The sequence below is a fragment of the Nostoc sp. genome (genome assembly GCF_036916575.1).
Classification (GTDB): domain Bacteria; phylum Cyanobacteriota; class Cyanobacteriia; order Cyanobacteriales; family Nostocaceae; genus Nostoc.
Genome location: NZ_JBALGC010000023.1, coordinates 1 through 51,925, shown reverse-complemented (window position 1 = coordinate 51,925; position 51,925 = coordinate 1). Strand labels below are relative to the sequence as shown.

Annotated in this window: 42 protein-coding genes, 3 pseudogenes and 1 riboswitch; of the genes and pseudogenes, 19 read left to right on the top strand and 26 right to left on the bottom strand. The window is 41.6% G+C overall.

What is annotated here, in order from left to right; all coding sequences use genetic code 11:
* A pseudogene (locus V7L29_RS06830) lies at positions 1-88 on the top strand (photosystem II protein D1); the annotation flags it as partial.
* A gap of 255 nt (positions 89-343) precedes the next feature.
* Here the strand turns inward: V7L29_RS06830 and V7L29_RS06825 are convergent.
* From V7L29_RS06825 to V7L29_RS06795, 8 genes and pseudogenes are all read right to left on the bottom strand, one after another.
* On the bottom strand, positions 344-1,063 hold the full coding sequence (locus V7L29_RS06825; protein WP_334734949.1) for a hypothetical protein: 720 nt from the start codon (positions 1,061-1,063) through the stop codon (positions 344-346).
* Positions 1,064-1,705: 642 nt separating this feature from the next.
* A complete protein-coding gene (locus V7L29_RS06820; RefSeq protein ID WP_334734948.1) occupies positions 1,706-3,823 on the bottom strand; it encodes a catalase in 2,118 nt (705 codons plus the stop codon).
* Between the two features lie 361 nt (positions 3,824-4,184).
* Positions 4,185-5,249, bottom strand: a complete 1,065-nt coding sequence (locus V7L29_RS06815; protein ID WP_334734947.1) for an alpha/beta hydrolase — start codon at positions 5,247-5,249, stop codon at positions 4,185-4,187.
* Between the two features lie 702 nt (positions 5,250-5,951).
* Positions 5,952-6,125: pseudogene (locus tag V7L29_RS35460) on the bottom strand (IS982 family transposase); the annotation flags it as partial.
* 170 nt (positions 6,126-6,295) lie between these two features.
* Positions 6,296-6,490, bottom strand: coding sequence for a 30S ribosomal protein S21 (gene rpsU / locus V7L29_RS06810; RefSeq protein ID WP_334692083.1), 195 nt, complete (start codon positions 6,488-6,490; stop codon positions 6,296-6,298).
* Positions 6,491-6,613: 123 nt separating this feature from the next.
* On the bottom strand, positions 6,614-6,925 hold the full coding sequence (locus tag V7L29_RS06805; RefSeq protein WP_334692084.1) for an RNA recognition motif domain-containing protein: 312 nt from the start codon (positions 6,923-6,925) through the stop codon (positions 6,614-6,616).
* 394 nt (positions 6,926-7,319) lie between these two features.
* Positions 7,320-8,180: a 3'(2'),5'-bisphosphate nucleotidase CysQ family protein gene (locus V7L29_RS06800; RefSeq protein WP_334734946.1), complete on the bottom strand. Its 861-nt coding sequence runs from the start codon at positions 8,178-8,180 to the stop codon at positions 7,320-7,322.
* A 59-nt stretch (positions 8,181-8,239) separates the two neighbouring features.
* On the bottom strand, positions 8,240-9,133 hold the full coding sequence (locus V7L29_RS06795; protein WP_334692086.1) for a sugar kinase: 894 nt from the start codon (positions 9,131-9,133) through the stop codon (positions 8,240-8,242).
* A gap of 290 nt (positions 9,134-9,423) precedes the next feature.
* Here V7L29_RS06795 and rsmI point away from each other — a divergent pair, with 290 nt between their 5' ends.
* The 4 genes from rsmI (at position 9,424) to V7L29_RS06775 (ending at position 16,897) form a co-directional block, all read left to right on the top strand.
* Positions 9,424-10,284, top strand: coding sequence for a 16S rRNA (cytidine(1402)-2'-O)-methyltransferase (gene rsmI / locus V7L29_RS06790; RefSeq protein WP_334692087.1), 861 nt, complete (start codon positions 9,424-9,426; stop codon positions 10,282-10,284).
* A gap of 484 nt (positions 10,285-10,768) precedes the next feature.
* Positions 10,769-11,047 carry a GlsB/YeaQ/YmgE family stress response membrane protein gene (locus V7L29_RS06785; RefSeq protein WP_334692088.1) on the top strand — a complete coding sequence of 93 codons (279 nt, stop codon included), beginning with the start codon at positions 10,769-10,771 and terminating at the stop codon, positions 11,045-11,047.
* A 58-nt stretch (positions 11,048-11,105) separates the two neighbouring features.
* A complete protein-coding gene (locus V7L29_RS06780) occupies positions 11,106-12,014 on the top strand; it encodes a hypothetical protein (RefSeq protein ID WP_334734945.1) in 909 nt (302 codons plus the stop codon).
* A 1,238-nt stretch (positions 12,015-13,252) separates the two neighbouring features.
* Positions 13,253-16,897 carry a response regulator gene (locus V7L29_RS06775; protein ID WP_334734944.1) on the top strand — a complete coding sequence of 1,215 codons (3,645 nt, stop codon included), beginning with the start codon at positions 13,253-13,255 and terminating at the stop codon, positions 16,895-16,897.
* Positions 16,898-16,961: 64 nt separating this feature from the next.
* Here the strand turns inward: V7L29_RS06775 and V7L29_RS06770 are convergent, their stop codons facing one another.
* Positions 16,962-17,294, bottom strand: coding sequence for a hypothetical protein (locus tag V7L29_RS06770; protein ID WP_334734943.1), 333 nt, complete (start codon positions 17,292-17,294; stop codon positions 16,962-16,964).
* A 195-nt stretch (positions 17,295-17,489) separates the two neighbouring features.
* Positions 17,490-18,506, bottom strand: coding sequence for a ribose-phosphate pyrophosphokinase (locus tag V7L29_RS06765; protein ID WP_334692092.1), 1,017 nt, complete (start codon positions 18,504-18,506; stop codon positions 17,490-17,492).
* A 625-nt stretch (positions 18,507-19,131) separates the two neighbouring features.
* Here V7L29_RS06765 and V7L29_RS06760 point away from each other — a divergent pair.
* The 7 genes from V7L29_RS06760 to bioD all read left to right on the top strand — a co-directional run bounded on the left by V7L29_RS06760 (position 19,132) and on the right by bioD (position 26,752).
* Positions 19,132-20,118: a decaprenyl-phosphate phosphoribosyltransferase gene (locus V7L29_RS06760; protein ID WP_334692093.1), complete on the top strand. Its 987-nt coding sequence runs from the start codon at positions 19,132-19,134 to the stop codon at positions 20,116-20,118.
* A 44-nt stretch (positions 20,119-20,162) separates the two neighbouring features.
* Positions 20,163-20,747: a YqeG family HAD IIIA-type phosphatase gene (locus V7L29_RS06755; RefSeq protein WP_334692094.1), complete on the top strand. Its 585-nt coding sequence runs from the start codon at positions 20,163-20,165 to the stop codon at positions 20,745-20,747.
* A gap of 20 nt (positions 20,748-20,767) precedes the next feature.
* On the top strand, positions 20,768-21,133 hold the full coding sequence (locus V7L29_RS35455; protein ID WP_442944146.1) for an SMR family transporter: 366 nt from the start codon (positions 20,768-20,770) through the stop codon (positions 21,131-21,133).
* Between the two features lie 208 nt (positions 21,134-21,341).
* Positions 21,342-22,343, top strand: a complete 1,002-nt coding sequence (locus V7L29_RS06750) for an NAD-dependent epimerase/dehydratase family protein (RefSeq protein ID WP_334734942.1) — start codon at positions 21,342-21,344, stop codon at positions 22,341-22,343.
* A gap of 222 nt (positions 22,344-22,565) precedes the next feature.
* The gene (locus tag V7L29_RS06745; protein ID WP_334734941.1) at positions 22,566-24,155 is read left to right on the top strand and encodes a glycosyltransferase family 39 protein; all 1,590 of its coding nucleotides are present in this window, start codon (positions 22,566-22,568) and stop codon (positions 24,153-24,155) included.
* A 171-nt stretch (positions 24,156-24,326) separates the two neighbouring features.
* A complete protein-coding gene (locus V7L29_RS06740) occupies positions 24,327-26,072 on the top strand; it encodes a protein kinase domain-containing protein (protein ID WP_334734940.1) in 1,746 nt (581 codons plus the stop codon).
* Positions 26,072-26,752, top strand: a complete 681-nt coding sequence (gene bioD / locus V7L29_RS06735) for a dethiobiotin synthase (protein ID WP_334734939.1) — start codon at positions 26,072-26,074, stop codon at positions 26,750-26,752. The genes V7L29_RS06740 and bioD overlap by 1 nt, the downstream gene beginning before the upstream one ends.
* Here bioD and V7L29_RS06730 read toward each other — a convergent pair.
* On the bottom strand, positions 26,749-27,102 hold the full coding sequence (locus V7L29_RS06730) for a hypothetical protein (protein WP_334692099.1): 354 nt from the start codon (positions 27,100-27,102) through the stop codon (positions 26,749-26,751). The two genes, bioD and V7L29_RS06730, sit on opposite strands and share 4 nt — an antisense overlap.
* Before the next feature lie 276 nt (positions 27,103-27,378).
* Here V7L29_RS06730 and V7L29_RS06725 point away from each other — a divergent pair, with 276 nt between their 5' ends.
* Positions 27,379-28,281 (top strand): undecaprenyl-diphosphate phosphatase, encoded by a 903-nt coding sequence (locus V7L29_RS06725; RefSeq protein WP_334734938.1) that lies wholly within the window; start codon positions 27,379-27,381, stop codon positions 28,279-28,281.
* A 339-nt stretch (positions 28,282-28,620) separates the two neighbouring features.
* The gene (locus V7L29_RS06720; RefSeq protein WP_334692101.1) at positions 28,621-29,859 is read left to right on the top strand and encodes a M20 metallopeptidase family protein; all 1,239 of its coding nucleotides are present in this window, start codon (positions 28,621-28,623) and stop codon (positions 29,857-29,859) included.
* 245 nt (positions 29,860-30,104) lie between these two features.
* On the opposite strand, the gene V7L29_RS06715 is transcribed toward V7L29_RS06720, so the two are convergent.
* The 11 genes and pseudogenes from V7L29_RS06715 to V7L29_RS06665 form a co-directional block, all read right to left on the bottom strand.
* Positions 30,105-30,818 carry a hypothetical protein gene (locus V7L29_RS06715; RefSeq protein WP_334734937.1) on the bottom strand — a complete coding sequence of 238 codons (714 nt, stop codon included), beginning with the start codon at positions 30,816-30,818 and terminating at the stop codon, positions 30,105-30,107.
* Positions 30,819-30,857: 39 nt separating this feature from the next.
* Complete coding sequence (locus tag V7L29_RS06710; RefSeq protein WP_334734952.1) at positions 30,858-32,129, bottom strand: hypothetical protein; 1,272 nt, start codon at positions 32,127-32,129, stop codon at positions 30,858-30,860.
* A gap of 613 nt (positions 32,130-32,742) precedes the next feature.
* A pseudogene (locus V7L29_RS06705) lies at positions 32,743-32,949 on the bottom strand (AAA family ATPase); the annotation flags it as partial.
* A gap of 102 nt (positions 32,950-33,051) precedes the next feature.
* Positions 33,052-33,774 (bottom strand): cyclase family protein, encoded by a 723-nt coding sequence (locus V7L29_RS06700; protein WP_334734936.1) that lies wholly within the window; start codon positions 33,772-33,774, stop codon positions 33,052-33,054.
* Positions 33,775-33,788: 14 nt separating this feature from the next.
* Positions 33,789-34,046 carry a hypothetical protein gene (locus V7L29_RS06695; protein WP_334734935.1) on the bottom strand — a complete coding sequence of 86 codons (258 nt, stop codon included), beginning with the start codon at positions 34,044-34,046 and terminating at the stop codon, positions 33,789-33,791.
* A 262-nt stretch (positions 34,047-34,308) separates the two neighbouring features.
* Positions 34,309-37,617, bottom strand: coding sequence for a PAS domain S-box protein (locus V7L29_RS06690; protein ID WP_334734951.1), 3,309 nt, complete (start codon positions 37,615-37,617; stop codon positions 34,309-34,311).
* 745 nt (positions 37,618-38,362) lie between these two features.
* Positions 38,363-39,580 carry a cysteine desulfurase family protein gene (locus V7L29_RS06685; RefSeq protein ID WP_334734934.1) on the bottom strand — a complete coding sequence of 406 codons (1,218 nt, stop codon included), beginning with the start codon at positions 39,578-39,580 and terminating at the stop codon, positions 38,363-38,365.
* 416 nt (positions 39,581-39,996) lie between these two features.
* Positions 39,997-40,488 carry a restriction endonuclease subunit R gene (locus V7L29_RS06680; protein WP_442944145.1) on the bottom strand — a complete coding sequence of 164 codons (492 nt, stop codon included), beginning with the start codon at positions 40,486-40,488 and terminating at the stop codon, positions 39,997-39,999.
* A gap of 106 nt (positions 40,489-40,594) precedes the next feature.
* Positions 40,595-41,173: a hypothetical protein gene (locus tag V7L29_RS06675; RefSeq protein ID WP_334734933.1), complete on the bottom strand. Its 579-nt coding sequence runs from the start codon at positions 41,171-41,173 to the stop codon at positions 40,595-40,597.
* A 93-nt stretch (positions 41,174-41,266) separates the two neighbouring features.
* Positions 41,267-41,746, bottom strand: coding sequence for a thioredoxin-dependent thiol peroxidase (gene bcp / locus V7L29_RS06670; RefSeq protein ID WP_334734932.1), 480 nt, complete (start codon positions 41,744-41,746; stop codon positions 41,267-41,269).
* 186 nt (positions 41,747-41,932) lie between these two features.
* Positions 41,933-42,010, bottom strand: coding sequence for a WD40 repeat domain-containing protein (locus V7L29_RS06665; protein WP_334734950.1), 78 nt, complete (start codon positions 42,008-42,010; stop codon positions 41,933-41,935).
* A 230-nt stretch (positions 42,011-42,240) separates the two neighbouring features.
* Here V7L29_RS06665 and V7L29_RS06660 point away from each other — a divergent pair, with 230 nt between their 5' ends.
* From V7L29_RS06660 to V7L29_RS06640, 5 genes are all read left to right on the top strand, one after another.
* The gene (locus tag V7L29_RS06660; protein WP_334734931.1) at positions 42,241-43,092 is read left to right on the top strand and encodes an FAD-binding domain-containing protein; all 852 of its coding nucleotides are present in this window, start codon (positions 42,241-42,243) and stop codon (positions 43,090-43,092) included.
* Between the two features lie 249 nt (positions 43,093-43,341).
* On the top strand, positions 43,342-43,758 hold the full coding sequence (locus V7L29_RS06655; RefSeq protein WP_334692110.1) for a hypothetical protein: 417 nt from the start codon (positions 43,342-43,344) through the stop codon (positions 43,756-43,758).
* A gap of 320 nt (positions 43,759-44,078) precedes the next feature.
* A riboswitch (cobalamin riboswitch) is annotated at positions 44,079-44,210 on the top strand.
* The gene (cobG, locus tag V7L29_RS06650) at positions 44,185-45,804 is read left to right on the top strand and encodes a precorrin-3B synthase (protein ID WP_334734930.1); all 1,620 of its coding nucleotides are present in this window, start codon (positions 44,185-44,187) and stop codon (positions 45,802-45,804) included. (Overlaps the previous riboswitch by 26 nt.)
* Before the next feature lie 294 nt (positions 45,805-46,098).
* The gene (locus tag V7L29_RS06645; protein ID WP_334734929.1) at positions 46,099-46,725 is read left to right on the top strand and encodes a precorrin-8X methylmutase; all 627 of its coding nucleotides are present in this window, start codon (positions 46,099-46,101) and stop codon (positions 46,723-46,725) included.
* Positions 46,726-46,727: 2 nt separating this feature from the next.
* A complete protein-coding gene (locus V7L29_RS06640) occupies positions 46,728-47,432 on the top strand; it encodes a precorrin-2 C(20)-methyltransferase (RefSeq protein WP_334734928.1) in 705 nt (234 codons plus the stop codon).
* An 89-nt stretch (positions 47,433-47,521) separates the two neighbouring features.
* Here V7L29_RS06640 and V7L29_RS06635 read toward each other — a convergent pair whose 3' ends face one another.
* From V7L29_RS06635 to V7L29_RS06620, 4 genes are all read right to left on the bottom strand, one after another.
* On the bottom strand, positions 47,522-48,208 hold the full coding sequence (locus tag V7L29_RS06635) for a PHP domain-containing protein (protein WP_334734927.1): 687 nt from the start codon (positions 48,206-48,208) through the stop codon (positions 47,522-47,524).
* Between the two features lie 454 nt (positions 48,209-48,662).
* Positions 48,663-49,799 (bottom strand): AIR synthase related protein, encoded by a 1,137-nt coding sequence (locus V7L29_RS06630; RefSeq protein WP_334734926.1) that lies wholly within the window; start codon positions 49,797-49,799, stop codon positions 48,663-48,665.
* 108 nt (positions 49,800-49,907) lie between these two features.
* Positions 49,908-50,114 carry a hypothetical protein gene (locus V7L29_RS06625; RefSeq protein ID WP_334693659.1) on the bottom strand — a complete coding sequence of 69 codons (207 nt, stop codon included), beginning with the start codon at positions 50,112-50,114 and terminating at the stop codon, positions 49,908-49,910.
* A gap of 377 nt (positions 50,115-50,491) precedes the next feature.
* Complete coding sequence (locus V7L29_RS06620; protein WP_334693660.1) at positions 50,492-51,094, bottom strand: superoxide dismutase; 603 nt, start codon at positions 51,092-51,094, stop codon at positions 50,492-50,494.
* Between the last annotated feature and the right edge of the window lie 831 nt (positions 51,095-51,925).

Below are 51,925 nucleotides of genomic sequence, written 5' to 3'. Positions count from 1 at the left end.
CGAGCGCAATGCTCACAACTTCCCCTTAGATTTGGCTGCTGGTGATCTTGCTCCTGTAGCTCTAAGTGCTCCTGCTATCAACGGTTAAATAGTAATCTGAGATACGCTCTTCACGCTTATCTATAAGTAAAAGACGCTCTCCCTTTCGGGAGGGCGTTTTTGCATTGGGTTAATTAGTACGTTAAGCATGGCAACAAATTATTATGAACACACGGGCACGCAAACTTTAGCACGTCGCTTGATTGAACGGGCGGTGGCTGAGATTTAGGTTGATTGGAACTGGGGACTGGGGAGTGGGGGGAGCAGGGGAAGCAGCGGGAGAAAAATTAATAACCAATGCCTATTAGGGTAAACGCAAATCTGCTGCGATCGCATATAAGTAAGGTTGAAAAATAGCCAAGTTTTCCAGTTTCTCAAATTTACCTGTTTGCGTACCTGGGTCAAAAGCAGTGGTAATTACGTAAAGTTTAGTGCCATCAAAGGCAATATGACCGATATGTTGCTCTTGTACTCCACCTTTTAGCTTGAGTCCGGCGAACCCATAGCGGATTCCTTGAAGCTTACCAACAGGTACTGGTTGCGGTGGGTAGGCTAAGAAAGTAATCTGTTTTCCATATTTACCCTGACGGTCTTTCGCAAAAGCAGCGTAGTTATCTTCAACCCAAGCCTTGAGTGCTGATAATACCTGGGTTTGGTATTTGGAACTTTGGTAGTCCACTTCGGAACCAGGTGAAATACCAGCTGTTATGAGTTTCTTTTGGAAATCCTCGTTGTTTGCTAATGAGTAAATGTTAATCTCAACTGTACCCAAAAGTTCCCCTTTGGAGGAGACACACAACAAGGGTGCATTTCCCTCACAAGCAGCAATTTGCCAGTTAGTTGGAGTAGCAGTATTTCCCAGGATTTTCTGCCAGATATTTCCCTCATTAAGGTTGGGAAGTTTTGTAACGGTAGGGGACTTTACTTCTTTGGGTGGAGAAAATTGGGGAAGAACAAATTTTGCTGCCAGCGGTATTAATATCAGCAAAATAGAACCTAGTAATAAATGATAAAGTCGTAACATTTGCTTGAAAATTTAGAGCCAAGGATTGCAGACTGAACAAATAATTCGTAGTGACGCTCTTTACAAGACGCTGCATGTAGCTTGCTTCTCCGTAGGAGTACGATGCATTCGCTAACGCTGCGCTATCTTAAGTCGTAACTAATTCAGGTTTTATACCCTGCAATTAATTGATGGAGAAAAACAACTTATATTCCTCATTATTTCAAGCCCCTAGTTTTAGCTATGGTGTAATAATTACGAATTACGAATTAGTAATTATGAATTATCATAATGATATCTACAATACTTTATGGGTATAGAGGAAGAATACATTTATATTGCTGCAAGTTCTGCAAATAGAACTCAACAAACTATAGCGCTTCTTTGTAGAATCAGGTAGAAGGTAGGGGCGTACAGCGGTGCATAAAACACACGGCTATTTAACTTTATCTGAATAAATTTCTCTAAATACAGCGTTTTTCAGGTAAATGAGGTACAGATTATTGTAAGGGCACAATAATCTGTACCTCACTAAGTTGGAATCTGCTGTAAGAATATATGAATATATATCATTGGCTGTAAAAATGGAAAGGACAGAAGTTAGGTTTACCCTGCTTCTGTCCGATTTAGGATTAGTTACCGTTCACAAAGTCAAGCAAGTGGCTATGCAGGCACCATCTCCTTTTGAAATCTCATCCAATGGCGATGTTGAGCGATCGCACTGATAAAATCATCAGCTACAGACTTCAAGTCAGATTCACTAGAAGTCACCACACCCTTGTCAGAGCGCGCGCCATTTTGCGACAACTTCACACCTGCAATATCAGCCACCGATAGGAGTTCAACCCCTTCGCTGGTCGCTGCGATTGTTTTATAGTGCTTAAATGCCTCGTTAATGAAGTTAATTGCTTCTCCCTCCTGCTTGAGCGTCTTAATGCTCTGCGCTCCACCAGGTACATACACCGCATCAAACATTACAGAAGCAGCTGTGACAAAGGTCATCTCAACTGGGATTTCCTGACCATCATCGCCTTTGATTTTACCGCCATGAGTCGCAATGATTTTCGCCTGAGCGCCCTCCTGCATTAGTGCTTGCTGGAGTGTGCTAAGTTCCTGAGCATTTACACCATCCGCCGCTAGAATTGCAATCTTGCGACTCTTAATCGTTTTTTCTGGCATCTTCTCTAGCATAGTTTGGATACTGAGCGCCGGAGATTTCTGCCCATGATTTGGTTTGACTTCTGTAGGAGCAGGTAAGCCAAGTCCCTCAGCAATGCGGATTACCAATTGATGATCGACAGAGTTAAATAACTCCAGCATCCGCTCTTTGACGGCGGCGTTCATCACTTTACCCAGCTCAAAATGTGCGGCTTTGACTAAGTGTTCTTTCTCCGGATCGGATAAACTGTTCCAGAATAAAGTTGCCTGACTGAAGTGGTCTTGGAAACTGGGGCTGCGTTCTCGAATTTTATTACCTTCTACCCGCTCCTTATAGCTGACAAAGCCGCCAAGATTTTCTGGAGCCGTCATCGGGCAACCATTACCCAGAGAATTCGGGTAGTAGTTTACCTTTGAAGTGGGAATGTTGTACTGCATAACGCCGTCCCGCTGGTTATTATGGAACGGACAAACGGGACGGTTAATTGGTAAATCGGTATAATTTGCGCTTCCCAAACGGTGTACTTGCGTATCAGCGTAGGAGAATATCCGACCTTGCAATAGTGGGTCATCCGAGAAGTCGATGCCCGGTACAACATTGGCAGGTTGAAAAGCAACTTGTTCGGTTTCGGCAAAGTAATTGTCTGGGTTGCGGTTGAGTACCATCTTGCCGATTGGTTTCACTGGAACCAATTCTTCAGGAATCAGCTTGGTGGAATCAAGAATATCAAAATCAAACTTAAATTCGTCCTCTTCCTCGACAATCTGCACGCCAAGTTCAAATTCTGGATAGTCGCCCATTTCGATCGCATCCCCTAAATCGCGGCGATGGAAATCTGGGTCTTTTCCGCCTGCTTTTTGCGCCTCATCCCACACCAGCGAATGCACGCCCAGAATCGGCTTCCAGTGAAATTTCACAAACCTTGCTTTGCCTTGTTCGTTGACAAAGCGGAAAGTGTGAATCCCAAATCCTTGCATCATCCGGTAGCTTCTGGGAAGGGTGCGATCAGACAGTATCCACATAATCATGTGCATCGATTCCGGCATCAGCGAGATAAAGTCCCAGAAGTTATCATGAGCGGTTCCCGCTTGGGGTATCTCGTTGTGCGGTTCGGGTTTCACGGCATGAATCAAGTCAGGAAACTTGATCGCATCTTGGATAAAAAACACCGGAATATTGTTGCCGACTATATCGTAGTTGCCATCTTCTGTGTAGAACCTGACAGCAAATCCACGCACATCGCGGGCAGTATCAGCTGAACCCCGGAACCCGGCAACTGTGGAAAATCGAACGAAGACGGGAGTTTTAACCGAGGGATCTTGGAGAAATTTTGCCTTTGTATACTCTGCCAGGGATTCATAAGGCTGGAAGTACCCATGAACACCTGCTCCTCGCGCATGAACCACCCGCTCTGGAATACGCTCTCGGTCAAAGTGTGCCAGTTTCTCGCGGAAGTGAAAGTCTTCTATCAATGTGGGGCCACGCTCACCAGCTTTGAGCGAATCATTTGTGTTGTTAACCCGCACTCCCTGATTAGTGGTCAGATATTCCCCAGCTTCTTGACGAGAAGAGTCTAGAGCCTTCTGTTTGCTTTGCTCGTCGATCGGATTGTGTTCAGTCATGTTAGGTGCTGTGAAGTGCTATTTAACAGTTGAATTAATTCGCGTAGTGTGTTAGTTAATTTTGTTTAGCAGCTAAATAAGTCTGCTGGGATAGGTTGTTGCCGCTCCTCATTCCTTTCTGGGCAAGTCACTAAAAGCGATTCTACTATCTTAAACAAGATAGTACAATAGTTCCTATCACTCCAGACGGAGAGAAGCGGTGCGTGTCTCATTTGAACCTATCCCACTAATAAGATTTGTGCTCCAAAGCTTAAGCTAATTAAGAACTAAAAACGAAAAATCAAGGTTTTCAAGCACATTTTACGAAAAGAAATAGGATTTTTAGAATAGTGGGATAGATTCTTGTTAGTTGCAAAGTGAATTACTTACCCATAAATCCAGAGCGCAGTCCGGCTGCTGCTTCCCTAACCGCCTGCTTCCCCTTATCTACCACTGCTTCAGTGCCGAAAAATTCATGAGTCACGCCGTTATAATTGATTGCCTTTACAGAGGAACCCGCTTCACGCAAACGCTTGGCGTAGGCTTCTCCGTCACTACGCAGTGGGTCAATTTCTGCCGTAATCAAAGTCGCAGGTGGCAGACCGCGTAGGTTTTCTGCTCGCAGTGGTGAAGCATAGGGATTACTCCCGTCAGACTGACTGTTTAGATATTGGCTCCAGAACCAGATCATCATCGCTTTGTTAAGCGGTTTGGCGTTGGCATTCTCCTGGTAGGAGGGTGTATCAAAGGCGTAATTGGTAACAGGATAGATTAGCATCTGATGTACAGGTATCTTACCACCTCTGTCGCGTGCCATTAAGCAGGTGACAGCTGCCAAGTTGCCACCTGCACTCTCGCCACCAACTGCAACCCGCTTGGGGTCGCCGTTGATTCGGGCAGCATTAGCTATAACCCATTGAGTTGCAGCATAAGCATCTTCCGCCGCTGCGGGAAACTTATGTTCTGGGGCTTGGCGATAGGCGACAGATACAACCATACAGTTAGCTGCATTAGTCAAAGCGCGGCACGATGAATCATAGGTATCTAAATTGGCGATTACCCAACCGCCACCGTGGAAGTAGACCAGCACTGGGAAGGGCCCTTTTCCCTTTGGTAGATAAATACGCGCTAGAAGATCGCCCCCCGGCCCTGGTATAAGTTGATGATTGACATCCCCGACCATTTCCACCGCAGGCTTGCGACGTTTGGCAAGCACGCCCATAACTGCATCTGCCACAGTTGGATTGTTGCGAGCATTCATGGGTGACAATTTTTCAATTGGCGGTGCGTTAAAAGAGGCAAGTTCATCTAGCACGGCTTTCATCTGGGCATCAGGCGTAGATACGGCCCCTGCTGCCTTCGCCAGAAGTGGGCCACCTAAGGCGATCACCACCACCCCTGACCCTGCTAGGGTGGCAAACTCTCTTCTCGATATTTTTTGATTCATAAACTCCTCTAAAAAGTACCACAGCAGAAGTACAACCTAAGTCTGGCTAGTTTTTCCATCCAATTCCACGCGTAGGCGTAGGCCGTCGTAGACATCGCTGGCGACATCATCTGAAGCACTGCATTATTAGTCTGTTATAAGTGGCTCAGATCGCAGTAAGCTTACTTCTGGATGGCATTGAAGAGACTTATTCAACTTTTCAAAGTACCTCATCAGTATTAATCTTAAAAAGCTAGAAGCAATCTCGCCTCTAGCATTGGTTAGTAATGCCTAAGTTATTGAACCGGAATAAACTACTGCTCAATGCAGATGTGATTATGGATACAAAAGAGTTAAGCAAAGCTTGGCGTTGAAGCAACATGGTATTTGCTCTGTTTTGGCTGCTTTGCTATTAATTTAACTCAAGGTTAGTAATCAAAGTATGTAATTATTAATACTGTTATTCCCTGAATATACATTTAATATTTATTAAACGAACCGCAAAGTAAAGGCAGCGCGGTCTTGGAGGTTTCCCCCATGAGCGACTGCCGTCGCAAAGTAAAGATATTAGTTAAGCAATTAATTATTAAGTCCAAGTTTATAGAGAATTTGTATAACTCCTTAAGGTTTGAGGACAATCTTGATGCAGTTGTCCTACTTGTGTTTGAAAATTTCGTAACCGTATGATGCTTGATCTAGCGGCAGCACTCCCCCGTGATTACCTGAAGTAGAATCAATAAAATTGATGCCAGTAATGTGCTCCACAACGCAGATGAAGATAGCAACACAAGGGTATTAAAGCACTTTTCTCCAATTCTAAAAATCGGTTATAACTGACTAAAGTCGTGAAAATATGTTAAAAAATAATTACTATACGTGTTTAGTATAATAATCCTTACACAATTGAAAATATATACGTCTGGTAGCGCTGAAAGCAAAAACAGCGCTACTACGAACAGTGTTATCTATTTATGTATGCCTAATTACTTGTGGCTTGCCGGAGGTATGACAGTAATCAAGAGATGCTGACTAGATGTCAAATCGAAAGGCAAATTTGCTTGGACTTATTAACTGAAGCGAGAACGTTGATTACGACGTTGCTTGTGCCTAGCTATTGCTTTACGCTTCTCTTTTTCTATCGGCGTCTCAAAGTGACGCTTTTTTCTCATATCTTGGAAAATTCCTGCTTTAGAAACTTCCCGCTTAAATCTTCTTAAGGCTGATTCAATACCTTCATTCTCCCCTAAAACTACTTGTGTCATTCTCATTCCTCCTTAATGTGGATGAATAGTTCAAGGCTAGATACAAAATAAAATATTCCAGCAGAGTGGAGCCTTTGGCTTTATCTGCTGGAGACTCTAAATGTGAAATTTTCAGGAATCGACTTAGTAGCGATTATTGTTGCGGCGGGCATTACCGCCACCCCAGCTACCACGAGAGGAGCTGCTTCTTTCCTCACGAGGTTTAGCTTTGTTCACTTTCAAATCACGTCCCATCCACTCAGCACCATCAAGTGCATCAATGGCAGCTTGTTCTTGTGTGTCTGTTTCCATTTCTACAAAAGCGAACCCACGCGGCCGACCTGTTTCCCGATCTGTGGGTAATTGAACACGATTCACTGTTCCGTATTCTGCAAAAGCCCGCTTGAGGTCTTCTTCTGTAACCTGATAGGACAGGTTTCCGACGTAAATTGACATAGAAGTCTCCGAATTCAGGGAGTGTAGAGAGTTAAATTCGGAGAGGCGCTTTTTAGAAATCAAAACGAGTGACTCAACCGAAAATAATCTTTATGTCCATGAGTTTAACACAGCCTTCAGCCTTTGAATATCTGTCTTATAGTGAATTTTATTGACAAATAAAACCTTTAAGACAGGTTTGTAGACCTTTCTACGACAGGCTTTTGTTGCTTGCACTATAAAAGTTACACTTTTAACAGCAAATCAGTATTAATTAGCGATCGCTCAGCTATTTAGTGTTTTGAAAATTAAGCTGTGGACTAAGGGTAAAGATTATTATCGGTAGTGGGGATAATCATACCATAACTGAGTGTCTTAAAAGCAAATTAAAAAATATTCATCCTCAAATGCCCAATTAGCTAGGGTTAAACTGCGCTAAAATCCTTTCTGCTTCCTTACACAGCACCTGATGATATTCACCGTTACTAGCCAGCAAACCTCCCCATTGATTGATATCATCGGTGTTATACTGCAACGGAGTGCCGTCGAAGTGGGTAAATTTACCACCAGCTTCTGTTAAAATCAATTCTGGAGCTGCTATATCCCAGTCTTTGGGCGCAGACTTGCCAGAAAGGGAAATGTAGATATCTGCCTGTTGCTCGACAATGGTGGCGATTTTGCAGCCTACACTACCCACAGCTTTCTGATTTTGGCAGGGTAAGTTTTGTAGTAAGTAATCTAGCCGTTGGTTGCGGTGAGAGCGGCTAACGACTAAGGTTAAATCCTCAACTCCTTTGCCTGACGACACTTGTAAAGGAACAGATCGATCACGGGTTTCTACAAATGTACCCCCACCTTTGATTGCATAATATAACTTTTGAGCCTCTGGTACTGCCACCACTGCCAACACTGGGCGTGTTTCCTTGACTAAAGCAATGTGAACCGCATAGTCCCCAGTTTTTTTGATAAAGTCTCGTGTGCCATCCAAAGGGTCAATTATCCATACCCAAGGGGCAGAAGGGTGTGCGCCTGTACTTGGCGATTGATAGGTTTCTTCACTGATGTAAGCAAAATCTTCATTACCTAAAGTTGCTTGTAGCCTCTGCAAAATGTATTGACTCACAGCTACATCAGCAACGGTAACAGGCTCATTTTGTTTATATTTTACTTCTAAGTTAGGGTCTTTTGCAGTGCCGTGGTAATACGATCGCAGTATATCTGCTGCGCCCCAACCTACCTCACAAGCGATCGCTAATATTTCTTGTAAGTCTTTCATTAATTTGGCCTGTTCTAAAAATATGTATAACGTGATTAGAGGCGCACCTCTGTGCGTCCCTAGTTTAAATTCATCCAGCGCCGGGTACCAAAAAATTTACAGGAATCAGCAGCAATATTAGCTGCCAGTGTCAGTGCATCAGTAAAACTTTCCTTTAAAATGTAGTCACAGAAAGCACCGTGAAAAATATCTCCAGCCCCTAAGGTATCAATCGCTTGAATCTGCGGCACATCTACCATACCAGTTTTAGCGCAACTCAAGTATTCAATTGGTTTTTGTCCGTGAGTAATAGCGATGTGAGGAATTTCAAATCCGCCCAGATAGGCAAAAACGTCTTCTCCAGTCTGGCAGTTGGGGGGATAAAAATTAGCTGAACAGATAGCATAATCTACAAACGGCAAAATTTGCTCAAATCCAGACTTCCAACTACCACCATCAATTACTACTGGGATATTCTTAGCTTTAGCCATTTGGGCTATGGAATAACTAACCGTCATCTGATGTCCATCAATCAGTACTATATGGACATTTTGCAAAATATCTGGCGGGATAGATGCGCTGCTGGCTTGAGTTTTAACAGCATTGATCGAAACCACAGCTCGTTCACCTGTGGCTTGAGTAACAATGATTGAGGAGACAGGCGGTGCTAAATCAGTGGTAGGCTCAAGGTCTGCGATCGCAACTCTGTAATTTGCCAAATCAGCTTGAATTAGCTGCGTCATTGGGTGAGAACCCACCACACCCAAGACTGTAGCCTGATTACCTAAATGGCTGAAAGTTACAGCCGCGTTTGTTGCTGGCCCCCCTGCCCCTACAGTATAGTCAGTAGCAACAATCTTCTGATTATTCTTAGGGGCAGAATCAGCAAGGTAAATCAAATCCAAGGTTACTAAACCTACAAATAACCCATGATCCGATTTTGGATTTTGGATTTTGGATTTTAGATTAGTCATTTTTCATATATGTTCCTCTAGGTGCATAGCATAAATTCTTATTTTAGAACTTACGCACTGTATAAACCGACCATAATATGCATCACACAAAATGTACATTTCCGGTGCTGACTGCAACTCTGATTTGATCGCATATTTACTGTTTTAGGTGTCAGACATGGCTCAAAAGCCCAAGTTTGGTATAGTACATATGTATGATGCGTAAGTCCTATATTTTTAACTCCTAACTCCTAACCGGAGCTTCGGAGTCTCCGGCTTTGCTCCTAACTCCTAACTCCTAACTCTTGCTCATGCAAACCGATCCAAAACCAGGAACACTTTACGTCGTCGGCACACCAATTGGCAACCTGGAAGATATAACTTTTCGGGCGGTGCGAATTTTGCAAACTGTGGATATGATTGCTGCGGAAGACACGCGTCATACAGGGAAACTGCTACAGCATTTTCAAGTTAAAACACCCCAGGTGAGTTACCACGAACACAATCGTACCAGCCGCATCCCAGAATTATTAGAGCATTTAGTTAACGATAAAGCGATCGCCCTTGTGAGCGATGCTGGGATGCCAGGTATTTCCGATCCTGGATATGAATTCGTGAAAGCCTGTATTGAGGCAGGAATTCCAGTAGTTCCTATTCCTGGCGCTAGTGCAGCAATTACCGCTTTGAGTGCGGCTGGACTACCAACAGATCGGTTTGTCTTTGAAGGCTTTCTCCCAGCTAAAAGTCAACACAGACAAGAACATTTAGAATCTCTGCAAACAGAATCTCGCACATTGATTTTCTATGAATCGCCCCACCGATTGCGAGAAACTTTGCAAGACTTAGCAGACGTTTGGGGAAACGATCGCCAAATCGTGCTAGGACGCGAGTTAACAAAATTGTATGAGGAATTTTGGCGGGGGACAATTGCCGAAGCGATCGCTCACTACAGCCAACGAGAACCCCAAGGAGAATATACATTAGTAGTGGCGGGAATTCCACCTAGTCAGCCCCAACTGACACAAGAGGAATTGAAAACCGAATTGAAACAGTTAATTAGTCAGGGAATATCGCGATCGCAAGCTAGCCGTCAGTTAGCAAAAGCCACTTTCCTTCCCCGTCGCCAACTTTATCAACTAGCTCTTTCTATAGTTCTCAGTCCTGAGTCTTAAACAGCTAATACCGCTTTTTTGAAAATCATAAATTCACATCTCTATTTATCTTCTGTGAATAATTGAATTCAGAGAATTTTTGGCTTGATATTTTAGGATAAGCATAATTCTCAAGTCGAGTTCACATTCCTATTTTGAGTTAACTATAAGTTACGCACAACAGTAACTTATAGTCAACTTTTCATGTGTGTAGGCGTAGCCTGCCGCAGGCATTGCGTGAATCGAGGGTTACAAAATACTTAAAATTTGAGCACCTGCAACTTGGATTATATAGTTTCAGTAAAAAAAGTATGATTGCCATACCAAATACATTCTTATTACTAATTCATATATTCATCCTCAAAGACTATCTGGTGAAGATTAAAATGATATCTAAAGATTTTTGATATTATTTCTCTAGATAGATCAATAATTTTGTAGGCAAATTTTAAGATGAAATAGTCAAAGGCATACAGAGCAGATTCTTACAAGAAGGAGAAATTTTATGGGTAACATTATTGCTTGGCTGGTTTTAGGTCTAATTGCAGGTGCGTTAGCTAAGTTATTTTATCCAGGAACTCAAGGTGGCGGTATTCTCTCCACCATTGTCTTAGGAATCCTTGGAGCCGTAGTTGGGGGTTATTTGGGTCAAACTTTGCTAGGAAGTAGTTCGGCAGCCGCCGCATCTGTAGGCGCTTTTTCCCTTGGAAGTATTTTATTTGCTGTTCTGGGTGCTATGTTACTGATTTTCCTTTGGGGTTTACTGACTCGTCGAGCTGTGTAATTGCCTGAAATTAGCTAACAATCTTGGGAATCACTTTTAGTTGCAATAAACCGAGAAAATGACATTAGAAAACGAGCGAAGAACTATAGGAGTTTTTGCTAAGTGTTCGCAGGCACAATTAGCACTTCAGGAACTAAAAGCTTCTAATTTTCCAATGCACAAAGTTTCTGTAATTGCACGAAATGCAGAAGAAAGTGATCTTGCTGGTGTTGAACTTAAAGAGCGCACCAGCAATATGTCCTCAAAAGATACTGCTGGAGTTTTGACAGCTGGTGCTTTATGCGGTCTTACTGGCTTATTAGTCGGTTTAGTCCTCTGGGTAATTCCTGGTATAGGTCGAGTTATCCTAGCCGGAGCAGAAGCAACAGCGATCGCTACCACTTTAGCAGGTGGTTTGCCTGCTGTATTCCTAAGTTTAGGAATTCCTAAAGAGCAAGTACAGGGTTACAGCGATCTTATCTGTAAAGGTTATTATTTAGTGATAGTAACTGGTATAGACATAGAAATTCGTCTTGCTAAGAGGATTTTTAATCGCCGTGATATTCATCAGTGGGGTATTTATGAGCCATACTTGACCCCAAATAGTCGCTATAAAAATGCAGTTGGTGTTTTTTACACGCATCAAGATGCAGAAATAGCACTTACTGAACTAAGATCTGCTGGCTTTCCGATGAGTCAAGTATCGATAATTGCTAAAAATATAAGCAATCTAAGTAGTATTTTTGAGGCAACTATTAGTAGTTCCCAAGATAACTACACTACTTTAGGAATTCCTGATGATTTAGCCAAATATTATGAGCATCAAGTGACCCTTGACCATTACGTAGTAGTCATAAAAGGCACTGATATTTACATAGCAGGTGCAAAAGCTATTTTAGAGAGTAACAAGATTCAACATTTTCGCATCTATAGCCAATCTGAACTTGATGCGGCTAAAAGCGAACGCCAGGTTATTAAGAATTTCTAGTTAAATGTCAAGTTAATCTCAACAAGTGTGATGACATACTGGAATTTTGGATATTCATAAAAGTTTATAGTATAAGATAGTTTAAGTATTATAAATAATATGTGATTTATAAGTATATATCGTTTTTTGAAACCTTAAATTTTCCAGGACTTACGCAAAAATGCAGTGAAAGCCTTGAATTACCGTAGGGGCAATTCATGTAGACGCTGCATCTGCTTCCCGTAGGGTATTACCCCTACACTTCATACTTGATGCGTAAGTCCTATTTTCATCAGTATACTGCTTGCCATAACTAAGGTTACGGTTGATCTATATAGTAATCTAAGTAAGTCGGCACAATAAAACCAAACTGTGTGAAGAAAAGTAAAAAGGCTCAAACTCTTTTCCCCAGCTAAGAACTTCCAACAATAACTGCCTTATCCCAATAATAATTATTCATGCCGACCTCTACTTATAATGGCATTGATGTTATATGCAACTGCAAAAGCCACTATCCACTATATTTAGCTTTTATATAAATTGTGTTTTAATGAACTTAATTTTTCTTATCCTGTTGCTTGATTTTACTATCCAGCTTTTTTTGAGCGTTGAATTTTTCAATATTCTCCAAGGGTGTTTTGAGAAAAAGATGATGTTAATATTAAACCAAAGCTACAAAAGGGTAGTTTTAGAGTAAAATAATATCCGTTTCAAATAGTAGAATAGTAGTTTAACAACTAATTCTAACCATTTCTAGTTTTGCATCCATTTTAATTTCTACAATATACGACCAGTGTCCAAAGTTAGGATAGCATTGTATTCTGGTTACCAATCAACAATAAATTCGACCTTTTACCCTTTGCAGAATTTTGGTCTTGCTAAGTCAATTACTACACTCATAAAAATTCCCATTTTTTTAATCAAGTCTGATATTAAATTTATAATCTAAGAACAATTGTTTAATTATCCCCTGCAAGATTCAATTATAAAATAAGCTGATTAATTTTTTTGAAAAAAGTTATGCTATTTACAGGTTTAGGATTTGTTAAAATATCAAAGTGTTAGAAAAAAGATTATTAATCTACTCATTTATTTAAAATGACGTTACATTTATAAATATATTTATAAGTGATAATATTGGGCGTGCAAAAAACTAGGCATATCCCACATGAACGAAATATCCTGCTTTGTTTTGGATAGTTAAAATATAATCAAAATAGTCTTAAAAACAGAAATAATTTGAATAACTGCCTGGAATAATGTTGAAACGTTCAAAGATTGGAATCAAAATTGGAATTAGTTTTGCCCTGAGTTTGGCAACTCTGACCACTATTGGTCTAATCTCCTACCAAAGCACCAATGAGCTAATTAAAACTTCGCGTCAAGAAAACCATACCTACCAGGTGTTAAGTCAGCTTGAAGACCTCAACTTGCAAGTGACAAATGCTGAAACTGGGCAACGTGGTTACATTATTACTGGAGAACAGCGCTATTTAGAACCTTATAATGCTGCCATTCAAGTGCTGAATCAAAAAGTTGAGGAACTTCAGAGATTAACAGCAGATAATCCCAACCAACAGAGTCGGCTTGATACTTTACAGTCACTAATCGCTCAAAAGCAGGCTGAACTTAAAGAAACCATTGACTTGCGTCAGAACCAAAGTTTTGAAGCTGCCCAAAAGGTTGTTCTGACAGACCGAGGCAAGCAACTGATGACTGAGATCCGCAAAGTTATCCAGGCGATGAAAACTGAGGAGAATAAACTTCTCAAACAGCGCTCTGAGCAGGCACAAGTTGCTGCTCAAAAAACGATCGCCAGCATTCTCTATAGTATTCTTTTATTTTCTTTAATCTTAGCTTTAATCGGATTCGTCCTGACCAGACATATCTCAGTACCGCTGAAGCGAGTTTCTGACATAGCAGAAAAAATGGCGGATGGGAATTTATTGGTGAGTTTACCAGATAGCGATCGCCGGGATGAAATTGGTGTGTTGACGCGCACCTTCAACCAGATGATCGTTAATCTGCGAAACACAACTCAAAAAAATGACGAGCAAAACTGGCTAAAGTCTAATTTGGCTGAATTTGCCCAGATGCTCCAAGGGCAGCGAAATCTAGAAAATGCGTCTCGCCTGATCTTGTCGAATTTAGCACCACTGGTTGGAGCATCGCAGGGCGTTTTTTATTTTATGGACTCAATAGACGACCAGCCTATACTGAAGTTGTTGAGTAGTTATGCTTATAAAGAACGTAAAAACCTAGCAAACCAGTTTCGTTTAGGCGAGGGATTGGTGGGACAATCCGCCTTAGAAAAACAAAGAATCCTCTTAACGGAAGTTCCTAGTGACTATATCCGCATCAGTTCCGGCTTGGGAGAAGCTCCACCGCTAAATATTATTGTGTTACCTGTAATGTTTGAGACGCAGGTGAATGCTGTAATTGAACTTGCCTCTTTTGGGCCTTTCAGCCATCTGCATCTGAGATTTTTAGAACAATTGAGTGAAAATCTAGGTGTATTTTTAAATAACATCGCCTCACAATTGCAAACCCAGCAACTACTTGAAGAGTCTGTTGCTTTAACAGAAGAATTGCAGAGCCAGCAGGAAGAACTACAGCAAAGCAATCAACGCCTAGAAGAACAGGCGCACGAGTTGCAGGAATCACAATTTCTTGTCAAGCAGTCTAACGAGGAATTACAACAACTAAATGAGGAGCTAGAAGAAAAGGCAGAATTGTTAGAAGTTCAAAATCGGGAAGTTGGCCGTAAGAACCAGGAAGTTGAGCGGGCGAGGCAGTCTTTGGAAGAAAAAGCTGAACAACTGGCGTTGTCTTCCAAATATAAGTCAGAATTTCTTGCGAATATGTCCCACGAATTACGGACACCACTAAATAGCTTGTTAATTTTAGCAAGGCTGTTAGCAGATAACTCTCTTAGCAACTTGACCGACAAACAGGTTGAATACAGCCGGACTATCTACTCGGCTGGAACTGATTTGCTAGAGTTGATTAATGATATTCTAGATTTGGCAAAAATTGAGTCGGGTACTATGTCGCTCGATATTGAGCAAATTGCTTTTGTAGATTTGCAGACATCTTTAAAGCAGACTTTCCGGCAAATTGCCCAAAATAAAAAACTCAGTTTTACTGTTGAACTGGATGACAAGTTACCCCCGACAATTTCTAACGACTCCAAACGTCTGCAACAAGTGCTGAAAAATCTACTGGCTAACGCCTTTAAGTTTACTGAACAGGGAGGCGTGAAGTTACAAATTGGCATTGCAACTGAGGCAGGCGAAGTTGATAATCCGATGATTGCTTTTGCAGTTAGCGATACGGGCATAGGCATTTCAGTCGAGAAACAGAAGATTGTTTTCGAGGCATTTCAGCAAGCAGATGGCACAACCAGCCGCAAGTACGGAGGAACTGGCTTAGGCTTGTCCATCAGCCGCGAATTGGCTCAACTGTTGGGAGGGAGAATTGAACTAGTCAGCCAACCAGGCCAGGGAAGCACGTTCACTCTTTATTTGCCCAGGCGACACGAAAAGAATGATAAAAATACTCTCACCACACCACCCCCTGAGCCAACTACCTCTATCGGTACAGCATCGACCATAAAAGAAGTGCCAATGGTCGAAAACAGACCCACAATTGTGGACACCTCGCCATCAGCGAAAGTGTTTCCTACCTTCGCCAACGATATCCCAGATGACCGGGAAATAATTCAACCGGGCGATCGCATTTTGCTGATTATCGAGGATGACGATAAATTTGCTCGCATCTTACTAGATATGGCACGTGAGCAGGGCTTTAAAACCATTGTTTCTTTACAGAGCAAACAAGGTCTAGCACTAGCGCAACAGTTTAAACCCAATGCGATTATGCTAGATATCCATATGCCAGAGATGGATGGGTGGACGGTGCTGGATCGTCTAAAACATAAGCCAGACACCAGACACATACCAGTACATATACTTTCTGTTGATGAAAGACAGCAACGGGGATTACAGTTAGGAGCGATTACTTATCTCCAAAAACCCGTTTCTCCAGAAGCGCTAACTCAAGTATTGACTGAAATTAAAGGCTTTATTGAGCGTCAAGTAAAAAATCTGCTAATTGTAGAAGATGACCCCGTACAAGCCCAAAGTATTATCGAACTGATCGGTAATGGTGATGTCCAGAGTACAGCAGTGGGTACGGGCAAAGAAGCCCTGTTGATTTTGCGATCGCATCACTTTGATTGTATGGTACTGGATCTCGGTCTGCCGGATATGAGCGGGTTTACACTAATTGAGCAGATAAAGCTTGAACCCAGGCTTTTGAAACTGCCGATCATCGTCTACACCGGCAAAGAACTCAGCCGACAAGAAGAAACCCAACTGCGGGGACTAGCAGAGACAATTATTATTAAAAATGTGCGATCGCCAGAGCGGTTGCTAGACGAAACTGCCCTGTTTTTGCATCGGGTGCAAGCAAATTTGCCCCCACCAAAGCGTCAAATATTAGAGCAACTACATCAAACTGACCCGGTGCTGGCTAACCGGAAAATTTTGATTGTAGATGATGACCTCCGAAATATTTTTGCTCTTACCAGCTTTTTAGAAAGCTATCAAATGCAAGTGCTGTTTGCCGAAAATGGCAGAGACGGCATAGAGAAGCTGCAAGCTAATCCTGACATTAATATAGTTTTGATGGATATCATGATGCCGGAAATGGATGGTTATGAAACTACCCGCACCATCCGCCAGCAACAACAGTTTCGCTCACTACCAATAATTGCTTTAACTGCCAAAGCCATGCCAGGCGACAGGGAAAAGTGCATCGAAGCTGGAGCTTCTGACTACATCACCAAACCTGTAGATACTGAGCAACTGCTTTCACTGCTCCGGGTTTGGCTGTATCGGTAAGGAGTCAACCCCTTTGGGAAATTCAAAATTCAAAATTCAAAATTAATGATCCCCATAAATAAATTCAGGGATTTGTATCCTTTGGTTTTCGGTCATCTTTTTTATTAGCCTTTTCCAAGAGGGCTTTTTCATACTCATTACATTCTAAAGAATCCTCAAAAACAGGAACTCCCATTTTTTCAAGATCCCTTTTGTATATTCCATTAAGTTGATCGTCTTCAACTAAAAATGTAACAATTTTCTTGTCATACGATAAATAATATATTATCCCAATGTTTAATTTAGGTGTACCCCAAATATAATAATTTTCTATTAAACCGAACTGCGTAAGATAATCATGAATAAGCTCATCAGTGATCCCAGGTCTAGTCTTAATTTTAACTTTTTTAGCTTTCATCTTTTTAACTTCCTATGAGAACGAGGAAAGCCTCGTAGGGGGCAGAGGGAGAAAGAGTTTTCTCTAATCCAGCTTGAAAACTCGAACTGTTTATGTTGTCATCTGAGTACAGAAATTTTAGATATGCTAAAAACCCACACTATCCGCTATCAAAGGGTTAGTGTGGGTAATTTATCCTTATAATGGGAATGACAGTTAGCGGAACATACTACTGACTGAAGTATCTTCATGAATCCGCCAGATAGTTTCTCCTAACAGATTAGCAACTGACAGCACCACTAGTTGTGGAAAACGATTATTTTCTGGTATGGGAATCGTATTAGTGACAATGACTTCCTCAAACAAGCCACTGGACAACCGCTCCATCGCTGGTGGAGAGAACACCGCATGAGTTGCACAGGCGTATACTTGACGCGCTCCTTCTTCACGCAGTAATCGCGCCCCTTCAGCGATCGTGCCCCCAGTGTCGATCATGTCATCCACCAACACTGCTGTTTTACCTTTAACATCGCCGATGACATTTAACACTTCTGCAACATTATGTGCCTGACGACGTTTGTCAATAATTGCCAGGGGAGCATCATTCAGTTTTTTGGCAAATGCTCTAGCTCGTGCTACACCGCCAACATCGGGGGAAACAACCACAAGGTCTGGTAGTTCTTTCCTTGCTAGATAATCCAGCAATACTGGTGAACCGTAAACATGGTCAAAGGGTATATCGAAATAGCCTTGAATCTGAGCCGAGTGCAAATCCATTGCTAGAACACGGTTAGCACCTGCTTCGGTAACCAAGTTAGCAACCAGCTTGGCGGTTATTGACTCTCGTCCTGCCGTTTTGCGATCAGCGCGGGCGTAGCCATAGTAGGGAATTACTGCCGTTACCTGTCGCGCAGAAGCTCGACGACAGGCATCAACCATAATCATTAATTCCATCAAGTGATCATTCACGGGTTGACAACATGGCTGGATTAAATAGACATCACAACCCCGAATCGATTCTTGGATTTGAACGTAAAGTTCTCCATCCGCAAATCTTTTGCGAATCATTGGTCCCAAGTCAAGACCCAGATAACGAGCTACTTCTTGAGACAGTTGTACATTGGCAGAGCCAGAAAACAGCCGCAGGCGATGATTATCGGTCAGTCCTGTTGCAGATGGTTGCACTTTGAAAGTTGCAGAACTGAGCACAGCAGATCCTCTATGTGCATTCATAGTAATATTATCATTAGAGATTTAATAGATTTAACCAAGAAATCGCCTAAAAAAACATCTGTGAGTTTTATTGAAGCTTCCATACAAAATTTAAACATTTTTCCATAAAATTATCATTCGCTAATTGTCTAATTTTCTTGGCAAGCAAACTATTGATAGCTTAACGGACATCAAGACCGTCCACTAGGTCTATAGTTAAAATTTTTTGAGTTGAGCTAAATAACCCAATCTTTTAAAGATTGTTGTGCTAGATAGCTTCTGCTAACTACCTCATTTATAACTTAAATGATATTGAAGTTTGTTCTCGTATAGAATATAACATTTTTATCTAAGTATTAAAATTGTAGCTGATTACTCTTTTGTTTACGTAGTAAAACAACGATATGTCTAAAATAATTTAGCACAGAACAGAATTTACTTACGTATAAGTTCTCAGATAAAGATTAAATAAAGTTTTCATAAAGATTTTATAAAAAAATCCTGATTCATCACAAAACATTACTCAACAAAGGTACTATCAACTAGGTAAAAACTTGTAAGTAATTTTACTAAGATAAATTTTAAGTAAAGCTGCGAAAGTTGTTCAATCTAATTCTCCTGACACAGAGAGGCGACAGGGATACTTATGGACTCTCGGCGTACTTCAGTAGTAGAAAAATCTTTAACTGCTATAGCAACTAGTTCTAAGAAGTCAGCGTACTATTTAGCTGCTATGCGACCGCGACAGTGGACAAAAAACCTGGTGGTGTTTGCAGCACCATTGTTTGCATTTAGCATCAATCTGCAATCTCTGCTAGGCAGCCTATTGGCATTTGTATTATTTTGCTGTACATCAAGTAGCTTCTACTTAATCAATGACATCGCAGATGTTGAATCTGACCGTCAGCACCCTGTCAAGTGTAAGCGACCAATTGCCGCCGGCTTAGTTAGCATCCGTATTGCTACTGGAATGGCATTGGTGCTATTAGGTAGTGCTCTGATTTTTGGGTGGTTGCGATCGCCCCAGTTAGGTGCAGCCATAACTGCATACGCCCTGTTACAAATCGCCTATAATCTGCGACTCAAACGGATGGTGATTTTGGATATTGGGGCGATCGCCACCGGATTTGTTCTACGAGCTTGTGCCGGTGCTGCTGCCACCGGCATTGTTTTATCAGCTTGGTTTTTAGTTTGCACTGCAATGCTGGCGTTATTCTTGGGTATTGAAAAGCGCAAAGCAGAATTGCGATTAGCGCAAATTAAAGGCAACAAGCCACGCTCTGTCCTCAAATACTATTCCTTGCCCCTACTGACTCGCATGGAAAATGTTGTCACTACTGGCACGGTTGTCACCTATGCTCTTTGGAGTGCGGGTCCCCATCTACATGGGGCGTCCACCTCTTGGATGCTAATTACTTTGCCATTTGTTTTGTATGGAATTTTTCGCTATCAACTGCTGAGTGATCCTGAGGAGATTATCAGTTACAGTGACGACATTATTGAGCAAAGTGGACGCAGTGAGCGACCAGAAGAAATTTTATTGAGAGACTTGCCTATCTTAGTCACTGTTATTGGTTGGATTATCACCTGCTTTGCGATTCTCTGGCTCAAACATCAAGGGCTAATCGACTAAATTTGGTTGATGGGAAAACAGCATAATCTTCGAGAATTTCGCCGATGAAAAATTTCAATTTTTTTTTACGCAAGTGGCGCCGACCATCTGTCATAGAGAAACGCTACATACTCCCACGACATGTCCACATACTGGCTGAGATCGAAATTGACCAAATTAAAACTAGTGGTATCAAAGGAATCATTCTCGATTTAGATAACACTATTATTTCGGAAGATGACCGCTATGTTTCTCCTTGGGCAGAAGATTGGATTACACAAGCAAAGTTAGCCGGATTGCAATTTTTTATCCTCTCGAATGGGAAACGTCGCTATCGCGTCAAATTTTGGTCACATCGTCTCGATATCCAGGCTATTAATCCAGCCAATAAGCCTTTTCCCTGGGCATTTCGTCAGGCAATTGCTTATATGCGGCTGCAACCCAAACAAGTAGTCGTCATTGGTGATAGTTTACATACTGATGTTTTAGGAGCATGGCTTTCTGGTTGCTATTGTATCCAATCTGCCACACTTCCCCATCCCCCCCGATGGTGGGAAAAACTCGCCAGCAAATGGGTACAAATACCTTATGCTGATGGCAGTGAAATTTGGGATTTTGATGCTGCTGTTGACTATAAAAGTTTCTTGTAGAATTATTGTCAGTGCTTGTTATGAACTATATTCCTTTAATACTGTCCGGTGTCTGCTTAAATGCCTTGGCTCAAGTATTCTTAAAAAAGGGCATGCTTATGGTTGGGTATTTCGACTTTTCCCTAGTTAATATTGCACAAATTATATTTAAAGTTGCAGGCAATCCTTTCATTATTCTTGGATTAGGATGCTATATGTTTAGCGTCGCTTTGTGGTTGTTAGTTTTATCACGTGTCGAGGTAAGCTTCGCCTATCCTTTCCTAAGTATTGGCTACATTCTTACTGCAATTATAGGTTATAGCTTTTTTCATGAAAACCTATCTATTAGTAGGCTTACTGGCATATTCTTTATATGCCTCGGTGTTGTTTTCATTTCCAAAAGGTAAATAACAATATTTCGGACAAAATTAAATAGTGTTTATTTCATCCAAACTCAGAATACTGCTAGGCTTAAGATATTTTTTCAAAGTTTGGTTTGAGGCTGAAAAAACTGTCCGGAGTATAAAAATAATTAACCTGAAAAAAGTGAATGTAGATTATTTGTAAGTAGTCGTCCTTTTTTCATGTAAACTTAATTAATAAAGGTTCAAGTTGATGAGACACATAATTTTTGGTGGAGATGGTTTTGTCGGTCGGTATTTAGCCGAAGATTTAATTAGTCAAGGCAAACAAGTTATAGTTTGCGATATTCACCAAAGCAAGCTACCAATTTATCCAGAAGCAGCATTTATAAAACTTGATATTACTAAACCAGAAGCCTTTGAGGCGTTGAAACTGAGGCCTACCGATATTGTTTATCATCTAGCCGCAAGGCAGTATGACCGTAATATTCCAAGACGAAATAGACGACAATATTTTGAAGAAGTTAATTGTATTGGTACTGCCAACGTATTAGAACATTTAAGTAGACAAGGCAGCCGAAATCTAATATATTTCAGTACTGATATGGTTTATGGCAAGCCACAAAGGCTTCCTGTAGATATAAACCATGACAGGAAACCCTATGGTCCTTATGGTCAGAGCAAAAAAAAAGCAGAAGATTTATGTAAATTATATCGAGATAGAGGGATCAATATAACAATTTTTAGACCCCGCCTGATTATTGGTCCAGGCAGGTTGGGAGTCTTAGGAAAATTATTTTTTTTAATCAATAAAAATTTGCCAGTTCCGATGATTGGAAATGGCTCCAACCATTATCAGATGGTTTCTGTTTTCGATTGTGTGAGTGCTATTCGATTCGCTGTAAATAAAGGAGTTCCTAACCAAGAATACAATCTTGGTTCAAAAGAACCACCAAGTGTCGAAGAACTTTTAGGCAACTTTATTAAGAGGGTAAGATCAAATTCTTTTTTAATCAAAACTTCGGGCAGTTTGATTAAGCAAGTTCTGAAGTTACTTGATAAATTAGGTCTAACACTGATGTATGAAGAACAATTTATGATTGCCGACGAAAACTATATTGTTGATATCTCGAAAACTGAAAATGAGCTTGGTTGGAAACCTGATTATCAAGATGATGAAATGATATATCAGGCATTCAAGGAATATAAAAATCGCTTAAAAAATCCAGTTACTAAAGTTACTAATAAGCACTAAAATTATCTAGCGATGAGCATCCTATGCTTGACAACAGGCAGATGTATAAATCCCAAAATGGGATTGTACTTTCCGAAAAATCGTGTTTGTTTCACAGATGAATAAAACGATAGCTGATTTCACTTTTAAAGCGCAATAATAGCTTGGTTATACGCCGATTTTTAGATTTAAAGAAGCTATGCGGCAGTCCTTGTTGTAATGTTATACAGAGAAAATAAAATTATGATAGAAATCCAAAATCAGAATAGGATAAAAATCCAAAATCAGAGATGGTCAAGATATTATCTCTCTGTTTTAATAGTGATTATTTTAAGTGTTTTTCTCCGCTTCTTTATGCTCTCAAACCAGAGTCTATGGTATGATGAGGGTTTGAGCTTAACTAATTCTGATGTTTCAACACTTCAAGAGAGTATTGCAAGAGTAAGATACATAGGAAATAGTGATAGATTTCAACCACTGTATTTTATAGTGCTGTTTTTGTGGCGTCAGGTATTTGGTGAAAGTGAATTTGCCCTTCGCTCACTCTCTGCTATTTTAGGAATTGGTTCAACTATCGTTATATTCTTTACTGCTTTGCGGATATATGGAAAAAAGCACGCTTTATGGTCTCTGCTAATTCTGACATTCAGTTCTTTCTGTGTTTACTATAGCCAAGAGGCAAGAATTTATGCCTTAGCAATGTTTATAGCTTCACTTCAACTATATTTCTTCAGCACGGCATTAGTTAAAAATGAAGGTAATCAAGGTATTTCAATATGGCTATTCAGTATTTTTACTGCCATAGGAATTTTTACTAATATTAACTTCTGCTTTTCCACTACAGCTCTATGTCTATCTCATATTGCCATCTATAGAAATTTAAGACAATGGCTACAATGGTGGCTTCCGGCTGCGTTTTTATCTTTACCGCCAGTTTTATATTACCTGACTTTACCTGGAGCAACTGATCCGGAAAGCATTGCAGTTTCTCGCCTGGGATTTCCGATAATTCAAAATATTATATTTGTGTTAAATGGAATTTTAGTGGGGACAACGTATGGGCCTTCAACGGAGCAGTTGCACGGCGATAATAGAGTACAGATTATGCTTCGTTACTGGCCTCACATACTTTTATTAGTGATTGTCTGTACTGTAATTTTTCTAGCTTTAATAAAAGTTTTATTGAGACACAAAAAAAATAACAGAGAGCAGCATCCTGATTACTTCTTTGCTTCTGTTTTTGTCATGGCATTTTTACTAGGATTGCTCTTAGCTATAGTCACTAAATTTAATTGGGTACCGCGTCACTCTTATTATCTTTGGTTACCACTTGCCATGCTTATCCCATCAGCTTTCAGTCAAAGACCTGGTATTACCTCAAAGCGCTATGGAGTGTCTCAGTTTGCTCAAATCGCTGTCATATCTCTAATAGTTCTGAATATTTATTCTCTTTTTAACTACTACTTTAATAATGACTATCGCAAAGATGACTACCGCTCTGCAATCCATTACATTCTAAAAAATCGTTCATCTTCTACACAATCTGTATTTTTATTTGGTAATCCCAGATTATTTAGATACTACGGTGACACTCTAAGTCTGGATGGGAGGAATTTGGGGGATCAGTTAAGAAAGGGAATTACTGATGAAAATTTTGCAGAAAAAATTGAAAAATTAACAAATAGTGCGGATACAGTTTTTATCGTAGTTAATCGTGAACATCTATTTCCCAAGGGATTGATTGAAAAACAGATGAGTGATTTGTATAACCTGGATTCTCAAGCTAATTTTGCATATTTCAAAATCTATCGTTTTCCCAGGAAGAAAAATTGAATTGGGGATTGCAGACTCTTAAGTTATGCAGTACGAAAAAACCTTGTTCTGGTGGGAGTGTACCCTTTGGGTATAGTAGAATATTGCCGCAGGTAACTGTCTGTCGCCTCTTGGACTTAATCTTTGTGGGTGACTTCCTCCTCAGTTGCTACTACACTCAATGAATCGATCATGCAACCACCCATTAAAGTTGGCACTGTCTTGCAAAACCGTTACCGTATAATTCAAATTCTCGGACAAGGAGGATTTGGTAGAACCTATCTGGCAGAAGACCAGAGGCGCTTTAACGAACTTTGCGCGATCAAGGAATTGATTTCAACAGCAACGGAGGCTTTGGCTTGGGAGAAGGCACAAGAGCTTTTTCACCGAGAAGCTGCCATTTTATATCAAATCGAACACCCACAAGTGCCTAAATTCCGGGAAAGATTTGAGCAAGACCAACGCTTATTTTTGGTGGAGGACTACGTTGCAGGTCAGACGTACCGAACTCTGCTGGCTGAACGTCAAGCTGTTGGTCAAACCTTCACAGAGGCTGAAGTATTGCAGCTGATACAGTTGTTGTTACCTGTTTTAGAGCATATTCACAGTCGAGGGATTATTCACCGGGATATCTCGCCAGAAAATATTATTTTGCGAGATAGTGACGCTAAACCTGTGTTAATTGACTTTGGGGTGGTAAAAGAACTGGCAGAGCGTTTACGATCGCCAGAGAACGCAATGCCAGTAACCACCGTGGGAAAATTAGGCTACTCTCCTAGTGAACAAATGCAAACAGGGGGAGCTTACCCTAGTAGTGACTTGTATGCATTAGCGGTGAGTGCGATAGTTTTGCTGACTGGTAAAGAACCAAGCGATCTATTTGATGAAAACCAACTAACTTGGAATTGGCAGCGGTGGGTAAGAGTGAATCCACGATTTGCCCAGGTTTTGAATCGAATGTTGAATCCTATACCGAGCGATCGCTACCAAAGTGCTGCTAATGTATCCCAAGCACTGCAATCTCTGGCTCAACCTAGTGTTCCTACCCCTAATGTATCAAACTTGCAAACAATGGCTGTTGGTCGCCGTCCTCAGGTAGTACCACCAGCAACTTCGCCCAAGAAAAAACAACCCGATCCTGTGATTCCACGAAGTCCCACTAGCTCAGTCTTGGATAATCCTTTAGCGATCGCAGCAATTGGCACTGCTGTAGTGATCATAGCGGGATTTGGTTCTTGGGCACTGGTCAGTTCCATCCGCAGTCAGTCGAAAACAGCAAATGAGACGCTTCCACAAAATTTCCCTTCACCAGTGATTTCTGGTGGTACTACATTCACATCCACACCCACACCCATCAACGATCAACCTGTTGTATCTAGTAAGCGCCTGAATCTGGGAGTATCTAATAACACAGCCACAGTTAAAGATACTCTCAAAACAAATCAAATAATCCGGTACACTTTTTTCGGACAGGAAGGTGACAAGTTAACTGCGTTTATTGACCCAGGAAGCAGTGTTTTGCTAACAGTCTTAAGTCCCAATCAACAACCATTTGATCAGAATGCCCAGCAAGTAACATCTTATGAAGGCACATTGCTGGTTACTGGTAGATATACTATTGAGTTAACACTGGTTTCAGGAGTTGCCGAAAGCAATTACAACCTGAATGTTGCATTAGAAAAACCAGTCAAACCAACACCCACAGAGACACCGTTGCCAATTCCCACAGAGTCACCGTTGCCAATTCCCACAGAGACACCGCTGCCAATTCCCACAGAGACACCGCTGCCAATTCCCACAGAGACACCGCTGCCATTTCCGACACAAACACCGCTGCCATTTCCGACACAAACACCCACCTCACTTCCTCCAACTGGTGAAACGCCAACTTTTCCGCCAGCTGATGGAACACAGCCATTTTCTGGCCAAAGAAATTAATGTTAAACACACTACTGATTACTGGAACTGATACGGAAGCTGGTAAAACTGTTTTAACAACAGCATTAGCAGCATATTGGCAAAAATATTACCCGCAGCGTAGCTGGGGAATCATGAAACCGATTCAATCGGGGATTGGCGATCGCGAGTGGTATCAAAAGCTATTTGCCCTAGAACAATCTCCAGAAGAAATTACACCTTTGTACTTTCAAGCACCTTTAGCCCCTCCCATAGCAGCAGCACGGGAAAATCGCCGAGTAGATTTAGCACTTGTGTGGCAAGCTTTGTCTAAGTTACGATCGCATCGTGATTTTCTGCTTGTAGAAGCCTTAGGTGGATTAGGTTCGCCAGTAACTGAAGAATTAACAGTAGCGGATTTAGCGGGAGAATGGCGTTTACCAACACTATTGGTAGTGCCAGTTAGATTGGGTGCGATCGCTCAAGCAGTGGCGAATGTAGCATTAGCTAAACAATCGCGCATCAATCTTAAAGGCATTGTTCTGAACTGCGTACAAAGACGAACGGATGCAGAAATAGCCGACTGGACACCACACCAATTGATTCAATCACTCACTAACACGCCAGTTTTAGGCTGCTTACCTTATCTAGATAACCTAACTGATTTAGATAAACTTGCTCAAATAGCATCAGATTTAGATTGGGAAACACTGACACTTTAAATTGGGCATTGGGGAGCCAGCGCCGTGGGCGGGTTTTCCGACTTGTTCGCGTAGCGTCTCCTTTCAAAGAGGCGACTGGCGTCATTGGGTATGATTATTAGCGTAGGCGTAGCCCGCACTTCTCTACGAGACGCTACGCATAGCTTGCTTCTCCGTAGGGGTACGGCATCGCTCTTCAAAGAAAAACTTTTTGGTTTACTCAGATAAGACTTGAGCAACTGATTGGTAGCGAACGCCCAAGCCCTGTTTACAACTGGTGTAGTCACAGTTCTGACATAACTCGGTAATAGCTTTGTCAATAAGACATGCAATGGTGAGGAAGGATGAAATTCACCTAACTCTAGTGACACACAAGGCAGGATTCACCTGCCTTATTTTATCTTTGGGATTAAACACTTCATTAGCAGCTTTCGTCTGTGCTAAATATGAATGGTTAAAAACGTTATTAGAATTACTAAATGGTATTCCTTGCCTCGCGACACGCTGTGCGAACACACGATACATTTACACGATGTATTTATTGGATTAAATATCATCCAAGTACCATATCTTAGTCACACAAACGTCACTGGCATAAGTTAATTTGTCGGTATTTGATTAAAAGTAAATTAATTACGCCTGATATCATGATGCTTTCTTTTGTGGTGGCGAGTGCAGTCTGTAACAACGGTAGCGAAGTAAATCTAGACTTTGCTAACTTTAGCTGGATTGACGTGATTATTTTAGGTATCGTTCAGGGAATTACAGAACTACTGCCAATTAGCAGTACCGCTCATTTGCGGATAGTGCCAACTCTACTGGGACTCAAAGATCCGGGGTCTGCTTTTTCCGCAGCAATGCAGTTAGCTAGCTTGACTGCTGTTTTAGTCTATTTTTGGCAAGACTTAAAAAAATTAACAGGAGAGACAGTTAGAGCAATTAGCGGGCAAGATTATCAATCTAGTTCTTTGCAACTGATGTTAGGTTTATTGCTAGGAACTTTGCCCATTGCGGTGGCTGGTGTGCTACTCAAACCAATTCTTAACGCCTGCAACTCACCAATCCGAGGGTTAGTAGTCATCGGTGCGGCTTCAATTATTATGTCAGGATTGCTGGCGATCGCAGAAAAACGCGGAGGACGCGACCGCACTTTTGACAAGCTCACCCTCTGGGATGGTATTTGGGTAGGGGTTGCTCAAGCTTTTGCCCTAATCCCTGGCGTTTCTCGCTCTGGTTCCACCCTCACTGCTGGGTTATTTTTGGGCATGAAACGGGAGACATCTGCCCGATTTTCTTTTTTGTTGGGCTTACCAGCCGTGATTTTGGCAGGTGCTGTAGAACTCCACACTCTTACGGAATCAGGACTGAGTGCGGCTGGTTGGTTGACTTTGTTGGTAGGCTTAATCTCCGCTAGCATTTCCGCTTTTCTAGCAATTTGGGGACTCCTACGCTACTTGGAAAAACGCAGTACCTGGATTTTTGTTTTCTACCGCTTTGCGATGGGTATATTTTTGATAGTTGCTGTGATGGCTGGTTGGTTGCAGAATTGAGTTTAACTAATAATAGGCTAAGTAGGACAGCGTAAATACAATACCTTCGCCAATTTACAAGCCTTAATATAGAACAAAACCAGAGAATATACGCTTGTTTTTACCATCTAATCGAAATCTGCCAAATTAAAACACTTTCAAACTACAAAATACAAACTTCCGAAAAAGTAGAGACGCGAAATTTCGCGTCTCTACAAGGTTTCTGGATAACGCATATTTAATTTCTGGAGATGTCTATTAAGAAGATTCTGATTCTTCCCTAGTCCCTAGTCCGCATTTCCTACGATAAACTAGGAAAATAAACTAAGTTAGCTGTACTTAAACTAGTTTGTCTTCATAATGGTTTCTACCTTTCCCAATCCCTCTTCTGTTGATCTATCTCGCATCCGACTGGCGATCCGCTCATTGCAACCGCAATTAGTAGAGTGGCGGCGGCGATTGCATCAACAACCAGAGTTGGGTTTTCAAGAAAAACTGACCGCTGAGTTTGTATCACAAAAGCTACAAGAATGGGGAATTGAGCATCAAACTGGCATTGCTCACACTGGCATTGTTGCCACCATCAAAGGCAAAGGACAAGATTCAGAAACAATCCAAAATCCAAAAGTTTTGGCAATTCGGGCAGATATGGATGCTTTGCCAATCCAAGAACTCAACGAAGTGCCCTACAAATCCCAGCATGATGGAGTGATGCACGCTTGTGGACATGATGGACATACAGCGATCGCTTTAGGTACAGCTTACTATCTCCAACAGCATCGCCAAGACTTCTCCAGTACTGTGAAAATTATCTTCCAACCAGCAGAAGAATCACCAGGAGGCGCAAAGCCGATGATTGAAGCTGGAGTTCTGAAAAATCCGGATGTTAACGCGATTATTGGTTTGCACTTGTGGAATAATTTGCCCTTGGGAACAGTGGGTGTGCGGGCTGGGGCGTTGATGGCAGCTGTGGAGTGCTTTAACTGCACAATTTTGGGCAAAGGTGGACACGGCGCACTACCCCATCAAACTGTTGACTCTGTTGTAGTTGCGGCTCAAATTGTGAATGCCTTGCAAACCATTGTCGCTCGGAATGTTAATCCGATTGATTCAGCAGTGGTGACAGTGGGCGAACTTCATGCTGGAACCAAGCGTAATGTGATTGCTGATACAGCGAGAATGAGTGCCACTGTCAGGTATTTTAATCCTAGTTTGAAAGGCTTTTTCAACCAGCGTATCGAGCAGATTATTGCTGGAATTTGTCAAAGTCATGGTGCGAGTTATGACTTAGAATACTGGTCACTTTATCCACCAGTCATTAATGATATTAAAATGGCGGAATTGGTGCAAGCTGTAGCAGAAGAAGTGGTAGAAACCCCGATGGGTATTGTGCCAGAATGCCAAACTATGGCTGCTGAAGATATGTCATTCTTCTTACAAGAGGTTCCTGGTTGCTATTTCTTCTTAGGTTCTGCTAATCCCGCGAAAGACTTAGCATATCCCCATCATCATCCCCGATTTGATTTTGACGAAACCGCCTTGGGAATGGGTGTGGAAATGTTTGTTAGATGTGTAGAAAACTACTTGATTTCAACTTAAACTGCAAATTCTCTCCTTGCGTCACCGATAGCGTTATTGATTTACCTGATAGTTATAGATATCAACCCAATACTGCAATTTATGGGTTGAGTCCCAAACAGGACTCTCTCCCAGGCGCGCACGAGCAAATAAAACGTTATTAATTTGATAGTTAATCTGCATATTTTTCAACAATAATCCTCCTGCTTTAGCCAGAGGATTGTAAATTGTACTAATAATAAATTTAGTCTCATCACATCTAATTTTTAACTTTTATTCAGGGCAGCCCTTAATAGCTTAAGCAGCTTACCAACTTCTAAAAATTGTGGATCTTTTGCAAGTTTTTGCAGTACTTCAGGACTACTTTCTTTCACAATATTGTTGTAAGCAGTAATAGCATCATTCAGCTTTTGGACATTCAGATTTGGTGTTTCTCCCTTCTGGGCTATCACTAAATCTGCGATTAATTCTTTAGTACTGGCAACTAGCTGCACTGGTTGTAATTGTCCTACAGGAACGCCTAATACAGATGCTGATTTATTTCCGACTAGAGCCAATAAAGCTTTTACCAGTGATACTACTGATGGTGATGATACTCCTAAGTTAACTATAGAAACCTGTAGCTGATTAGCTGCTCCTTCTGCATTCACCCCACCCTGTAAAATACCTATAATGATGGCAGCCGGGCTATTTTGATCAGGATTTTGACTGAGTATATTAATGAGAGTTTGATTCAAACTATTCTGAACTTCTGTTGCTACGCTAATGCTACCATTACCACTAACTTCAACCCCAGGTGCAAGTTGAACAGATGGCTCTAAGGATCCTGGGTTAAAACTATCCCCAGATGACGAAGAAGAATCTTCACTAGCTCCTGTGATGTTAGCACTACCAGCATTGACTCTAGTAGGCGCACCTACTAGATAAGTGAAAAGAGTGAATGCTAGAGCAAAAGTGAGAAAGAATGGTTGTTTATTCATTGTTTTTATTGTTGATTAAATTCACAGATAACTCAGCAGTTAAAACTGAAAGCTATACCCTGCACTCAATGCAAAACCTAAGCCAGTATCAAAATTACTAGTAACATCTGTGAAAATAGTATTGATAACTATAGGCATCTTTTTGAATGGAGCAAAAGATGCACCCATATTAAGACGATTTCCTGTCCAGCTACTTACTAAGGATACTTCAGGTATCACTCTCAAACCTAAACCAGCAAAAAGATTAACAGCATTTTCATCTGCTACTATTGCACCTTTAGAACGAAAAGCACCACTCCCAAGACCTACCGAAACAGTCAAAGGTAATTTATTATTTGGGTTATCTGGTTGCACTAGAAATGACTTAGTAACTACTCCATAGACAGTATCTTTAGCTTTGCTAACATCTCCCCATTTAATAGGATTTGACCAACCAATAGCTACGGCTGTACCATCACCCAAATATTTGTGTAGTTTAAAACCTACACCACCACTATCGCCAAAATCAAAACTGTCACCACCCCCTACACTAGTAATATTGACATTAACTTCCAATCCTACAGATTTAGCCGCATTCCCTAAACCAAAACCAACAGACAAAGAACCATCTACCCTATCTTTATCCTCATCTAGAGGGAAAAGTAAACCGCCGCCAATATAGGCTTGACCAAAACTTGCACCATAAGCAGAAGGAGTACCAGCAGTTGAACCAGGGGCAGCTTTTGTCGGTGTGCCTAACCTTACAATGGGAGCAATTAAAAGTTCTTGGCGTAATTTATTAGTCTCGCCAAAAGTATCCCCTACTGTATCTGAAGAGTCTGTTTGTACAAGAATTTGGGATTGTTTATGCTGCAATACATTAGTCTGCTTTTTTAAATGCAAGTCAGTATTACTAATTGCAGAAGCAGTTATTTGCTTTTTCAAATTATCATTGTTTGCTAACAGCTTTTGAGATTCCAGCCAAACGTTGTCTGCAAAAAAAGAATTGCTAAATGTTTCATGCTTCACGTTAGCAGTCAAACTATGACTAATACTCACAGTCTCGAATTCAGCAGCAGTCTTATTTTTTTTAGATGCCAGCAATCTTTGCTGGAAGTTAATACCTGGTTGTGAATTAAGTCCAGATAGTCTCAATTGAGCCTCTTGATTTTCAAAAAAAACACTATCCGCAGCAACTGCCGATTCGATGGAAATAGCTATCAACAGTGGAAGAAAAGTTATCAATATTGTCCCTAAGTTCCAGTAAGCATAGTTAACACTAATAACTTCAGAAGCATCACTACCATTGATAATTTTTTGTATTTTATCTATCAAAATATTCCTTTTATAAAAGTATTTACGGAAATACAATTGCAGTCTATTTGTAAAATATATTAATTGCCAATAGTAATATTACGTAGATATAGCCAATTAAGCTAGTGGATCAACAAAGTGCAGGATATTAAGTTCTGTAAACTTTTCTAACCTCTTACAGCCAGGGGTCAGATTTGAATGGCACTAAGAAAAGCTCTAAGCTATGCAAAATAAGGACTACAACTTTTAACTTTTAAAGCTTGAACAGTGTTGGGATGGGTCAGGTGTTCGTCCTTGATACAGTGTCATGGAAGCGATGCCTGCGGTGGTAAACTACGCCGCTTGAGTTCAGGTCATGGAAGCTGTGAAACATTTATAGATAAGACTAAAGAGAATCGCTGATTGTGACAATATAATAGAACTTACGCACTGTACAAATCGACCATAATATGCATCACACAAAATGTACATTTCCGGTGCTGAGTGCGACTCTGATGTTGATCGCATATTTACTGTTTTGGGTGTTAGACATGGCTTAAAAGCCCAAGTTTGGTATAGTACATATGTATGATGCGTAAGTCCTATATAAGTTTCAAACTTAAAATAGCGATCGCTCTTTCCACCGATGAACCTGAGCAGCGCGTCCGCTGGGTGCAGCTAAAGCAATAGATTTACCCATCGCTTTCCACAAACTGACTATGGTGTCGGTAGTGAAAGTTTTTCCAATGCCAGGGCCACTTGTAAGAACCATTACCCTGGAGTAAGCAGCCATCTCGACTCCTTGCTGCTGTTGCTCTGAAAGCTGAATTTTTTGATTAGCAGTGAAGCGGTCACGCCACTTGCTACAACTCTTGGGCATTGGCAACGCAGTGGCTCCTCAATTTATGATTGTTGAGCATAGCCAAAACATTGATGGAGAAAAATCAATTTATTCCTAATTTCAAGGCACTAACCCCAAGACACCCACGGGAGAACCAGAACCACCACGCAACCTTAGAACTGCGATCGCTAGAGTAGTACCTTTAGGTGGCAGTTGATCCAAATTGGTGAGATTTTCCAACACAATTCGCGGTTGTTCTAAAACTAAGCGGTTAATAGCAAAACTGTTATCCTGTCCAGGATCTACACCATGAGTATCAATTCCTACCCCAGCGATTTGCCGTTCATTCAGTAAAAATTGAGTCGCATCGCTGCCAAAACCAGGAAAGTGTGCAATTCCTTGAGAATCATGATTTAGGAATGCACTTTTATCCAACCACTTTTCTTGCCATCCAGTATTCAGTATAACTACGTAACCAGCAAAAATTTCACCGTATTGTTCTTCCCAAGCCAGAACATCAGCAATAGTCAGAGCATAATCAGGATTAACCGCTGTGGCTTGGCGAATATCTATGACCACCGCAGGTACAACCAGGGACTGGGCAGAGTATTGGTCAATTCCCACGGCAGAACTATGAAAACTGTTAGGGGCGTTGATATGGGTAGCGCTATGTTCACCTAAGGAGAAACGCCGGAGGTAATAGCCATCATTATTTAGTTCAGCCACAGTTTCAAATTCTACTGTGGGATCGCCAGACCATTGAGGAATATCTATGTCAATTACATGACTTAGGTGGATAACGCGTGTATAGGTGATACTATTTTGACTTTGGGGTTGTATCATCCCAGCCTTCTATCTTATTTGTACTCAGTTTTTTCAAAGGTGCGCTGCCTGCCCTGAAAAGTGACGCTACGCACAGTCGTTGGCACAGCCTCTCGTAGAGAAGAGGCTGTGCCAATGGCGGTTAACGCCGCTCCAACGCCAGTTGCTTTCATAGCGGGAACGCTAAGAGCGAACAAGTCGGTAAACCGCAAGGGCGCACTGACTCGACTTTTCGCTGCGTCGCTAATAGATTGGCAAGAACCGCCACTCCATGCCAGAAGATTCCGACGCAAGACGACAGGAACGCACTGGTTCGACTTTTCACTGGGTTAGGCTACACCTATGCAAAGATAGTACTACCATTACAACGTTTTTCAATCGATTTGACTGCAACATTCCTATTCTTAATTTCCTATACTAGGAGAAATAATCCCCCCAATTCCTGTAAACTCAGGTTGCTGGGGGGTTTAAATGTTGCAGCAAAAAGTGAATTAATCTTAGTTAACAACCAATAGGTTAATTTTTAATTAACATTAGGTTAAGGTTGTGTGATATCTACGTTGAGGGTTGCTTCTGTAGTGGAATCACGATGATAAACTCGGCACCTTCTCTTGGTGCTGAAATACACTGAATTTGCCCACAGTGTTTGTTGACAATAATTTGGTAACTAATTGATAACCCCATACCAGTGCCTTTACCCACAGGTTTTGTAGTGAAAAAGGGGTCAAATATGCGTTTGCGTACTTCCTCAGTCATGCCTAGGCCATTGTCGGCAATGCTAATGATTACATGGTCTTTTTGGATGAGGGTGCGAATACAAATCTGGGGAGAAGTCATTTGTCTTTGAGGTTCTGATCGCCAAAAGTCGGCGCTCAGACTTCTGTGTTGGTCATTTATCCTTTGTTCAGTATTGTTTACTAATGACAAATGACTAATGACTAATGACTCTTCAATTGCATCGATCGCATTTGTCAACAGATTCATAAACACCTGATTCATCTGTCCAGCCTGACACACTACTGGTGGTAGATTGCCGTAGTCTCGGATTACTTGAATTTCAAGATGTCCTGGTTTGGCTTTCAGGCGATTTTGCAACAGCAGCAAGGTACTATTAATACCTTCATGAATATCTACTGGCTTTGTGCCGTCTTCATCAAGGCGAGAAAAATTGCGTAAAGATAGGACAATCTGCCGAATGCGTTCGGCTCCCATGTTCATAGAATCCAGGATTTTGGGTAAATCGTACCTGATAAAGTCTAAATCAATGGCGTAGATTTGTTGATCAATCTCTGGTGTTGATGGGCAGTAGTTCTGTTGATAAAGTTCTACCAAGTACAGTAATTCCTTGGTATATTCACGGGCGTGGCTAATATTGCCGTAGATAAAATTGACGGGATTATTGATTTCGTGGGCAATACCTGCAACCAACTGTCCCAAACTGGACATTTTTTCAGTTTGAATCAGTTGCGCTTGGGTTTGTTGAAGTTCTAGCAATGCCGCTTCTAGTTGCTGGGCTTTGTCTTGGGCAGTTTGGGCAGCCATACGACTTTGGGTGTAAAGTTTGGCTTGGTCAATAGCGATCGCTAGTTGAACTGTAACTGCTTGTAATAATTCTACTTCGTTGTCTAGCCAAGGGCGGAAACCACTACAAGAACCACAACTAAATGTGCCAATTTCGCCAGATTGGGTGTGTACGGGCAGCGACATAAAGGCAGTGAAACCAAAATCCTGCAAAAACTGCTGTGCTATGGAATCACCCACAGTCTCAACATCATCAATGCGGATGATTTCTCTATTTAGGGTTTTGGCTGCGATTAATTCGATTTCTGCATTAGTTGCTTGGTCGTTAAGCAGACCAGGTAAAGAGGGACTTTTTGCCTGATATACTCTCTCCCAATAAGGTACATCAGCGTCTTGCCGATACCAAAAAAAGGCGCAGCGATCAATCTGGAATAAGTTGCGAATCTCCTGCACTGCGGTTTCCACAATGTAATTGAGATCTAAGGAAGCTCGAATTTGGCTAGAAAGACGATTGAGGAGTGCTTCTCGCTGGGCACTTTCTCTGAGTGCAACTTCTGCTTGTTTGCGCTTAATCCCAATAGCAATCTCCTGAGCGGCAAATTCCAGTGCTATGAAAGTTGATTCTGTTATCGCTTGGCGGGCAAACATGGCTATCACCCCTACAGTTTCATCTTCAACAATCAAGGGATAGCCCGCAAAGGCGACCATACCCTCTCGCTGTGCCCATTCTTTGTTACCCACGCGCGGATCTGTCTGCACAGAGTTGGTTCGGTGGGGTTTGCCCTCTTCAGCAATCAAACCAATTTTGAATTGACCGACTGGCACACGTTGATGGGGCCCATTAATGTGGGTGTACATCCCAGAACTGACTTGCAACTCCAATACGTTGTCTTGTTTGTTCAGTATCCAGATGCGAGAAAAGGCTGCATCAACATGTTCGACTAAAGCATCGGTGCAACGGTGCATCATGTTCTCTAAGGTGTAACTCTGAGTAAGAGCCGCATCAACATCAGCACGAAAATTCGCTAAACGCGCTCGTTCTGCTAGAGCTTCCTCTGCTTGTTTGCGGTCAGTTGTGTCATAGCAAATACCAACAAAGTTTAAAACATTACCATTGGCGTCTCTAATCGCAGATGAGTTGCTTGTATGCCATGGCCAACTGCCATTTTTATGTTTTACTCGATATTCAATTGCGTCTTGTTTTTCGCCTGTTGTCAAAATTCTTTGGAAATAATCTTCACAAATAAGCACATCGTCAGGATGTATGAAGGAAATTAAAGATTTACCTTCAACCTCTGCAAGTTCATACCCTAAAATATCGGTCAAATTAGGAGAAACGTAGGACAATACCCCTTCAAGAGTCAGTGCAAAAATAATGTCATGGGCGTTTTCAACAATGCTACGAAACTTAGCATCGCTTTCTATTAATGCTGCTTGGATATTGTCGCTAGTGTCGCGGACAAGAACTATGATTTGCTGGTCTGGTAATGGTAATAATCTAGCTTCAAAATTATTCTTCCCTTCAAGTAGCGGTAAGGTATATTCAAAACTAACTTCATATTGAGTTTTAAGTACTTGAGTTATTGCTTGGTGAAAGCGATCGCCTATAACAGTCGGTAGGCATTCTCGCAAACTCTTGCCCTGACAATCTCCTGTTGAAATATAGGAATTCTCTATCTTTCCTGGCATGTAATCCAGGATAGTTCCATCAGCATCAAGACGAAAATATAAATCAGGAAGCAGTTGCAAAATCGCTGCAAATTCTGATGTTTTTTGGCGTAACTGTGCTTCAACTGCTTGGCGTTTTGCAGTTTCGGCTTCTAGTGCTGTTGTTAATTCTGCTGTCTGTTTTTCTTCTGTAACTTCACTTAGGTAGTGAGAAGAATTTGTAGACGCCGAGGAGTTTTCTGTCAGCATAGGTTGGCTTTCTACTATGGACACTTCTGTTATATCCACACAATAACCGATGTAACCGACAAAGCTACTATCTGCTGCGAATCGTGGCGCGGCTATATCTAAAATCCAGCGATATTCGCCATCAGCCCGACGCAGGCGATATTGCCTCTGAAACGAATCATGCGCCGCAAATGCTCTCAGGTATATATCTTCACATCGCTCTCTATCTTCTGGATGCACGCTACAAGTCCAGATATTGCCTATCTCCTCTTCTCGCGCAGATGCAAACCCGCCTGTTGTCATACATCTTCCAGTAAATTTCAGCCAATTTGAATTGAAGTAACAGTAAAGTCCATTGCATCCAGCCATCCAAATCATCAGAGGAGCAGTATCCGCCTGCTGGCAAAATACTTTTTCATCTTGTTGTATTTTTTCCTTTTCGACCATGATTTGGTTAATGTAACTCTGCACCTTTTTAGAAAACACTTCTGCCTGCCTGCTCTGCCTAAATTATTAAGGTAATAGTTTTAAAATATGATTTGTTAATACATGAATATAATTTTAATGGCAACCTGCTATTTATCTTAATACTTTATTTATTTTAATAGGTGCAAAAACTTCTCGCTTAGTGTAAAAAGTTTGAAAAAATTCTGAAGTTAATCTTAATGATAACTTCAAGCTTTATGGGAAAATTTAAACTGATCATGTATCAGGTAACTTGTTTGACTTTGTTTTTTTGTTAAAATCACCTATAATTCATCCAAGCTATGTAATTGATTGCTTAAAAAGCTAATTTAGTTTCACCGAAAATATATGATTCTCTGTGAGGTGTTTACGTTTTTATAATAAATTCCCAATCCTAAATAAACGTGAGTTCGATGAACCTCTCCCTGACTTAAACTAAAGTTCTAAAGTTCAAGTCTGTTCCTCTTCCAGTCGGAGAAGGAAGGTTTTGCATAGTAAAACCTTCTTAGAAGTTTCAATATTTACGCTAATTAGGCGTTTACTACATCAGCCGTCGAACTTAGGTTAAATAATTTCAGTTTTATCGTTTCGGTTATGAAGAATTAAAAAAGAATTTAAAAGCCAGAATTCAGAATCAATATATAGAACTCCTATTTGATTTTTGAACAACTAAGCTGCCTAGAAGCTTGACATACAAAGCTTTCCTTGTCAGTATACTGAGCAAGATTCAAGTAGGATTACTATATCTGTTGCAAATATTTTTTGAATTGGTATTACGTAAACTTTGAATGGTAGCGATCGCATGTTTCGCCACTCGATCAATTTCCTCTTGGGTATTAAACCGTCCAATACCAAACCGCACTGAGGCATAAGCTAGCTCTTGGGGATGTCCTAGTGCTGTGAGAACATGGGAGGGTGCAGTAGTTGCCGAGGAGCAAGCCGAACCAGAAGATACGGCCATTACTGACTGCAATCCTAGCAAAAGTGCGGCTCCATCCACTCCTTCAACACTGATATTCAAGTTTCCCGCCAATCGCTCTTGAGGGTGTCCGTTAAGATGAATTCCTTCAACTTGGGAAAGCTGTTCCCACAAGCTTTGCCTTAACTGGGTGAGGCGTTGGGTTTCTGTTGCTTGTTCTGCCAAAGCGATTTCTACAGCTTTCCCAAAACCGACAATTTGCGGTGTATACAATGTACCAGAACGCATCCCCCGCTCATGTCCTCCGCCATGCTGCTGAGGAGCCAGTTGCACTCTGGGGTTGCGCCTGCGGACGTAGAGCGCCCCAATGCCCTTTGGCCCATATACTTTGTGTGCGGTTAGTGACATCAAGTCAATTTTCATCGCTTGCACATCCAAGGGAATTTTACCAATAGCTTGGGCGGCGTCGGTGTGAAATAGGACTTGGCGATCGCCTCCGGCGGGGCGTAGCCCATCGCGGCACATTTCCCCAATTTCTGCCAAAGGCTGCAACACGCCAATTTCGTTATTTGCAGCCATCACCGATACCAAAATCGTCTCCGGACGGAAAGCTTTTTTTAACTCAGTTAAATCAATCAATCCATCTTTTTGGACAGGGAGAATAGTAATTTCAAAACCGAGAGTTTTTAAATAATTACAAGGATCAATAACTGCACTATGTTCAGTGGCAACAGTAATAATATGCTGACCTTTTTTAAAATAAGCTTCGGCAACACCTTTAATAGCTAAATTATTCGCTTCTGTTGCACCACTTGTAAAAACAATTTCTTCTGGTGTGGCGTTGATTGCTGCCGCTAATATCTCTCGCGTTTGTTTGACAGCAGCTTCCGCTTCCCAGCCGTAAACATGACTAATACTCGATGGGTTGCCAAAGTGTTCTGTGAAGTATGGGAGCATTGCTGCTAGTACCCGTTCATCTACGGGGGTGGTAGCATGGCAATCAAGATAGATAGGGCGAGTAGACATAAATTAACTCAAAATTTGACTCAATTTTTTTAATACACTTAGAACCTGATACAGTTCACTTTTTCGTTTCAAAAGTGTAAATTCATCAGACAAGGCATACTTTGGTATATTTTGTTTAGTCAGTTTTACAAAAATGAAATGACTACCATTCGTTACCAGGGTAAGCGCATCTAATTTTGTAGCTCTTGATACAGATAAAAAGCTTAAAGCTCTATCTAAATATCAATTTTTCATTCAAAATAGGACGAATTTTTGTAAATGATTGAAAAAACATGGTTCCAATAGCTTTTTATGTTTTTTGACCATATAAAGACGAAAATGTCAATCCCACCCCTTGCCTCAGTGTAGTAATTTTGAACTTATTTGTGCTTTGGGTGAACCCCAAAACTACCGTGTCAATAGGGTTTGAGATGCGCTTACCCTGCATTCGTTACCAATCCAAAAGTAGGTTTGTCTTCACTAGGATTGTCCAGCATATAAACAAGTGCTTGGGGTACGGCTTCTAAAATAGAAAAGCTAGACCTTTTAGATTCAATTACTAATAACCAGAATTGTTCTTGAATAACTAAAATGTCAATTTTACCTCTAATAACTTCTCCTTCATCCTCCGCAGAAATTTCTATTGATTGCTCACCTCTCAGATAAAAAGGCTTATCATAAAATCCAGCTAAATTGAGTAAAAGAGATAAAACTACTAATTTCACCGTTTCTTCTGACAGAGGAGGGCGCTTTACTAAACGGAGAAAATGAAGTTTTACTCTGTCTAAATATTGCTTTTCTAAATCTGTAATTTCCGGTAAATTATCAAACCATTCTGTAAAAAATACCTCATCTTCGGCTAGCTGTAGACCAAATCTTTCTTTCAGATAAGCAAGCCCGATATTTTGTGCTTGGATGAATTGAACCATATTGGCTTCAACTGGCGAGAAGTCTAATTTCTTATTTCAATGATAACATTGACAGTTTCCAGATTAGTTTCACGAACCGAGTAACATTTTTGTATTAATTATCAACTTACTTTTTTAAAGAAAAATACTTCTTAGTTGATTTCTTGAGTACTTGAAAGTAAAGTGCAAATATTATTAATGATAATAATATGTAGATAATTGCATAATAAATATTGGTAGAAAGCAAGATTATGAATGGAATGAAAGTAGTTGCAATTGCAAAAAATATTAAAAAAGCAGCAAAAGTAGTTCGATAGCTTTCAATTAGTTTGGTTTCTTTTTCAAGATTAAAATTAAAAACTCTGGAATCATCTACTTCCTTTAGCTCTTTTCTAATTTCTTCCTCATAGCCCTGAAGATTATCTGCAAAAAAAATAATGAAAGATTGCTTAATTAGGTTCCAAAATCCAATGATTGCAACAATTAATAATAAACTTAGAAAACCCAGAAATAGAATTCCACTCCGATCAATCTTTGGATTTGCTAAAACGATTACATCTACAATTGGTTTCCAAAGAGCTATAGTTGCACCGATTACTCCCATTAACTTCAAATCTTCAAAGGCACTCTTGATATATTCTTCAGCTTTCTCATTTAATCGAACATACTCTTTATAGAGATACTCTAATCTTGAATTAGAATCCATACGAACATTCTAGACGACGTTGACTCAATTTTATAGATTCAAATGGTTGAGCGCAAGGTTATAGCAATAAAATACGCAGGGGCAACTATTTTTTCATATAGCTGCTAATTCCTGTAATTTGGTTAAAACTGCCTGGGCATGACCTTTTGCTTTCACATTAGGCCAAGCATAGGCAATAATTTTATTAGGTGAAATTAGGAAGGTTGAGCGAACAACACCCATATATTCTTTGCCCATAAACTTTTTTAAACGCCAAGCGCCGTAGGCTTCTGTCAAAAGATGTTCTGGGTCACTCAAAAGGGTGATTGATAAGTTATGTTTGCTGATAAATTTACAATGGGACTTACCCAAATCTGGACTCACGCCCAAGATTTTTGCTCCCAGTTCGCTGAAGTCTTGATACAACTCGGTGAAATCTTTCGCTTCGGTGGTACAACCGGGTGTGTCATCTTTGGGGTAGAAGTAGAGGACAACCCACTGAGTGCTGAGGTCGTCGAGAGTGACTGAATTACCATTTTGGTCAGGAGTGGAGAAATCTGCGGCTGGTTGTCCGGCTTTGGGAATGTTGCTCATGATGGGGGTGTGAGAGATTGCAATCGCTTTAGAATTGTACATATGTTGAGCGATCGCATCTCATTCATCAGTAGCGATCGCTTTAGAATTTTACCTAGATTGAGCGAGTAATCTGATTTACTCTTGTGATGAATTTCTCGGCAATGTTCAGATTGGTGTAAATAGGGCTGTGTTCTAAATTTGAAGCTATTGTATTCGCCACACTTTCATTGTAGAGTCCCGACTACCGCTAACTAGGGTTTGTCCGTCTGGGCTAAATACCAAAGAAACAGCATCTGAATGCCCAGTGAGAGTATAAATTTCTTCACCAGTGCTTAAATTCCAAAGTTTAATCTTTTCGTCACTACTACCAATACCAAAGTCTGCCCATCTGGACTTATTGCCACAGAATTGACAGCACCTAAATGCCCAGTAAGGGTAAAATTTTCTTCTTTATAATAAGGATTTAACCTACAGGTATTTTTGTTTATCTATTCTCACCCTTCAAAGTTCACATGACTAAAGATATGCAACGCGAATTTACCAACCGCGACGAGTTGGTAGCCTACCTCCGCGAACAATTCCCAGATGCAGCAGAACGCGATGACCACATCAGCGAAACTCTGGGAGGACGCAAAGCAGCACAAGAAGCGCTGCAAAAAATCGACCCAGTAGGCTACGCGCAAACACGTAATTTTTTCACAGGTGCGGTCACACGACTTTCGCCTTACATCCGCTATGGAGTTTTGAGTTTGCGAGAAATTCGAGATTATGTCCTTGAACAAGTACAGCACCAAAACGATGCTACGAAACTAATTAACGAGTTAGGCTGGCGCGACTACTGGCAACGATTGTATATAAAGTTAGGGGATGGAATCTGGAAAGACCAGGAAGAGTACAAAACTGGTTACACTGTGGGTGAATATACACCGGAATTGCCGCAAGATATCAGACAAGGAATCACAGGCAGAGTTTGCATCGACAGCTTTAGCCGTGACTTGAAAGAAACTGGCTATCTACATAACCACGCCCGGATGTGGCTAGCGGCTTACATTGTCCATTGGCGGCGTATTCGTTGGCAAGCAGGAGCCAAGTGGTTTCTCGAACACCTTTTAGATGGAGATCCTGCTAGCAATAATATGTCATGGCAGTGGGTTGCCAGCACCTTTAGTCATAAACCGTATTTTTTCAACCGTGAAAACTTAGAACGCTACACCAAAAGCGTTTATTGCCAGAAATGTCCGCTTTACGGTCATTGTGATTTTGAAGGTAGTTATGAAGAATTAGAACAGCGACTTTTTCCCAAAGGGGAATTTAGTAAACAAGCCAATAGCCAAAGTTGGCAGCGTGGGAAGAAGCGGCGCTAAGTACAAGTTTTACATAAAATCCTAGCGTTTTTAAATGTAGAGGGATGCATTGGCATTGTAGAGGGATACATTGGCATTGTAGAGGGATGCATTGGCATTGTAGAGGGACACATTGGCATTGCAGAGGGATGCATTGGCATTGTAAAGGGACGCATTGGCATTGCTATTGCTAAATTTAATTCGCTACGAATTAATGAAATGCTGTATTAAGATTTTTTGCCTTTTAACAGGAAACAAAACCAAAATCTAATGAGTAAACCAATTGTTTGGGTACATGGAGATTGCCTCAGTCCATACAACCCTGTACTGCAAAAATACTCCGATACCCCAGCTATCTGGGTTTGGGACGAGGCTTTGATAAAAGAATGGCAACTGAGTCTCAAACGCCTTGCTTTCATCTACGAATGCTTGCTAGAGTTACCCGTTATTATCCGTCGTGGTGATGTGGCACAAGAAATTTTAGCTTTTGCTCAAGAACATGATGCGAATTTAGTCGTCACAGCCGACAGTCCCAGTCCCCGGTTTGATGATATCTGCAATCAAATGGAGGGTTCTATTGCAGTGGAAGTCTTAGAGGTAGAACCATTTTTTGACTATGACGGCTATATTGACCTGAAGCGGTTCTCGCGCTATTGGAAAGTGGCTCAAAATTATGTTTTTGAATAGCCCAATTGTAAAATTGTAATGTCTGGCGATCGCTTCTTGTACTAGTCATAAGATTGTGTTCTAAATAATTTAGGTTCTTAGATTTCTTGCTCTGAATAGCTTGATGAACTACGGCTAACTATGTCAGTGTGAGTTCGACAAACCTCTCCCTGCCTTGAACTATCGTTCAAGTCTATCCCTCTCCGATTCGGAGGAGGGAGGGTTTTGCGTAGTAAAACCAGGAAGAGGTTTTTTATTAAGTTAATTAGGCAGTTACTACATGAGCTGTCGAACTCACGTCTTTGGGCGTGGATAGGTTAATTCAAAATATGAAGTATTAAATTTTATGACTACCTGATTGTGCTAAATTATTAAAGCTTGGAGTTGGGAAACTCCGGTTAAATTCCGGGACTGTGCCGCAGCTGTGATGGGATCACCCAAGTCAGAATGCCAACTCTCAAGATGTTCTCAGGATACACTCACCGTCTACTCCCTGCGTTGCACGGGGAAGGAGTTCCAAGTTTGCTTTCTGGATTTGCCACTTGTCCTGGCTTGTTTTATCCTACACCCGCCGCAGATGGTATATTATCTCGGATTAGAATACCGGGTGGAATTATTAGTAGTCAGCAGTGCCGTGCGATCGCAGATATAGCAGAACAGCACGGTGGCGGCTATGTGGATGTGACTAATCGAGCTAACCTGCAAGTCCGTGAAATCCGCACGGGGATAAATGCTGAGGTTCTGAAGTACCTACAGGATATGGGATTAGGTTCTCGCAATCCTGTTGTAGACCACATCCGCAATATTATGACCAGTCCAACTGCTGGTATCGACCCGCAGGAATTAATCGACACTCGCCCTTTTATCCAAGGTTGGGATGATTATATTGCTGCACATCCGGCGCTTTCGGGACTGTCGGCAAAATTTAGCGTTTGCTTTGATGGTGGTGGGATAATTCGGGTGGGCGATCGCTTGAATGATATCGCGTTTGTCGCTGTCTTAGTTGACGATAATGTTTACTTTCGCCTTTATCTCAGTGTAGGCGCAAAGGGTCAACCGCCTAGCGATATGGGAATTTTGTTACCACCAAAGCAATGTTTGCCCGTCTTGGCAGCTTTGGCAGAGGTCTATCTAGTTCATAGCAATACTACGAGTAAGCGTCGGTTACGTCTTTTAGAGTTATTGAATACTTTGGGTTGTGAAAACTATCTCCAGGAAGTTGAGCAGCGTCTACCTTTTTCTGTTTTGTGCAATCAAATAAGAGAAGACCTAACCCCTCAACCCCCTTCCCTAATAAGAAAGGGGAAGGAATTCTCCCCTCTCCTTGCAAAAGAGAGGTTGGGGGAGCGGTCAGATGCTAAATATCAGCACATTGGCATCCACCCCCAACGTCAGCAAGGCTTATTTTACATTGGTGTCGTCTTGCCCCTTGGGCGATTGGAGAGTAGACAGATGCGGGGTTTGGCAGATTTAGCAACAAAATACGGTAGTGGCACTCTCAGGCTAACCCCCTGGCAAAACTTGCTCCTCACAGATATTCCTCAGCAATGGGTTGGCGATGTCCAGCGAGAAATTGCTTTCTTAGGATTAGATTCTTCAGCAACCAACATCAAGGGTGCATTAGTTGCCTGTTCTGGCAAAAAGGGTTGCGCCGCTTCTGCCACGGACACCAAGGATCATGCCTTGGCATTCGCAAAGTATCTTGAAACTCGCGTCACTCTGGATTGTCCAGTTAATATCCACTTCAGCGGCTGCGAAAAATCTTGCGCCCAGCATAGCAAGAGTGATATTACTCTGCTCGGTGTCAGCATTCAGGCTGACAATGGAACTGTGGAGGGCTATCACGTTTATGTTGGTGACAGCAAGCAGAAATTCGGACGTGAAATATATCAATATGTGACTTTTGCTGAACTACCTGCATTAATAGAGCGGATGCTATATGTATATAAAATTCAACGCTTAAATTCTGATGAGTCCTTTGGGAAATTTGCTAATCGATATGCGATCGCCCAATTACAGCAGTTATTTAATAATATTCCTAATAGAACTTACACTAGAACTCTCTGAAACTTTTGTTCCTACCCTGCGGAAAGCCGCTGCTGCATCTATGTGTCCTACCCTGCGGTCAGCCACTTCTCTAGGAGACGCTCCGCGTAGCTTGCTTCTCCGTAGGAGTATGTGTCTACGCGTCCTTTGCGGTAGCCTGCGGCAAGCCGCTTTGCGTCTACGTTTTTTGATGATTTTGCCTAAGTCCAGCCTAAATCATTCGTGAACAATAAAATTCCCGACTTTTTAGAGAAGTCAGGAATCTTAGCCTTTCGATTTTCATCGGTCAATCCCAAATCTAAAATCCCAAATTGAATGCCCGACTACATCCGAGATGCCAACGAAATTTACCGTAATTCCTTTGCAATCATCCGGTCAGAAGCAAACCTAGATGTGCTGCCATCAGATGTAGCAAAAGTTGCTGTGCGTCTCATTCATGCCTGTGGGATGACGGATATTGTCACTGACTTAGGATATTCATCAACAGCAGTACAATCCGCAAGGGCAGCACTAGCAGCAGGAGCGCCAATTCTGTGCGATTGCCGGATGGTTGCCGAAGGCGTCACCAGGCGGCGGTTGTCTGCAAATAATCAAGTTATCTGTACTCTCAATAATCCAGAAGTGCCAAAAATTGCCCAGCGTATGGGTACTACAAGGTCGGCGGCAGCTTTAGAATTATGGCGATCGCACCTAGAGGGCGCAGTAATCGCAATTGGCAATGCGCCCACAGCACTGTTCCGACTGTTAGAAATGCTCGATGAAGTAGCTCACAAACCTGCTATTATCTTAGGCTTTCCAGTGGGGTTTGTTGGTGCAGCGGAATCGAAAGCCGCACTGGCAGCAGACAGCAGAAATGTACCATTTTTGACCTTACATGGTCGGCGCGGTGGAAGTGCGATCGCGGCAGCAGCAGTTAACGCCTTGGCAACGGAGAAAGAATAAATATGAAAACCAAAGGTCGTCTCTATGGAATTGGTGTCGGCCCAGGCGATCCAGAACTATTGACCCTGAAAGCGCTGCGGCTATTACGTGCGGCTCCCGTGGTTGCCTATCAATCAGCAAAAGGTAAAGAGAGTATTGCTAGAGCGATCGTGGCGCAGTATCTTCCTGGCAATCAAATCGAGGTGCTATTTCACCTCCCTCGCGCTTTGGAGCCAGAAAAGGCAAAGTCTATTTATGATCAAGAAATTCAACCAATCGCCGACCATTTAGCAGATGGTCGAGATGTCGTGGTGCTGTGCGAAGGTGATCCATTTTTCTATGGCTCGTTCATGTACCTGTTCACGCGGTTATCTGACCAATACCAAACAGAAGTTGTCCCTGGAGTTTCCTCACTGATGGCTTGTCCGGTAGCCTTGGGTGTACCTTTCACCTACTACACCGATATTCTCACCGTCCTACCCGCCCCACTGCCAGCAGAAGAACTGACTACACATCTGCTGATGACCGACGCCGCCGCAATTATGAAGCTGGGTCGTCACTTTACCAAAGTGCGGGATATTTTGCATAAATTAGGGCTAGCATCACGGGCAAGATATATTGAGCGGGCATCAATGTCACAGCAACGCATTTTACCCATAGATGAAGTTGATCCAGCCGAAGTACCCTATTTCTCGATGATTGTGATTCCCACTAAGAATCGACTATAGTCCTTTGATCAATAGTCAGCCTTGACTAATAGAATAACCTCCTGGCAGATTAAACCAGGAGAGTTGAAAAAAATTGATTCGATTCATCTTTACAAGCGTTGTAGCAAGTTCAAACCGTGCGTATCAGTACCACAGGTATTGAAAAGAAAGTATTCATCAGCCAACTTTTGCACTTGTGCTGATTCCAATATGCTGGGTTGCCAGGGGTTAGGGTTATTGTAGGCGTAGAAAGTTTCCACACCATCGATACCCTTTTGGGCGGCAGCTGGAATTAAGTCGAAATGCGATCGCTTGTAACGAGCTGGATGAGCCAGAACTGCCAATCCCCCAGCTTCATGAATAGCAGCAATCACGTTATTTGCCTGATATTCTTGGCCTGTAGTCGCCCTTCTTTGCAGATAGGGTTTGATACTAGGGTGTTCTGGTGCAAAAGCGTAAGCTAAAATATGAACTTCTATATCCAAAAGGTTGGCATTGATTTCCACGCCACTCCACACGTAAGGAGTGCTTGCACCAGGATTATTCCACTTCCAGTCTTCTAACCAAGCAAGGGCAGCTTGATAGCCGATAATACCATGATGGTCGGTAATCGCTAACCCTTTTAGCCCAATAGCGATCGCCTGCTCCATCAATCTACTCGGCTGCAACCTCCCATCCGAGTAGAGAGTGTGCATATGAAAGTTGAATAACCTCGGACAGCTATGTGCATCAATATTCTGGAATACTTGCTTCAAAAGTTCTGCCGAAGCAGTAGTCTGGGCCAAATTTACAGCCATAACTCCCTCTGAATAAAAATATATACTTTTAACACACTAAAACCCCACACCTACAGATGAGAAAGACCCAGACCCAGCACTAAAAATTAGTGTTGACGGCTACTTTCTCAGCTTTTTCAGCAAATTTTTCAATATGTTAAGACTACGTTAGCAAATCTTAACCTCAGTATTTATATGTGTTTTATACGACTTTATATTCAAGTAGTAATAAATAATGCATCCAAAATTTCATAAATACGCCTATAGCATCTGTGGTAAATGACTTAGAGACTAAAGGTTTAGTCAAGTAATTATCTCTAATCAGCCGTAAATACTACTCTATTTTGTGTGTAAAAATTATCAATTACCTCAGTAATTACAGCTTTTATCTACTCATAAGTAAAAATATTCTGTGATTGAAAATAGATAATTATCTACAATAGCTCGAAGAAAACTGGCGATCGCTTGTGAATCACTATACTCCTCGCGCAATTCCAAAAGAATCTCCCTTCAAGGTGACTCCAAGGGGTTCTACCACTACCTCGCGGGTGAGGGACGCTTCAACCCTTCCGGCAATCACAGCCGTAAGCTTATGTTCTCTTGCGAGGATAACAATTTTCTCTGCATCCTGCTGTGACTCTGTATAGAATGCAAATCCTGCTCCGTAATTAAACACGGAAAGCATCGTCGCTGCCCCGCCTTCAAGATGACCTTCGACAAACGTAAATATCTCCGGCACTGGGAGCATCGTTTCGATGACGTACCGGAGCGGCTTCACCGATCGCATCAGCTTCTGCCATCCATGACCAGTGATGTTCTCCATCGTGGTGGGACGAATTCCCTCGCCAAGTACCGCCTGCACAAGCGGCGTGTAGAGATATGACGCGGTATTCATCGCTTCCCAGAACTCCTGCCCACTTGGAAGTTTTGTTCTGTAGCCATCAGGGAGAGACTCGGCGAGCTTTCGCATTGGGGTAAAGCCGTTCTCATGGGGCCCCGAACTCTCGACGAGAACAATGGTATTTCCGGCATCCAGACGCGAGCTATCAATGGGAGCAACACCAGGCGGCATAACCCCAAAAACCGAGCCGCCGATGTCAAGCCGGCCTGGAATCATCTTAGTTTTTAGTTGAGGAGTTTCCCCGGAGAGGTACACACACCCGACTCGTTTGCACCCCTCAACTACTCCATCCAGAAACCCATCAAGGAAGGCGGGAGTAAAAATCGTTTCAGGAGTACTTGACGGCAGATATAAACCGAGAAGTATAGTCTGCATACCTGAGGTTGCGGCATCATTCGTAAGACACGAGATGATCTTGATACCAATGTTCCACCAGAATCGTCGAAGCTCTTCTTCACTGAGGTCGTCAGGCCGCGTATCGTCTGCGGTGCCCAGTCCTTCGGGGACAAGTGTCATAGAAAGTTCTCTAGCCCCCGTCTCCAGAAACGGAGCGAGGTTGAAGCTGAAAGCGTTAGCGCTTGCTCCCAGACCAGACGCAGGCACGATGCCATAAGCGCTTGCAAAGCCAAGTGTGCGTTTTGCGGCATCGATGAAGCGTCGTTTTGCGGCATCGAGAGTATTGTAATCGACTTGATCGAGAGCTTGAGCCATCAGGTTGGGTTTTAAGTTAAAAGTGAGAAGTGAGAAGTTAAGAGTTAGGAAAACTCATAACTCCTGTACAGACGTGATTAATCGCGTCTCTACTCATAACTCCTCACTTTAAAATACCTCATCTTCAATACCACGCCACCATTCCCCCAAATTCATCAAGTCTTGGTAAATATCTTCTAATTCTTTGGTGTAGACATCATTTGTAAGAGTGGCTCGACGCTCTTGCAATTTCTTGAGGCGTAGTTGTACCAATAGCCAAGGTTTAGTGATGCTATTAGTTACTTCGATATATTGCGCTAGTTCTTTACTATCCATATGTTTATATTTTGATTTTAATCTCACTCATGACAATGGGGATTAGGGACTGGAGATAAAGGATAAATTTTCTGCTTCCCCTTCCCCTGCTCTCCCATCCCGCTAACGAGCAACCAAAAGCAGCCACAATACTAGTACTTTGTCAAGCTAGTTTTCAGGGTTTGTAATAAGGACTTTAGTGCTTAGAAAATAAGGACTAAAGTCCTTACTCCGAAGTTGTTTACCCATCAATCTAAACTTAACAGACTACTAGTCGTGACTGCTGACAAGATTGGTAAATTAACTGCTTGTTTCTACTTTACACATCTGCCACAAGCCACGCAGACGCAAAGCAGCTTGCCAAAAGGCATCACAGCCAGTTCAAAATTGGCCATTTATTAAGCTTTAGCCAAATTTTCAGCAACAAAATCCCAGTTCACCAACTGTTCTAGGAAGTTCTTGATGAACGCCGGACGTGCATTTCTGTAGTCAATGTAATAAGCATGTTCCCAAACATCCAAGGTTAGGAGTGCCTTCTGTCCATGAGCTAGGGGATTTTCTGCATTTGGTGTTTTAATCACCTTCAGCGTACCACCATCATCAATCAACCAAGACCATCCACTGCCGAATTGAGTTGTAGCTGCATTAGAAAATTCTTCCTTGAATTTGTCGAAGCTACCGAAGTCCTTATCAATCTTGGCTGCAACTTCACCAGTGGGTGCGCCGCCACCTGCGGGTTTCAAAGAATTCCAGAAGAAGGTGTGGTTCCAAACTTGAGCAGCGTTGTTAAAGATTCCCGCCTTAGAGGAGTCTTTAAAGGAAATTTTGATCACTTCTTCCAGAGACTTATCAGCAAGTTCAGTACCTTCAGTGAGCTTGTTGAGGTTGTCTACATAAGCTTTGTGATGCTTGCCATAGTGATACTCGAAAGTCTCAGCTTTCATGCCATAAGGCTCTAGAGCATTCTTGTCAAAGGGTAGTGGTTCTTGTACAAATGCCATTGTGTGAAATCCTCTCTTTATCGGTTTCCAGTTGAAAGCTATTGCAGAAGCTTAGAAAATTAGCAGCTTTTGTTTTTGAGAGTTTTATGTCTTTCATTCTGGAACATAAAACTTAGCATCGTCATTCTACTACCAAAATGAAACGAAAAACAAAGTCTTTCTCTAATAAGTAAAATAAGTTAAATCGCTCGTATACAATTACTATAAATAAAAATGGCTAATAGTTTATATCTAAAGACATATATTACAATCTGATTTGAAACACATCAATCGCAAAGCTTATATTTTGGAATTCTCTTAGTAAGTGGCAGACTTCTTAGTTCAGAAATAATTCAGGAGTGCTATGACAATTGGTATTAAGTAATCAAAAGCAGCAATTAAAGCTTTTAAACTTCTACCTTTAGTAAGATTAATTGCTATTTAAATAATCAGTCTAAGGCTGGATGAATTAATTTTAAAAGAAGTTATTATTTAATTGGCTAAATTTTATTTAACTGGAGTTTAGACTAGTTCTCGGTGCGAAACTCTTTTTGGTTTAAAGTTGACTTTCATTAAGCTGAGATAGTTGAGAACAAACAACAGTTTTTTTGGGAATGACTGCTAAGTTTCGACTTCGCTATGTCAATACCGTGATAGTGCATTTGTTCTATTTTGCGTTTTGCACCGGAAACTAGTTTAAACTCCAGTTTTGAGAAAATCGCCAAAATTCGCCAAGAGTATGAAAACTAAAGTGACTGGGAGCATCTCACTTTTGCAAAAATATCAGGTAGTAAGTTGACCATTGAGATAAGCAGAGCGAAGTTGTAGCATCCGAGGTACGTTTTCTAATTT

What these genes read in the sequence shown, in the direction of transcription:
- V7L29_RS06825 (WP_334734949.1), bottom strand. Translation starts at nt 1,063, where the DNA reads ATGTTACGACTTTATCATTTATTACTAGGTTCTATTTTGCTGATATTA.
- V7L29_RS06820 (WP_334734948.1), bottom strand. Translation starts at nt 3,823, where the DNA reads ATGACTGAACACAATCCGATCGACGAGCAAAGCAAACAGAAGGCTCTA.
- V7L29_RS06815 (WP_334734947.1), bottom strand. Translation starts at nt 5,249, where the DNA reads ATGAATCAAAAAATATCGAGAAGAGAGTTTGCCACCCTAGCAGGGTCA.
- rpsU (WP_334692083.1), bottom strand. Translation starts at nt 6,490, where the DNA reads ATGACACAAGTAGTTTTAGGGGAGAATGAAGGTATTGAATCAGCCTTA.
- V7L29_RS06805 (WP_334692084.1), bottom strand. Translation starts at nt 6,925, where the DNA reads ATGTCAATTTACGTCGGAAACCTGTCCTATCAGGTTACAGAAGAAGAC.
- V7L29_RS06800 (WP_334734946.1), bottom strand. Translation starts at nt 8,180, where the DNA reads ATGAAAGACTTACAAGAAATATTAGCGATCGCTTGTGAGGTAGGTTGG.
- V7L29_RS06795 (WP_334692086.1), bottom strand. Translation starts at nt 9,133, where the DNA reads ATGACTAATCTAAAATCCAAAATCCAAAATCCAAAATCGGATCATGGG.
- rsmI (WP_334692087.1), top strand. Translation starts at nt 9,424, where the DNA reads ATGCAAACCGATCCAAAACCAGGAACACTTTACGTCGTCGGCACACCA.
- V7L29_RS06785 (WP_334692088.1), top strand. Translation starts at nt 10,769, where the DNA reads ATGGGTAACATTATTGCTTGGCTGGTTTTAGGTCTAATTGCAGGTGCG.
- V7L29_RS06780 (WP_334734945.1), top strand. Translation starts at nt 11,106, where the DNA reads ATGACATTAGAAAACGAGCGAAGAACTATAGGAGTTTTTGCTAAGTGT.
- V7L29_RS06775 (WP_334734944.1), top strand. Translation starts at nt 13,253, where the DNA reads ATGTTGAAACGTTCAAAGATTGGAATCAAAATTGGAATTAGTTTTGCC.
- V7L29_RS06770 (WP_334734943.1), bottom strand. Translation starts at nt 17,294, where the DNA reads ATGAAAGCTAAAAAAGTTAAAATTAAGACTAGACCTGGGATCACTGAT.
- V7L29_RS06765 (WP_334692092.1), bottom strand. Translation starts at nt 18,506, where the DNA reads ATGAATGCACATAGAGGATCTGCTGTGCTCAGTTCTGCAACTTTCAAA.
- V7L29_RS06760 (WP_334692093.1), top strand. Translation starts at nt 19,132, where the DNA reads ATGGACTCTCGGCGTACTTCAGTAGTAGAAAAATCTTTAACTGCTATA.
- V7L29_RS06755 (WP_334692094.1), top strand. Translation starts at nt 20,163, where the DNA reads ATGAAAAATTTCAATTTTTTTTTACGCAAGTGGCGCCGACCATCTGTC.
- V7L29_RS35455 (WP_442944146.1), top strand. Translation starts at nt 20,768, where the DNA reads ATGAACTATATTCCTTTAATACTGTCCGGTGTCTGCTTAAATGCCTTG.
- V7L29_RS06750 (WP_334734942.1), top strand. Translation starts at nt 21,342, where the DNA reads ATGAGACACATAATTTTTGGTGGAGATGGTTTTGTCGGTCGGTATTTA.
- V7L29_RS06745 (WP_334734941.1), top strand. Translation starts at nt 22,566, where the DNA reads ATGATAGAAATCCAAAATCAGAATAGGATAAAAATCCAAAATCAGAGA.
- V7L29_RS06740 (WP_334734940.1), top strand. Translation starts at nt 24,327, where the DNA reads ATGCAACCACCCATTAAAGTTGGCACTGTCTTGCAAAACCGTTACCGT.
- bioD (WP_334734939.1), top strand. Translation starts at nt 26,072, where the DNA reads ATGTTAAACACACTACTGATTACTGGAACTGATACGGAAGCTGGTAAA.
- V7L29_RS06725 (WP_334734938.1), top strand. Translation starts at nt 27,379, where the DNA reads ATGATGCTTTCTTTTGTGGTGGCGAGTGCAGTCTGTAACAACGGTAGC.
- V7L29_RS06720 (WP_334692101.1), top strand. Translation starts at nt 28,621, where the DNA reads ATGGTTTCTACCTTTCCCAATCCCTCTTCTGTTGATCTATCTCGCATC.
- V7L29_RS06715 (WP_334734937.1), bottom strand. Translation starts at nt 30,818, where the DNA reads ATGAATAAACAACCATTCTTTCTCACTTTTGCTCTAGCATTCACTCTT.
- V7L29_RS06700 (WP_334734936.1), bottom strand. Translation starts at nt 33,774, where the DNA reads ATGATACAACCCCAAAGTCAAAATAGTATCACCTATACACGCGTTATC.
- V7L29_RS06690 (WP_334734951.1), bottom strand. Translation starts at nt 37,617, where the DNA reads ATGGTCGAAAAGGAAAAAATACAACAAGATGAAAAAGTATTTTGCCAG.
- V7L29_RS06685 (WP_334734934.1), bottom strand. Translation starts at nt 39,580, where the DNA reads ATGTCTACTCGCCCTATCTATCTTGATTGCCATGCTACCACCCCCGTA.
- V7L29_RS06680 (WP_442944145.1), bottom strand. Translation starts at nt 40,488, where the DNA reads ATGGTTCAATTCATCCAAGCACAAAATATCGGGCTTGCTTATCTGAAA.
- V7L29_RS06675 (WP_334734933.1), bottom strand. Translation starts at nt 41,173, where the DNA reads ATGGATTCTAATTCAAGATTAGAGTATCTCTATAAAGAGTATGTTCGA.
- bcp (WP_334734932.1), bottom strand. Translation starts at nt 41,746, where the DNA reads ATGAGCAACATTCCCAAAGCCGGACAACCAGCCGCAGATTTCTCCACT.
- V7L29_RS06660 (WP_334734931.1), top strand. Translation starts at nt 42,241, where the DNA reads ATGACTAAAGATATGCAACGCGAATTTACCAACCGCGACGAGTTGGTA.
- V7L29_RS06655 (WP_334692110.1), top strand. Translation starts at nt 43,342, where the DNA reads ATGAGTAAACCAATTGTTTGGGTACATGGAGATTGCCTCAGTCCATAC.
- cobG (WP_334734930.1), top strand. Translation starts at nt 44,185, where the DNA reads ATGCCAACTCTCAAGATGTTCTCAGGATACACTCACCGTCTACTCCCT.
- V7L29_RS06645 (WP_334734929.1), top strand. Translation starts at nt 46,099, where the DNA reads ATGCCCGACTACATCCGAGATGCCAACGAAATTTACCGTAATTCCTTT.
- V7L29_RS06640 (WP_334734928.1), top strand. Translation starts at nt 46,728, where the DNA reads ATGAAAACCAAAGGTCGTCTCTATGGAATTGGTGTCGGCCCAGGCGAT.
- V7L29_RS06635 (WP_334734927.1), bottom strand. Translation starts at nt 48,208, where the DNA reads ATGGCTGTAAATTTGGCCCAGACTACTGCTTCGGCAGAACTTTTGAAG.
- V7L29_RS06630 (WP_334734926.1), bottom strand. Translation starts at nt 49,799, where the DNA reads ATGGCTCAAGCTCTCGATCAAGTCGATTACAATACTCTCGATGCCGCA.
- V7L29_RS06625 (WP_334693659.1), bottom strand. Translation starts at nt 50,114, where the DNA reads ATGGATAGTAAAGAACTAGCGCAATATATCGAAGTAACTAATAGCATC.
- V7L29_RS06620 (WP_334693660.1), bottom strand. Translation starts at nt 51,094, where the DNA reads ATGGCATTTGTACAAGAACCACTACCCTTTGACAAGAATGCTCTAGAG.